Here is a 55,007-nt window from a genome sequence, read left to right on the forward strand (position 1 = left end):
GGATCCGCCGGCGCCCACCGCGCCGCCGCGCGCGTGGGAAGTCGCGGTGGCCGGCCCCAGCGCCGCGCCTCGCGCGCTCGCCGCGCCCCGAGTCGTCGAGCTCGCAAGCCTGTGGGCGGGTCCGCTGGCGGGGAGGTTGTTAGGGCTCGCGGGCGCGCGGGTGACGAAGGTCGAGAGCGCGCGGCGTCCCGACGGAGCGCGTGCGGGCAACGCGCGCTTCTTCGATCTCCTCAACTCCGGCAAGCGGAGCGTCGCACTCGACTTTCACACCGCGAGCGATCGGCGCCGCCTCGCGGCGCTGCTCGAGAGCGCAGACATCGTGATCGAGGGCTCGCGCCCGCGCGCGCTCCTGCAGCTCGGCATCCGCGCGGAGAGCTGGACGCGCGCGCGCCCCGGGCGCGTCTGGCTCTCGATCACCGGATACGGGAGAGCGGCGCCGCAGGCGGACTGGGTCGCGTTCGGCGACGACGCAGCCGCGGCAGCCGGGCTCTGCTGGTGCGTGCCGGAAGGTGCGCCGCTGTTCGTCGGCGATGCGATCGCCGATCCGCTCGCGGGTCTCGGCGGAGCCCTCGCGGCGCTGCGCTGCTGGCGCGCGGGCGAGGGCGCGCTGCTCGACGTCGCGCTCGCGCGCTGCGCGGCGTGGTCGCTCGCGCAGGGCCCGCGCCTCGGCGCATCGCTCGCGCGCGGGCTCGAACCGCTTCCACCACGCGTGCTCGCGTGCGAACGCGAGCGCGCGGCGCCGCTCGGCGCGCACACCGCGGAGCTGCTGCGCGAGCTTGCGACTCCGTGATGTTGCCGGCGCTGTCGCGCGAGGGCTCAGACCCGATTCGCGACGGCCGCAGGGCTGCGCGGCGCGCTTACTTCTTCTCGATCTCTTTCACGCGGTCTTGGCCCACCTGGCCCTCGCCGACGACGTAGCCGAGCGCGCGAAGCTGGTTCAGCTCCATCTCGTCGAGCTCGACCGACGCGCCCTCGCCCCAGGGCGCCTTGCGCCACGCAAACGACTCATCGAGCTGAGTGCGGAGCTCTTCCGACCACGCGGGCGGGTTCTTGCGCAGGTTGCGCCGCTCACCCGGATCGGTCGCGAGGTCGTACACCTGCAGCGTCTCGTTCGCCTTCGCCTTGCTGTAGATCACGCGCTGCGTGTCGCGCTGAACTCCGACGAGCGGCTTCGGCTCCATCTCGATCTGGCCCCACACCTGATCGATGTAGGCGTGCGCAGGAGGCGCCTCCACGACCTCGCCGCGCGCGGCAGCCTGCATCATCGGCACGAGCGAGATGCCGTCGGTATCGGGCAGCGCCGGCAATCCCACGAGATCGAGCAGCGTCGGCCAGATGTCGACGTTGCGAACGAGCGAGTCGACCACGAGTCCGCCCTCGACGCGGAATGGCAGCTGGAACATCAGCGGAACGTGGACGACTTCCTGATGGATGTCCGTCGCGTGGCCCTCGCGGCCGTGCTCGCCGAAGGCCTCGCCGTGGTCGGCCGCGATGACGACGATCGTGCGCTTGCTGAGGTCGAGCGTGTCGAGCGTCGAGATCAGCGCCGCGATGTTTCGATCGGTCCAGTGGATCGAGCGGTCGTAGACGTTCGCGATCGTCGCGTCGCCGAACTTCTGCTCCGCGGCCGCGTCGTCGTAGACGTACTGGTGCACGTCCATGTAATGGAGGTAGAGCAGGAACTTCTCGCGCTGGTTGGTCTTGAGGAACTCGATCGCGGAGAGCGTCACGTCCTCGTCGGTGCCTGCGAGCTGCGCCTCGGTGCGGCCCTTGCGCTCGACGTGCGCCGCGTCGGTACGCGGCATCGGCTTGAGGTACAGGTCGAAGCCCTGCTGAAAGCCGAAGTTCGAGGACACCCAGCCGTTTCGGAAGATGCCCGCGGTCGTGTAGCCAGCCTTCGAGAAGAGCTCCGCCGGCATCACCGCGGAGTCCGGCAGCGCGTGATCGAAGCGGGTCACGCCGGAGCGCTGCGGAAACAGGCCGGTCCACAGCGACGCCATCGAGCACTTCGTCCAGCTCGACTGCGACTGCGCGCGCGCGAAGCGCACGCCGTTGTCGGCGATCACGTCCATGTTCGGGCTCGTCTCGCGCGCATAGCCGTAGCTCGAGAGGCGATCGGCACGGAGCGTGTCGATCAGCACGAACACGACGTTCACGTCCTGCCGCTCGCGCAGCTTCGCGAGGTCGCTCTCGATCGTGCCCACGTGCCGCGAAGCGCCGCGGATGTCGAACATCCAGACGAGAGTGCCGAGCACGAGCAGCCCCGCGAGCGCGAAGTAGGTCCAAGGCGAATCGATCAGACGGCGCAGCACAGGGGCCTCCCAGCTCCGGCGTGAGTCGCCGAGCGCCGGGTGAGGTGACGAGCTCGCACCCCAAAAACCACGAGGCGGCCACTCTCGCGAGTGACCGCCTCGGGTTTCGAGTTCGAGAGCGAGCCGCAGCTCGCCTCGGGCTACTTCAGCTTGCGGCGGCCGACGGCCACCAGGCCGGCGATGCCCGCACCGAGGAGCATCAGCGTGCCCGGCTCCGGCGCGTAGGTGAGGATGAGGAACGTGGGCGACACCGCCTCGCCGACGTTCCTGAAGCTCACGTACGCCGCGACGCCGGAGCCGGGCACGCTGATGCTGCTCGGTGCTGGCGTGGCGGGCCTCGTGCTCGTGGGTCGCCGCAAGCTCCGCTAGGGCCTGCTAGGCGATCACGCCTGATCCAAAGTGAGAGGCGGTCACTCGCGAGAGTGGCCGCCTCTTCACTTTTGCGGGGCCTGCTCGGATGTTGATTCGCGGCTGCCAAGTCGATGGCGCGCACTGCGACGTGCGCGTCGATCCTGCCGCCGGCCGCATCGCGGAGATCGCGCGGCGGCTTGCCGCGCTCGCCGCTGAGCACGTCATCGAAGCGAGCGGCGGTGCGCTGCTCCCCGGGCTGAACGACCACCATGCGCATCTGTTCGCCACTGCCGCCGCTCTCGGCTCGGTTCGCTGCGGGCCTCCCCACGTGCGCGACGCGCCAGCTCTGGCTGCGGCGATCTCGGCAGCGCGCGCGGGCGACGGCGGCTGGCTGCGCGGCGTCGGGTACCACGAGGCCGTCGCGGGCGCGCTCGATCGCCTCGCGCTCGACCGCATCGAGGACGCGCGGCCCGTGCGCGTGCAGCACCGCACCGGCGCGCTGTGGGTGCTGAACAGCGCCGCGATCGCGATGCTCGGCCTCGACGCCGGAGTCGACGCGCCGGGAGTCGAGCGCGATGCGGTAGGGCGCGCGACGGGGCGCCTGTTTCGTCTCGATGCGTGGCTTCGCGCGCGCATCGCGGAGTCGGCGCCCAGCGCGAGCTCCTCGCCGCGCAAGGCTCTGGAGCCGGCGCTGCGCGCGCTGTCGCAGCACTACGCGCGCTGTGGAGTCACCGGCGTGACGGACGCGGGCGCCGACAACGGCGCCTCGGCTCTCGCGGCCATCGCCGACGCTCAGCGAGCGGGCGATCTCGCGCAGCGTGTGCTCGTGATGGGAGACGAGTCGTTGCCCGTCCTCGCGACGCCGGAGCTGTCGACGGGCGCCCTCAAGCTGCTGCTCGACGAGCGCGCGCTGCCAGACCTCGGCTCGCTCGTCGCACGCATCGCCGCGGCGCACGCGCGCCGGCGCACGGTGGCCGTTCACTGCGTGACGCGCGTCGAGCTGCACTTCGCGCTCGCCGCGCTCGCCGAGGCTCGCGTGCTGCGCGGCGATCGCATCGAGCACGCCTCGGTCGCGCCGCCGGAGGCCGTGCGCGAAATCGCGCGGCTCGGCCTCACGGTCGTGACGCAGCCGAGCTTCGTGCTCGAGCGCGGCGACACCTATCTGGACGATGTCGACCCCACGGACCGCGCCTGGCTCTACCGCGCCCGCGTCTTTCTCGCGCAGCGAACTCCGCTCGCCGCTGGGAGCGACGCACCGTACGCCGAGCCCGACCCCTGGCGCGCGATGCGGGCCGCCTGCGAACGCCGCACTGCGGGCGGCGCCGCGCTCGGCAGCGCGGAGGCGCTCACGCCCGAAGAGGCGCTCGCGCTCTTCACAGCCCCGCTCGAAGCTCCCGGCAGCGCCCCGCCGCCTCTCGCGCCGGGTGCGCCCGCGGACCTGTGCCTGCTGCGCGTGCCCTGGAGCGAAGCGAGACGCAACTTGCACGCAGATCTCGTCACCGGCACCTGGCGCGCGGGCCACCTTCTCTGGAACGAGGACGCGCCTCGCCCCTGACGTCGGGGGCGGGTGCACCGGGGTCGGCAACCGGGGACGTTCCGCAAGAAAGTAAAGCTGGGTTTCTTTACTTACTTGCGGAACGTCCCTGCTCCGGGGCGCTTCCTCCGCCACCCGCCGCGAGTCACCTCAATCCCCGATGCGCCGCGACTTCTCCTTCCCCGTGCTCGCGCTGTGCTTTCTGCTCTCGGGCTTCGCTGCGCTCGTCTATCAGACCGCGTGGACTCGCGAGTTCGCGTTCGTGTTCGGCACCTCCGAGCTGGCGATCGCGACCGTGCTGGCGGCCTACATGGCGGGGCTCGCAGTGGGCGCTGCGCTCGCCGGGCGGCTCGCGCCGCGCGTACGGCGCCCCGTTCTTGCGTACGGCCTGCTCGAGCTCGGCATCGCGCTGGCGGCGCTCGCGGTGCCGCTGCTCGTGCAGGGCGCGACGGCGCTCTTGCTCGCATGGTTCGGCGAGCAGCCAGGCTTGCCCGACGCGCGCGGCGGAGCGATCTCGCTGTTCTACCTCGCCACCTCGTTCGCGATCCTGATGGTCCCGACGCTGTTCATGGGCGCGACGCTGCCGCTGCTCGCGCGCCACGCCGTCCGTAGCGATGCGGAGCTCGGCCCGCGCATCGCGTGGCTCTACGCGATCAACACCGCCGGCGCGGTGCTCGGCACCCTGACGACCGCGTTCGTGCTGCTCGACGCGCTCGGCTTGCGCGGCACGGTCTGGGTGGCGGTGGCGCTGAACGCCGGCGTGTTCGTGATCGCGGCGCTGCTCGCGCGCATCGCGCCGCTTCCCGAGAGCAGCGCGCCCGGCACCGCAGCCGCAGCGCAGGGCGCGCGCTGGATCCTCCCCTTGATCCTGCTCTCCGGCGCCGTCTCGTTCTCGTACGAAGTGCTGTGGACGCGCCTGCTCTCGCACCGCCTCGGCGCGAGCGTGTACGCCTTCGCGACGATGCTCGGGAGCTTCCTGCTCGGCATCGCGCTCGGCTCCGCGCTCGCCGCACGCTTTGCGCGTACGCCCGCGCAGGCTCGCGCCGGTTTCGCGTTCGCGCAGCTCGGCATCGCCGCGCTCTCGCTCGCCGCGTTCACGCTCGTGGACTCGCTGCCGGCATGGCTCGGCACGAACGTCGCGCTGCTGCCGAACGCCGCGGCCGGGTTCGCGTTGTTATTGCCTGCCGCGCTCTGCATCGGCGCGACCTACCCGCTCGCGGTGCGCGTCCACGCCGGCGGCGCGGCCGACGCCTCCGCAGCGAGCGCGCGCGTCTACGCGTGGAACACGGCGGGCTCGATCGCCGGCGCGCTCGGCGCCGCCTACTTCGCGCTGCCCGCGCTCGGCTTCACCGGCGTCGTGACGGCCTGCGTCGCGACGAGCCTCCTCCTCGCGCTGGCCGCTTCGTTGTTAGGGGATTCGCGCCTGCGGCTGGCGGGAGCGCTCGCCTCGCTCGGCTTCGTCGCGCTCGCGCTGCTGCCGCCGCGCGAGCCCGTGCACCTGCTCCACGCGACGCCGCTCGAAGCGCACGGCGAGATCTTCCCCGTCGTGTTCTCGGCCGTGGGCGAGAGCTCGAGCGTGCTCGTCACGCGCGACGAGATCGGCCGCTATCGCGTGCGCACCAACGGCCTCCCCGAGTCGCTCGTCGTCAGCAGCGAGGCCGACTTCGACATGGGCGCCTCGGCGCGCTGGATCGGCGGCCTGGCCTCGCTCGTGAGACCCGAGGCCGAGAGCATCGCCGTCGTCGGCCTCGGCGGCGGCCTCTCCGTCGAGGGCATCCCGCGCACGGTTCGCGACGTCCACGTGATCGAGCTCGAGCCCGAAGTCGTCGCCGCGAATCGCGCGCTCTCGCCGCATCGCGCCGTCGATCCCCTCGCAGACCCGCGCGTGCGCCTCTACGAGAACGATGCGCGCAGCGCGCTGCTCCTCTCGGGCTTGCGCTTCGACGCGATCGTCGCGCAGGCCTCGCACCCGTGGACCGCGGGCGCGAGCCACCTCTACACGCGCGAGTTCTTCGAGCTCGTGCGCTCGCGCCTCACGAGTCGCGGCGTGTTCGTGCAGTGGATGGGGCCCGGCTTCGTCGACGAGACGCTGCTTCGCTCGATCGTCGCGACGGTGCGCGCGGTGTGGCCGAACGTGCGCGTATACGACCCGTACGGCGCGCTGCTGTTCGTCGCCTCGAACGAGCCGCTCGCGAGCGCCGAGCAGAGCGTGCCGGCGCTGCTCGCGCGCGATGCGGAAGTGATGGCGCGCCTCGGCGTGATGTCGGCCGCGCACGCCGAGCTCTGGCTGCGCCTCGACGAGGCCGGGGCAGAAGAGTTTTCGCGCGGCGCCGCGGTCATTACGGACGACCGCAACCTGCTGCAAATGCGCTCGCCGGCGGTCGTCGCCGGCGGTACGTCGCTGCAGCAGCAACCGTCGGAGGCTCTCGCTCGGCTCGCGCCGCTGCGGCAGGTGCGCGGCGCCGCGGCGACCGCGCTCGTTGCTCGCGCTGCCGAGCAGGGCGCGCTCGCGCGCATCGGAGCGCTGCTGCCGCACGGCGGCGACGCGGCGGCGGAGCAGGGGATCGCGGCGCGCATCGCACTCATGCGCGGCCGGCAGCACGTCGCCGAGAACCGCCTCGCGCAGGCGCTCGCAACGAACGCGGGCGAGCCGCTCGCACGCTCGCTCGCGCTGCGCATGCAGCGCCGCTTCGGCGATTCCGCGAAGCTCGCGCCGCTGCTCGCGGGCGCCGACCCGTCAGACGGCGAGCGAGTTGTTACGGAGGCGCTAGCTGCGTCCGACCGCGGCGATCTCGCCGCGCTGCGCGCTCTCGACGCCGCGCTCGCCGCGCTCACGGGCGGCGACCCCTTCACGCCGGATGCGACGCTGCTGCGCGCGACGTGGCGCGTGAACGCGGGAGGCGACGCCGAGCGGGCAGAAGCGCGCGCGCTGCTCGCGGGCCTGTTCGTCACGACCACGGGCAACACGCCGGCGCGCCTTCTCCTCGCCGAACTCGAAGATCGCGACCCCGTGCGCCGCGCCGCTCCGCTCCTGCGGATCGCGAGCGACAAGGCCTCGCCCCCGCTCACCGCGCACGAGGCCGCGCGCATCGAGGCGCTCGCCCGCACGCTGCCGAGCGGCGCGCCGGAGCTGATGGGCGCCCGGGAGCGCGTGATGGCCTACCTGGACCGTGCGGCCCGGGTGCCCTGGCGCTGACGCGAGCCGCCTCGGCGGGCGAAGCGGCCAATCCGCGCCAGGCCAATCCGTGCCAGACCCCAAAAGGCCGGGGACGCGAGCGTGCGATCGCTGTGGAAACTTCCGCGTGGACGGAGGTTAACGCGATGCCCACGCCGATGGAGAAGCAGCCGGAGCCGGCCCTCGAATACGTGCCGATTCCGAAGGAGCGCTACACGAGCGCCGAGTTCGCTCGGCGGGAGTGGGAGCGCATGTGGACTCGCGTTTGGCTGCTCGCGGGCCGCGAGCAGGACGCAGCGAAGCCGGGCGACTACTTCACGTTCGAGATCGGCCCCGAGTCGGTGCTGGTCGTCAGGCAGCGCGATGGCTCGCTCGCCGCGCGTTACAACGTGTGCATGCACCGCGGCAATCGCCTGCGCGAGCCGGGCCGCGGCCACGCGGAAGAGTTCTCGTGCCTCTTCCACGGCTGGCGCTACGGCATCGACGGCAAGCTCGTCGCCGCGCTCGACCCGCACTGCTTCAAGCAGGGCGTCCCCGCAGAGAAGCTCTCGCTCGCGCCCGTGCGCTGCGAAACCTGGGCGGGCTTCGTGTTCGTGTGCCTCGATCCGAACGCGGCGCCGCTGCGCGACTACCTCGGCGTCATCCCCGAGCACCTCGATCCCTACGGCTTCGCGAGCTGGAAGATCCAGTTTCACTGCACGATCGCGATCGACTGCAACTGGAAGACCTGCGTCGACGCGTTCAACGAGGCCTATCACCTCTCGGCGACGCACGCGTGGACGACCGAGTTCACCGACGACGTGCGCACCGTCTACGACTGTTACGACAAGCACACGCGCATGATCTTCCCCGAGGTGCAGGCGAGCCTGCGCCATACGGGCGCGGGCACCGTGACGCAGGGGATCAAGGACAACTTCCTGAAGCGCGTCGGCGTCGATGTCGAGAGCTTCCGCGGCGGCGAGCGAGAAGCGCGCGCGGCCTACGCCGAGGCGATTCGCAAGCTCGGCCCCTTGTTAGGGGCGGACTTCTCGCAGCTGAACGAGTCGCAGATGTGCGACGACTTCCACTACACGATCTTCCCCAACGTCACGTTCAACACGCACTCGATGTTCGTGTGGGTGTTCACGCACCGGCCGCATCCGACCGACCCCAACAAGATGCTCTTCGACTTCTGGGACCTGCTGAACGCTCCGTCGCAGAACGTCCCGCGTCCCGAGACGCTCCACCTCGACGCCGCGAAGGGCGAGACGCTCACGGGCAAGTGCGGCGGCGGCGAGCTGATGGACGAGGACCTCTACAACCTCCCGCGCATCCAGCAGGGCATGAACAGCGCCGCCTTCAAGGCGCTGCACCTGTGCACGCAGGAAGTGCGCATCCTCCATCACCACGACACGCTGATGAAGTACCTCGAGGGCCGCGTTGGCTGATGGCGAGTCGCGCCCGGTGCCGTGCGAGGTCGCGTGGCATCGAGTTCCCGTCGAGCTGCCGCCGCACGGCGCGACGCGCCCGTTCGAGCTGCGCTCGCGCAAGCTCTTGCTCTGCAACGCGGCCGGCACGCCCTACGTGATCGAGGACTCCTGCCCGCACGTGCGCGTCTCGATGGCCGGCGCCGTGCTCGACGGCTGCGTGCTCGAGTGCCCGCACCACGGCGGCCGCCTCGACGTGCGCGACGGGCGCCCCGTGCGGTTGCCGATTCGGCGCGGAGTCGAGACGTACCCGGTGCGCGTCTGCGCGGAGGGCGGGGTGGAGGTGGCTTTGGCGATGGCTAGGCGACCGACGGAGGACCGCTGAGATCCCTGCGTCGTCCGCAACTGCCCGCACGACTGCCCCTCGATTCCGCCCGCCCTGAAGGCCGACGTTGTTGCTCTCCCCAAGAGGCACGAGTTCGAGCGAAGAGTCCGAGAGAAGCTGAAGCCGAAGAGCAACCGGCGATAGAGTCGGGGGACCGCAGAGGTAACCCCATGCACGATCTCATCCTCCGCTCCGGCACCGTGATCGACGGCACCGGCGCCGCGCCGCGCGAAGCGGACGTCGCGATCGATGGCGGCGTGATCACCGCGATCGGCTCCGTAACAACTCGCGGGCGCGAGGAGATCGACGCGCGCGGGAAGCTCGTGACGCCGGGCTTCGTCGACATTCACACGCACTACGACGGGCAGGCGACCTGGGATCCGCTGCTCACGCCCTCGTGCTGGCACGGCGTGACGACGCTCGTGATGGGGAACTGCGGCGTCGGCTTCGCGCCGGTCAGGCCGGGCAAGCAGGACTTCCTGATCGGGCTGATGGAGGGCGTGGAGGACATCCCGGGCACGGCGCTGCACGAGGGCATTGCGTGGGAGTGGGAGACCTTCCCGCAGTTCCTCGATGCATTGGGGCGTCGGCGTTTCGCGCTCGACGTCGGCACGCAGGTGCCGCACGGCGCGGTGCGCGCGTACGTGATGGGCGAGCGCGGCGCGAAGAACGAGCCCGCGAACGCCGAGGACGTGCGCGCGATGGCGGAGATCGTGCGCGAGGCGATCGCCGCCGGCGCGCTCGGCTTCTCGATGTCGCGCACGCTGATGCACCGCGCGATCGACGGCGAGGTGGTGCCGGGCACGCACGCCAGCGAGGACGAGATCTTCGGCATCTGTCGCGAGCTCGGGAAGCTTGCGCAGGGGATCATCGAGCTCGCGCCCGCGGGCGTGATGGGCGAGGACCTCGCGGCGCCCGAGAAGGAAGTGGCGTGGATGCGGCGCATCTCGCGCGAGACGGGGCGGCCGGTTTCGTTCGCGCTCTCGCAGCACGAGGTGGAGCCCGCGCAGTTCCGGCGCGTGCTCGCGCTGTGTCGCGAGGCGAATGAGGCCGGCTCGTCCCTAACACCTCAGGTCGGCTCGCGGCCCACGATGCTGCTGATCGGGCACCAGACGTTCCACCCGTTCTCGCATCGCCCCACGTACAAGCGCCTCGCGCACCTACCGCTCCCCGAGCGCGTCGCGCGACTGCGCGATCCCGAGGTGAAGCGGCGTATCCTCGCAGAGTCGCCGCCGCAGGACGGCGTGCCCGGGATCGCGATGGTGAACCAGCTGATCGCGACGGGGCTGCACAAGATCTTCCCCCTCGGCGATCCGCCGGACTACGAGCCGGGCCCTGAGAAGTCGATCCTGGCGATCGCGCAGCGCGAGGGCCGCGACCCGTACGACGTGCTCTACGACCAGATGCTCGAGCTCGACGGCCGCCAGCTCTTGATGCTCGCGATCCTCAGCTACCACGCGGGCGACCTCGAAGCGCTGCGCGAAATGCTGGAGCATCCCGACAGCGCGTTCGGCCTCGGCGACGGCGGCGCGCACTGCGGCGCGATCTGCGACGCGTCGATGACGACGTTCCTGCTCAGCCACTGGGCGCGCGACCGCGCGCGCGGGCCGCGCCTCCCGATCGAGTGGGTCGTGCGCAAGATGACGCGCGACACGGCGCACCTCTACGGCCTGCGCGACCGCGCCGTGCTCGCGCCCGGCAAGCGCGCCGACGCGAACGTGATCGACTTCGCGCGCCTCGAGCTCGCGCTCCCCGAGGTCGCCCACGACCTGCCCGCGAACGCGAGGCGCTTGATTCAGCGCGCGCGGGGATACGACGCCACGATCGTCGCGGGCGCGGTCACGTTCCGCGAAGGCGTGCACACCGGCGAGCTACCTGGGCGACTCGTGCGAGGTGCTCGCGCCTAGAGGTGCGTGCTCGCATCAAAGAGTGCATGTCTCAAACTTCGCGTCGGCGTACCGACCACACGAAGCCGTCCCACCAGAAATGCATTAGGGAAATCACCATCGGGACGGGCACGAGCCAGCGCCAGGAATCGAGGCCGACGCTGGCGTGGAAGAAGCCGGCGCACGCGATCAGCAGCGCGAAGAACACGAACGTCGCGGCGCGGCCCGCGCGCGCGTCGGGCAGATGCAGCACGCCGCGCAAGCTCTCGCGTTCGGTCCACCACACGATCGTGAAGTACTGCAGGCTGTGGAACAGGTTCGAGACCATGAACGCCTCGAGCGGCGGCAGGAATCCCCACGCGAAGATCGAGCTTGAGCGCGACGAGCAGCTCCTGGGTCACGAAGAACTCGAGCGCCCACATCGCGACGCCGGCGACCGCGCCGAGCGCGAGCGCGCGCGCCCAGGAACGGGGCGCCGTGCAGCCGATCGAGCGCCACGTCACGCCGCGCAGCCGGAGCGAGATGCACGCGACGGCGAAGAAGAAAGGCGTCTTGGAGACGGGGAGCCACTCGTCGAAGACGAAGATCGCGGCGAAGGCCGCGAGCTCGAGAGGGAAGAGCCACGGGCGATTCGAGGTCGGTCCGCCATTCATTCGAGCACTCCATGCAGGCGCTCCTCGAACGCGCAGTCGCACGAAGAGGCTCTCGTTCTACGATCGATCGGGCTCCTCCTTGCACCGGGCCGCTCGCCGCGATTCCCTCGCGTGCGGAGGCACCTCATGCGCATCGGCGTCATCGCGCCCATCAGCAACCCGGTCGGCACGCCCGAATACGTGCACGCGCTCGGCGCGGCGGTGGAGGAGCGCGGCTTTCACTCGTACTGGGCGCCGGAGCACGTCGTGTTGTTCGACGAGTACGCGTCGAGGTACCCGTACTCCGAAGACGGACGCATCGGCGGCGGGCCCACCAGCGGGCCGCTCGAGCCGTTCGTGGCGCTCTCGTTTCTCGCCAGCGCGACGAAGCGCCTGCGGCTCGGCACGGGCGTGCTGCTCGTGCCGCAGCGCAATCCCGTGTACACGGCGAAGTCGGTCGCTTCGCTCGACTGGTTGTCCGGCGGGCGGGTCGAGCTCGGCGTGGGCGTGGGCTGGCTGCGCGAGGAGTTCGCGTCGCTCGGCGTGCCGTGGGACCGCCGCGGCGATCGCACGCGTTCGTACGTCGGCGTGATGCGCGCGCTCTGGCGCGACGAGATCTCGCAGTACAAGGACGAGTTCTACGAGCTCGCGCCCTGCCGCCAGTTCCCGAAGCCCGTGCAGCAGCCGAACCCGCCGGTGCTCTTCGGCGGCGAGAGCGATGCCGCGCTCGCGCGCGTCGCGGAAGTGGGGGACGGCTGGTACGGCTTCAACCTCACGCCCGCGACGGCGAAGGATCGCCTCGCCGCGCTCGACGCGCGGCTCTCGCGCGCGGGCCGCAAGCGCAGCGACGTGCGCATCTACGCCACGCCGAACTGGCGCGAGCCGCTGAACGAGGAGACGGCCGCGCGCTTTGCGGAGCTCGGGGTCGATCAGCTGATCGTCTCGGTCGCCGCGCGTTCTCAGGACGATCTCGCACGCAAGCTCGATCGCGCGCTGCCGCTCGTCGCTGCTGCCGCGAAGCTGTGAGGGGCGGCGGTCGAGCGTGAGCGCGATCTACTTGTTACGGCACGCGCAGTCGGAGTGGAACGCGCTCGGGCGCTGGCAGGGCCACGGCGATCCGCCGCTCTCCGCGCTCGGCCGCGAACAGGCGCGCGCCGCCGCGGCGAAGCTGGCGGCGCTGCGCGTCGAGTCCATCGTCGCGAGCGATCTGCGCCGCGCTGCGGAGACGGCCGCGATCGTGGCGGCGGAGCTGTGTCTCGCGATCGAGCACGACACTCTCTGGCGCGAGCGCGACATCGGCGCGTGGACGGGTTTCACGCGCGGGGAGATCGAGGCGCGCTGGCCGGACGAGTACGCGCACTTCCGAGCGCACGAGGAGCACGTGCGCCCCGGCGGCGGCGAGTCCGACGCGATGCTGCGCGCCCGCGCGCGCGAAGCGCTCGCTGCGCTGCGGACGCGCCACGCCGCCGCGCGCGTGCTGGTCGTCACGCACCGCGGCATCGCGCGCATGCTCGTGCCGCAGCAGCCGCTCGGGAATGCGGAGTGGTGTGAGGTGCAGACCGGCTGACGGGAGCCGCTACCGCGTCACCCACCTCGGCCGCAGATCTACCGTCACGTCGTTGACGAGGTCGCGCACGAGAATCGCGCGCGCTTCGTCCGCGGGGTGTGTGTTCAGCTGCGAGAGGCCGTCGCGCAGTGAGCCCGACGCCGTAACAACCGGAATGGTGCGCTCCGACCACGCGCTCCACACCGTCGCGCCGGTGGCGCCGTCGAGCAGCCGCACGCTCAGCTTCGCCTTGCGCTCGGAGGCGATGGCGCCCGCCGCGTAGAGCGCGTCGACCGACAGGCGCGGCTTGCTCGCGGCTTCGGTGACTTCGCCGACCCAGATCGCGTCGACCTTCTCACGCGCCGCAAGTGTCCGAACCGCCGCAGGATCGAGCTTCGGCTGCGGGCCGAGCTCGAGCACGGGCGTGCCGGGCTGCGCGTCGTGAATCGCGGCGAGCAGCTCTTGCGTGGCTTCGGCGCCGAGCTTCGAGCTGTTAGGGGAAGCGAGCTCCGCGATGCCGAGCACGCGGTACTGCGCGAGGTCGAGGCGCGGCGGCATGTACTCCGCGGGGCGACTCGGCGCGGAGGAGCAGCCCGCGAGGAGCGTCATGGCGAGCACGGAGAGGGTTGCGAGGACGTGGCGCTTCATGGCGACCTCCCGAGTTCTGATGCTTCGGTCGGGATCGGACGAGCCTTGACCCGGCGCAGATTCGTACGCCGGGTTGCGCCGTCTGGTTGCGTCGCCGCTACCGGTTGCGCGCGCGAAGGGAGGTCGGCTGAGCGGCGGGTGTGAAGTGCTTCATGGCGTTCATTCGGGTGCGGAGAGGAAGCTCCGCGTTCGAGGGCCGCGCCTAGCCAGACCGGATGTCGAAGCCCGAAGGAGTGTGCATGGGCGAGTTCAAGCTGGATGCAAGGTCCGCGGAGGAGTTGAAGGGAGTGCACCCGGATCTCGTCGCCGTCGTGACGCGCGCGGTGGAACTGACGGTGCAGGAATTTGCAGTCCACGATGGGAAGCGAACCTTCGAGGAACAGAAGAAGCTGGTCGAGTCAGGCGCGAGCAAGACGCTCGACTCACGTCACCTCTCCGGACACGCCGTCGATTTGGTTCCGCTCGTGAACGGCAAGCTCCGATGGGAGTGGGAGCCGATCCATCGAATCGCCACGGCCGTCCGCCAAGCGGCGAAGGAGTTAGGGACGCCCCTGCGGTGGGGCGCTGCTTGGGACATCGACTTCACGGGATCGCAGGACGATCCAGAGGACCTCTGCACCGACTACGCGGCGCGGAGGAGGAAGGCGTGGAAGCGAGCTTTCCTCGACGGGCCTCACTACGAGCTTCCGCTGTCGAAGTATCCGGCATGAGGGCTTCTGTTCGTCCTACGTAGGCGAGCGCGCGCGGACGGGCTACGAACTCGGTTCGAGGGAGCCCCGCCATGCCCTACGCCACCGGCCGCACGTTCTACGACGCCGACTCGCACATCATGGAGCTAGGCGACTGGCTTGTTAGGTACGCCGACCCCGGCGTGCGCGAGAAGATCCGGCCGCTCTACCTCGGCGGCGCGGGCGCGCTCGCGGACAAAGCCGTGGAGGAAGCGGCGCGCCGGCGCGGCGACGCGGAGGCGGCGCGCAAGCTCGAAGACGACCTGATGGGGCCGAAGGGTTGGGGCGCGCTCGGCGCGTTCGACCCTCACGAGCGCAGTCGCGCGCTCGACCTATTGGGGTTCGGCTCGCAGCTCGTGTTCAGCACGTTCGCCGCGACACAGTTCCTCGGCGACGACCTCGACCTCACGTACGGCGGCACGCGCGCGCACAATCGCGCGATGGCGGAGTTCTGCGAGCACGATCCACGCCTCGTTGCGGTGGGCTTCGTGCCGTGGGGCGATCCGCAGCGCGTGCTCGACGAGGCGCGCGAAGCGATTCGCCTCGGTTGCGGCGCGATCCTCGTGCCCTCGCACCCGATGGGGAAGCTCTCACCGACGCACCCCGACTACCACCCGTTCTGGGCGCTGCTCGAAGAGACCGGCATCCCGTTCATGTCGCACATCGGCGGCGGCGGCCGGCCGCTGCATCGCGCGTTCCACAACAACGGCAAACCGAAGACCACGGACTTCCTCGGCGGCGGCGAGAACATCCGCAGCAAAGACTTCATGACGATCCACAACCCGCCCGAGACGTTCCTCTCGTGCCTCGTGCTCGACGGCATCTTCGAGCAGTTCCCGCGCCTGCGCGGAGGCTGCATCGAGCAGGGCGCGCTGTGGGTGCCCGCGTGGCTGAAGCGCCTCGACATCGCGCAGCAGACGTTCTCGAAGACGGAGCCCGCGCTGCGTCTGCCGCTGAAGGCGAGTGATTATGTGCGACGCCAGCTCAAGTTCACGCCATTCGCGACGGAGCCCGTGGGCTGGCTGATCGAGCAGGCGGGCGAGGAGCTGTTCTTGTTTTCGAGCGACTACCCGCATCCCGAAGGCGGCCGCGATCCGCTCGCGCGCTTCGAGGGCTCGATGCCGGCAGTCTCGGAGAACGCGAAGGCGAAGTTCTACGCCGCGAACTACGCGGAGATGATGGGGATGCGCGCTTCGTGAGGTGCGCGCGAGGGATGGCTTCAGACACGAGGAGAACGCGATGAAGATCAAGGTGATTCAAAACGGCCCGATCGTGCTCGACACCACGGAGGCCGTCGCGATCGCGGGCGGAGAGACGAAGACGGGGCCGCTGTATCTGTGCCGCTGCGGGCAGAGCGCGAACAAGCCGTTCTGCGACGGCGCGCATCGCAAGGTGAAGTTCGAGGGTCCTGGCGCCGAGCTCACCTGCGGCTAGGAGTCGTCGCTCGCACGCTGTGGTCGCTGTCGCGCTTTCACGCCGCGAGCAGGCGATTCAGGAAGAGCGCCAGCCAGCCGAGGGCGAACGGGAGCGGTGCGCCTCACAGTGAAGGGCGCGCGAATTGCGCGCGAGTTGCGTAACACCGGCGGCGCGCCACGCCCGCGCGCGGGGCTAGGGGAGAACGTCCCCGATCCATCGCGTAACTCGCGATAGCGTGGGCGACGACGGAGGTGACGCCATGAAGTTCACGTGGTTCAACCTGATGCCCTGGCCGCATCTGCCCGACGGCTTCCGCGAGAAGCACCGCTCGGTGTGGGTCGATCTGCCGAACTCGATGTACGACCCGCGCGAGGGTAACCGCGTCTACCACGAGTACCTCGACCAGCTCGAGTACGCGGACTCGCTCGGCTTCGACGGCATCGGCTGCAACGAGCATCACCAGAACGGCTACGGCCTGATGCCTTCGCCGAACATCATCGCCGCCGCGCTCGCGCGCCGGACCTCGCGCGCGGCGATCGCGGTGATCGGCAACTCGATCGCGCTCTACAACCCGCCGATCCGCGTCGCGGAAGAGTTCGCGATGCTCGACGTGATCAGCGGCGGCCGCCTGCTCGCCGGCTTCCCCGTCGGCACGCCGATGGACACGAACTTCTGTTATGGGCAGATCCCCGCCCTGACACGAGACAAGTACTACGAGGCGCACGACCTGATCATGCGCGCGTGGCGCGAGCGCGAGCCGTTCGCGTTCGACGGCAAGTACACGCAGCTGCGCCACGTGAACCTCTGGCCGCGCCCGATCCAGGAGCCGCATCCGCCGATCTACATCCCCGGCGGCGGCAGCGTCGAAACCTGGGAGTGGTGCGCGCGCATGGACTACAACTACTCCTACCTCTCGTTCGGCGGCTACATCGCCGGCCAGGCGATGCTCGAAGGCTTCTTCGAGGAAGTCGGAAAGCTCGGCAAGGACGAGTCGCCCTACCGCGGCGCGTTTGCGCAGGTGATGGCGGTGGCCGACACCGACCAAGAAGCCGAGGAGCTCTACGCAGAGCACATCCTCTACTTCTTCAACCGCTGCCTGCACGTCTACCCGGGTTTCAGCGATCCGCCGGGCTACCGCACGATCAAGACGATCCAGGGCGGCAAGCTCGATCAGCTGCGCGCCGAGGCGCAGCGCGTCTACGCGACGCTCACGTGGAAGGACCTCGTCGAGCGCGGCTTCGTGATCGCGGGCAGCCCCGCGACCGTGCGCGAGCGCTGCGAGGACATGATCAAGCGCCTGCACGTCGGCCACATCTTCTGCTTGTTCCAGTCGGGCAACATGCCGGATTGGAAGACGCGGAGGTCGACGCGCCTGTTTGCGGAGAAGGTGATGCCGCACCTCAAGGACTTGTGGCCCGAGTGGAAGAACGACAACCGTTGGTGGTGCAAGCCGTACGACGCGCGCGTGCGGCCCGAGGACACGTTCCCGGGCGCGGAGCGCGATGCGCGGGCGCACACGAGCCGTAACAGCTGAGCGGAGCGCTGCCGCATTGACTTCGCTCGGCTTCGCCTCGCTGCGCGCTTCGCTTGCGGCGGGCCGAACGAGAGGGAGATGAGATGTCCGAACGCACGATCGAAACGCGCCGCGGCATCAAGTGCCGTGTGCGCGAAGCAGGGCGCGGCGCGCCGCTCGTGTTCCTTCACGGTGCGGGCGGGCTGCTTCCTCAGGAAACGCTGCTCGACGCGCTCGCCGAGCGCTTCCACGTGTTCGCGCCGGTGTGGCCCGGTTTCGGCGCCGAGCCCGGCGAAGACGCGCTCGAGGACATGCTCGACTTCGCGCTGCACGGCTGGGACGTGGTCGAGGCATTGGGGATCGAGCGGCCCGTGCTCGTCGGGCACTCGATGGGCGGCATGATCGCCGCGGAGATGGCGGCGCTGAACAACGCTGCGGTCGAGAAGCTCGCGCTGCTCGCGCCCGCCGGCGTGTGGCTCGATGCGCACCCGATCCCGGACATGTTCGCGATGACGCCGTTCGAGCTGCCGCGGTACTTGTTCGCCGACGCGAAGGCGGGCGAGAAGCTGCTCACCGCGGGCCTCGATCTCAGTAACAACGACGCGCTGAAGAATTTCATGGTCGGCAACGCACGCCGTCTCGGCACAGCGGGCAAGATCCTCTTCCCCGTGCCGAACCGCCGCTTCAGCAAGCGCGCGTATCGCGTGAGCGCGAAGACGCTGATTTGTTGGGGCGACGAGGATCGCCTGATTCCGCCCGTGTACGCGGAAGCGTGGCAACGCTTGATCGCCGGCAGCGAGATCGCGCGCGTCGCGGGCGCGGGCCATATGCTCACGCTCGAGCAGCCGCGCGCGGTGGCGGACGCGATCGCGAAGCATCTCGGGTGACGCGGTGAGCTCTGCGACGCCGGAGTTCCTCGTCGACGCCGACTCGCACGTGCTCGAGCCGCCCGATCTCTGGGAGCGATACCTCGAGGCGCGCTACCGCGAGCGCGCGATTCGCATCGTGCCGGGGCCAGGCGGCACCGAGCAGCTGGTGGCCGACGGCGAGGTGCTGATGCCGATGGGCCTCGCGGGCCTCGGCGGCGCGGATCACGACGCGCCCAGCGTCTTCGCGACGCCGACGCTCAAGTACACGGACACTGCGCCGCGCGCGAGCTTCGACACGAGCGCGCGGCTCGCCCTAATGACTGACTGGGGCGTGAGCGCCGGCGTCGTGTTCCCGACGATCGGGATCCTGTGGGACAAGCAGCGCGATCCCGAGCTCGCGATGGCGTGGGCGCGCGCGTACAACCGCTGGCAGGCGGACTTCGTCGCGCCCGCGCGCGAGCGTCTCTGGCCGATCGCGCACGTGCCGCTCTACGACGCGACGCTCGCGCGCGAGGAGCTCGAGCGCTGCCTGCGCGCCGGCTTCAAGGGCATGTTCGTCGCGCCGGAGCCGGTGGCAGGGAAGCGGCCGTCGCATCCCGACTTCGACCCGGTGTGGGCTTTGCTCGAGGAAGCGGGCCTGCCGTTCTGCCTGCACGTGATCGTGCGTTTCAATCGCTCGCTCGGCGGCGTCTCGCAGTGGTACTCGCGCGAAGCGGGCGAGTTCAACGCCGTGTTCGGCTTCGGCCTCGGGGGCACGTATCAGCTGATTCCGGCGATCTCGTCGATCGTGTGCGATGGCCTCTTCGATCGCTTCCCGCGCCTCAAGGCGTTCGTCGTCGAGGCGGGCGGCGGCTGGGCGGGATACGTCATGGACCGCCTCGACGAGAAGTACGCGCGCTTCGGCTCGCCCTTCATGAAGCGCGCGCCGAGCGATTACTTCCGCGAGAACGTGTGGGTGTGCTGCGATCCGAGCGAGCGCGGCATCGACGCGACCTGCGACTTGTTAGGCGAAGAGCACGTGCTCTGGGGCAGCGACTACCCGCACATCGACGCGCACGTGGCGGCGCCGCAGGAGATTCGCGCCGCGGTCGCTGGGCTCTCCGAGAAGCGGCGTCGCCTCGTGCTCGGCGAGAACGCGCGCAAGCTGTTCGCAGGGAAGTGAGCGCGAGCTCGCTCGAAGCCGGATCCCGTCGCAGTTCGGCGCGTTTTGACGATCTTTGCCGTGGTGGATCCGCACGACCCCGGACGAGCGTCGCAGGATGGTCGAGTGGGATCCCGCCAAGGCGGACGAGAACACGCGCAAGCACGGAGTGGAGTTCCGGCACGCGGAGACCGTCTTCGCTGACGTCCACCTGCTGCTGTTGCCGAGTGAGTGGATCGGCGAGGCGAGGTGGTCGGCGATTGGATCGGACGGCCTGGGCCGCATTCTCATGGTCGTGTACACCTGGCGCGGTGATCGCCGGCGACTCATCTCCGCAAGGCGCGCAACGCGCCGCGAGCGGAGAACCTACGAGGCGACTCGAAGATGAGACCCAAGCGCGACTGGAAGAACGCATTTCGTGGTCCGATGTACCTCCCGCCGCGGAACACGAAGCAGATTCGGATCACCATCGACGACGACGTTCTGGAGTGGTTCGGCAAGCGCGTCGACGAGAACAGCGGCGGGAACTATGACGACCTCCTCCGCCATGCACTGCGCGAGTACGCGGAAAACCACCCGGATGGCCTCACGGAAGAGATGCGCGCGGTCTTGAACGCTCCTCGGACGATGAATCCCGCGTACCTGAAGTGGGTGGAAGGCGTTCGGAGCCGCCGCGCTGCCGCCAAGAAGAATCCCCCCGCGCGCAAGCGCACGAAGAAGCGCGCGACCTAACTGCTCCTGCCGCGTCTTCGGCTCAGCAGGTTCCGGCTCACGCCTTCGCACACGACGTCGAGGTAGTTCGCCGGATCGAGCGCCGGCGCGAGCGGCACGCTGCTCTGGAAGTCGAACGTGGCGTGGGTGAAGTACGTGAAGTCGCGATTCACCGCGCGCAGCCGTTCGGCTCCGGCGCGCGCGGCTTTCACGAGCGCGGGCTTGCGCGAGAGCTTCGCGAGCACGAGGTCCTTCGCGGCGGGAAGCTCGTGGTACGCGAGCTCGGCGAGCGCGAACGGGACGCCGGGGTTGCCGACGTAGCGAATGTTCACGCCCGAGCCGCGCACGGGGTTGGCCTCGAAGAACGCGGTGATGCGCTCGCGGCAGAGCTGGATTTGCAGCGCACCTGTCAGGCCCGCCACTGCGTGACGGATGCGCAGCTCGCCGCGCGCGGGCGGCGCGAACGCCGCCTCGACGATGCGGTGCGCGACGGCGTCGCACGGCACGACGTCGAGCCGCGCGGCGAGGTCGCCCGCGACCACGCGCAACCGGCCGGTCGCGAGGCCGATCACGAACGCGGCAAACGCGGCGCCGCTGTCGATCCAGCCGGGCGACGGCGTGCGCTCGCTCGCGGACACGATGCTCGGGCGCAGCAGCGTCACCGGCAGCTGCTCGCCGCGCCGCGCGACGAGGTGCTCGGCGATGCACTTGGTGAGCGTGTACGTGTTGGGGTGGCCCGTCTCGCCGAGCAGGCGCGCAGGCGCCACGCGGCCCGCGAGGATGTCCGCATACTTGGACGCCGGGTCGCGCGGCAGCGGCGCGAGCTTCTCCTCCACCCGTAACAACTCGCCGCGCACGGGCTTCGGGTGTGCGGTCACGTATGCGGTCGACACGTCGACGAACGAAGCGAGCCGCCGGCATTCGCGCGCGATGCCGAGCGCTTCGAGCGCGCCCGTCGTGTTCACCGCGGTCGCCTCGGCGAGCGGCAGGTTGAACTCCACCGATGCCGCGCAGTGAATCACGTGCGTGACTTCGTTCGCGACGCGATCGCGCACTCCGGCAGCGAGGCCGAGCCCCGGCTTCGTCAGGTCGCCCGCGATTGCCTCGACGCACTTCTCCCAGCCGGGCTCGTGCGCCGCAAAGCACGCGCTGGTCACCACGTCCCCGCGCAGCCGCGCATCCGCATGCTCCGGATCGCTCGCCCGCACGAGCGCGAGGACACGCCCGACGCCGAGCTCCGCGCGGCGCCGCATCAGCTCCTCGAGCACGACCTTCCCGACGAACCCCGTTGCGCCCGTAAGCAGCACGACGTGCGACGCGGAATCACTCACGGAACGAAGCCCCGGCCCAAGGGGCAGAACCCCAACCAAGCAACTCTGCAGGAGGCCGACTCACGGAGCTCCAGAAGCCTCCCGCACTATCCATTGCCACTTCCAAGAACGTTCTCGGGGTCGAACGCGTGCTTCATGCGCTCGCGCCAAGCGAGCGCGGCGGGCGTGAACACGCGCGGCAGGAAGCTCGCGCGCAGCTTGCCGATGCCGTGGTGGTGCGAGAGCGAGCCGCCGTTCTTCAGGATCTCGTCGCGCGCCGCGCGCTCGAGCTCGGCGAACACTTCGCTCGGGTGCTCCACGCCCTTGTAGTAGAAGGCGAAGTAGAAGTAGAGGCACGCGCCCGCTTCGTAGAGCTGCGTCACGCGCACCGAGATGAACGGCTTGCCGGGCAGCTTCCGCGCCGCGTGCTCTTCGCTGACGCGCCGCTTCACGCCGTTCACGACGCTCAGCACCTGGCTCCACGGCACGGTCGTCTCGAACGACTCGGCGACGACCCAGTGCTGCATGATGAAGTCGCGGATGTAGGCGATCGCGAAGGTGAGCTCGTAGCCGCGCTTGCCGTTCTCCGCGCCCGCCTTCATCCCGCGATGCTGCTTCGCGAGCGCGTAGACGCCGCGTTCCTGCGCCGAGACTTCTTGCTCCGTGCCCTCGAACAGCAGCGTGCACGCGACCATCTGATTCGCGTCGAAGCCCTTCACGCCGAGCACGAAGGCCTTCTCGATGCGGCTCATCAGCGCCGCGGCGCCGGTCTTCGCGGGCTTCACCGCTTGGCCGAACTGGAACTGGAGGTTGTCCATCAGCCGAATGCTCGCGGGCTTGCAGCCCGCGCGTTCGACGTCGCGCACGAACGCGAAGCCTTGCTCGAAGCTCTTGAACAGCACCGAGCCGAAACGGCGCACCGCGGGCCTCGGGAACACCTTCACGACCGCGCTCGTGACGACGCCGAGGCGGCCCTCGCTGCCGATCAGCCAACGCGCCGGATCACCGCCGACGCTCTCGCGGGCAGACGGCGCGCGCGCGAGCTCGCCGCCCTCAGGTGTTATGGCCGAGATCGAGAGCAGCAGATCCTCGATGTTCCCGTAGCGGTTCTTCTTCATCCCGCTGGCGTTGGTCGCGACCCAGCCGCCGAGCGTCGAGAGCTCCATCGAGTCCGGCTCGTGTCCGCAGGTGAAGCCGTGGCGTCCGAGCACTTCCTCGATCTCGCTGCCGGTCGCGCCCGCTTGGATGCACGCGGTGCGGTTCTCCGCGTCGATCCACAGCACGCGATTCATGCGCCGCATGTCGAGCGACACGATCGTGCGCTTCTCGGACTCGAGGCAGCGCAGCGCGTCGGTCACGTTCGTGCCGCCGCCAAACGGGATCACGCAGGCGCGGTGCGCGCGCGCGAGCTCGATCACGACGCGAACTTCGTCCCCGCTCGTGGGCCACACCACGAGGTCGGGCACGCGCGCGAACTCGCCCCACTTCGCGCCCCACATGTCCTCTTGCGTGTGGCCGTGGCCGTGGCGCAGGCGCTGCTTCGGATCGATCGAGATGCGCGCCGGGTCGAGCTTCTCCGCGAGCGCGCGCTCGAACGGTTCGTTCACGACGCGCTCAGGCACCTTCGTCGGGTAACGCGGCGCGTTGCGATCCCGCGTGTCGAGCGGGCTCGCGAAGATGTCGGTGCCCCACGGCAGCAGCGACGGGATCTTCTTGCCGCCGATCGCGTAGCGCGATCCTCCGAACTCGACTTCGCCCGCGTCGTCCAGGCGGAAGCCACTGTCGGCAAAGCCCCAACCGTCGAGTCGCTCTTCCACTCGCGGCGAAGGCGGGTTGGGAACGATGCGCTGCGAATTCGCGTCGGTCATCGCGGGCCTCGGGTGGGCGTTCAGCTTCGCCTGAGAAGTGCGTGCGCGTAAAGGGCCTCGCGCGAAAACGCGGCGAGGCGCGATAGCGTGGGGTGCGATCCAAAGGAGACACCCATGCGCATCGGCATCATGACTGGCGCGTCCGGCCCCGGCGACACGATCGACACCTTGGTCGCGCGCGGCCAAGAGGTCGAGCGGCGCGGCTTCCCCGCGCTGTGGATGGCGAACATCTTCTCGCTCGACGCGATCCTCACGCTCGCGATCATGGGGCGGGAGACCAAGAGGATCGAGCTCGGCACGGCGGTGGTGCCGACGTATCCGCGCCACCCGTTCGCGATGGCGCAGGAGGCGCTCAGCGCGAATCAAGCCGCCGGCGGGCGTTTCACGCTCGGCATCGGGCTCTCGCACCGCATCGTGATCGAGGGGATGTTCGGCATGTCGTACGACAAGCCGGCGCGCCACATGCGCGAGTACCTCGAGGTGCTCGGGCCGCTGCTGCGCGGCGAGCAGGTGAAGTACGCGGGGCAGGTTTATCAGGTGAACGGCTCGCTCGGCATCGGCGCCAGCGCACCTTCGGTGATGGTCGCGGCGATGGCGGACAAGATGCTCGAGGCGACCGGGCAGCTCGCCGACGGCACGATTCTCTGGATGACCGGCGCGAACACGGTCGCGAATCACGTCGCGCCGAAGCTGAACGCCGCGGCGAGGGCCGCCGGGCGCAAGGCGCCGCGCATCGCCGCGGGCATTCCGATCGCGCTGACGAACGATCCCGCGGGCGCGCGGCAGTGGGCGGCGACGAACCTCGTCGTCTACGGCCAACTTCCGAGCTATCGGGCGATGCTCGATCGCGAAGGCCTCGCGGGCCCCGCGGACCTCGCGCTCGTCGGCGACGAGAAGGCGCTCGACGCCGGCCTCGCGCGCATGCGCGATGCGGGCACCACGGATTTCGTCGCGTCGATCATCCCGAGCGATCCGGGCGCCGACGCGCGCACGCTCGACTACCTGCAAAGCAAACTCTGAGAAGGAGCTCTCGTGAATTCGAGCCGCGTGATTCAGGCGTTCGCGCTTTCGGCGGCCCTCGCAGCGAGCGCAGCGTTCGCTGACGAGCCGTCGGGTCCGTTCAAGACGGTGCACTGCCTCAAGTACGCAGGACTCACCGCACCCCTCAGCGGCCTCGTCGTCGGCATCAAGCCCGATCCGACGATGGAGCACCCGATGGTGATCTGCGTGGCGCAGCGGCCGGGGCAGACCGTGGTGCTCGACGCCGGCTTCGTCGACGAGGCCTACGGCAAGTCGCAAGGTGTTACGGACTTCACCCAGCTCGCGGATCGGCTCGGCGACATCGGCGTGAAGGCCGAGGACGTCGACCTCGTGACGCTCGGGCATTTGCACTGGGACCACTCGGGCGGCACGAGCGCGTTCCCGAACGCGCGCTTCGTGTTGCAGCGCGACGAGCTCGAGTACGCAGCGCTCACCGTTGCCGGCAACAAGTTCGTGACGAACGGCTTCCGCCTCGAGGAGCTCACCGAAGCGCTGAAGCTGCGCTGGAACGGCCGGCTCGATCTCGTCGACGGCGACAGCGAGGGCTGGCAGGACGGAATCGATCTCTACCTAACACCTGGCCACACCGGCGGCACCATGACGGTGTGCGTCGCCACGGTGAAGGGCCGCGTGTGTTACACGAGCGACGCCGTCTACTCGTACGAGAACATCGAGCAGAACCTGCCGCTCGGCATCGCGGTGCTGCCGGCGCAGATGTACGAGTCGTTCGCGAAGATCCGCCGCGTGCTACGCGGCGGGAAGCTCGTGCCGGGCCACGCCGCCGCCGCGTTCAACGACGCGAAGGCGCGCGGCTTTCGCAAAGTGAGCGATCGCGTGTTGGCGGTGGTGGAGTGAGGAGCGCCGCAGCGCTCGTCGCCGCATTCGCGCTCGGCTGCGGGCCGGTGCCGGGCGGCGCGCTCGACGGCGAGGTGACGCCTTTGCCCGCGTCGTGGAGCGAGGCGCTCGGCGGCGACCGCGCGATGTGCGAGATCGAGGCGCGGCCCGCGCAGCCGCACTCGATCCAGCTCGAATGCTTCACGCGCGACGGCGAGCTCTGGGTGCAGTCGCACCGCTGGGTGCTCGCAGACTGGTGGCCCGAGAGCTGGGCGGAGGTCTGGCTCGCGGAGCCCGACGTGCGCGTGCGCATCGGCGAGCGCATCTACGAGCTGCGCGCGGAGCGCCTGACAGATGACGGGCTGCGCGAGGTGATGCTGAAGGAGCGCGGCTACGACCCGGTGCCCGAGGGCATCGTGGTGTTTCGCTTCGACCCGCGCGGCTGACTCAGACGTTCGGCTGCCAGAAACCGTCGACGCAGTAGACGGCATGCTCGGCGCGCACGAGGAGAGGCTCACACGACGAGTGGCGCGCCGTAGCGATCGAGGAATGCCATCTCCGCGAGCGGACGCCGGCTGAGGCGCTGTGGAAACGGCTGCGCGGGCCAGCCGAGCGCGATCACCGCCGCGGTCGAGACGTCGCCCGGAATCGCGAGCAGCTCCTTCACGCGCGGCTCCTCGGCGCAGAGCAACGTGGTGAGCGCGCTGCCGAGGCCTTCGGCGCGCGCGGCCAGTAACAAGTTCTGCACTGCTGGATACACCGAAGCGCCGCCCACGATCGAGAGCCGGCCGAGCGTGGCGTCGGTGGGGTGAACGTCGGCGAGCTTCGCGCACGCGACGGCGAGCACGGGCACCTCGGCGAGGTGACGCGCGAAATGGTCGGCGTTCGCGATGATCTTCGGCAGCGCACCCACGCGCACGTCCCCGCGCGTCACCATCGCGAAGTAGCGCTCCCAGTGCGGCAGATAGAGCGCCGCGAGCTGCTTGCGGAGCGCTTCGTCGCGCACGGCGACGAAGCGGACCGGCTGGCGATTGCCGCCGGTGGGCGCGAATCGCGCGGCGTCGAGAACGCGGGCGAGCACGCCGTCCGGCACCGCGTCGGGCTTGAAGAAGCGGCACGTGCCGGTAGTGCGAATCGCGTCGAGCAGGTCCATGGACGCCTCCGAGGGGAAGCCGAGCATGCACCAGGACGGCGCCATTTCGGCCGGGCCAAAATGACCGGGCGAACAAAACGGCCCGGCCGAAACGTTCGCCTCGAGTCAGCGCACCAGCGGCCGGTCGCGCAGCTCGTTCGCGTTCGCCCGCTCGCCGCTCGCGGGGAAGTGCGCCGCGAGCAGCTCGTGCACTGCGTTCACGCCCGCAATCGCGCCCGCCTCGAAGCGCCCCTCGCGGAGGTGCGCCTCCATCGCGCGGCACACCTGCTCCCATGCGTCCGGCGCGATCCGCGCCGCCGCGCCGCGGTCGGCGACGATCTCGACGTCGCGCTCGGCCAACAACAAGTAGATCAGCACGCCGTTGTTCTCTGCCGTGTCCCAGACGCGCAGCTCCGAGAACACGGCGGTCGCGCGTTCGCGCGCGGTCTCGCCGCGCCACAGCTCGGCGAGATCGAGCGCGGCTTCCACCGCGAAGCAGACCTCGCCCGTGTGGCGCGATTCGCCGGCGCGGATCGCGGCTTCGATGCCGTCGAGCGCGCGCTCGGGGAAACGGCCGCGCGCGACGAACGGCGGAGTGATCAGGTTGCGCAGCGCGCGCGAGAAGCTCATCGCGTCACCAGCGCCCGGAGGCGCCGCCGCCTCCGAAGCTGCCCCCGCCGCCCGAGAAGCCGCCGCCGCCGAATCCTCCACCTCCGAAACCGCCTCCACCGAACCCGCCCCAACCGGCGTGATTTCCACGGCGATAGTGACCGCGCGGGCGAGTTCCGGCGAGCGCAGCGAACATCGCGGTGAACAGCGCGAACGCGAGTACGATGAAGAAGACGCCCGTGATGAACCACACGAGCGCGAACACGACGCCGCCCGCGAGCAGCGGCCCGAGCACGCGACCGAAGATCTTGCGCAGCACGCCGCCTGCGATCGGAATCGCGAAGAGCGCGAACGGCAGCGCGCCCTCGAGGCTCGAGAGCGGGCTCTCGTCCCACGTGTCGGGCGGAGGGGGAAGTGGCTCGCCGTCGATCACCGCGAGCATGCGATCGACACCGGCATCGATGCCTCCCGCGAAGTCTCCCGCGCGAAGGCGCGGCACGATCGCTTCGTCGATGATGCGATTCGAGGTGGCGTCCGTGAGAGCGCCCTCGAGGCCGCGGCCGACCTCGATGCGCAGCGCGCGGTCGTCCTTCGCGACGAGCAGCAGCGCGCCGTCGTCGCTCGCCGCGCGCCCGAGCGCCCACGCGTCGACCACACGGATCGAGTACTGCTCGATTTCCTCAGGCTGCGTGGTCGCGACGATCAGCACCGCGACCTGCGCACCCTTGCGCGCCTCGAAGGTCGCGAGCTTCTGCTCGAGCGCACTCTGCTCGGTGCTGCTCAGCGTGCTCGTGAGGTCGGTGACGCGCGCGCGCAGCTCCGGAATCGGCTGAAGCGACTCCGCCGTCGCGGCCGCTGCGATCGCCCCTAACGACAGCGCGAGTGCGAGCTTCCGCACGCCGGGCTCAGAACTCCACCGCCGGCGGCGTCGCGATCTCCGCCTCGTTCTCCACGGTGAAGTTCTGCTTGCGCTCCAGCCCGAAGATCATCGCGGTGAGGTTCGTCGGGAACTTGCGCACCGTGCCGTTGTAGATCTGCACCGACTCGATGTAGCGGTTGCGCGCGACGGTGATGCGATTCTCGGTGCCTTCGAGCTGCGCCTGCAGATCGCGGAAGTTCTGGTCGGCCTTCAAATTCGGGTAGTTCTCACTCACCGCGATCAAGCTCTTCAGGGCGTTCGTGAGCTCGCCCTGCGCGGCTTGGAATTTCTTCAGCGCCTCGGGATCGTTCAGCGTCTCCGGCGTGACTTGGATCGAGGTCGCACGCGAGCGAGCTTCGGTCACTCCGGTGAGCACCTTCTCCTCGTGCGCGGCATAGCCCTTCACCACGTTCACGAGATTCGGAATCAGGTCCGCGCGCCGCTGGTACTGGTTCACCACCTCGGACCAAGCGGCCGTGACCGCCTCGTCCTGGGTTTGCAGCGCGTTGTAACCGCAGCCGGTCGCGAACAGCGCGAGCGCGAGAGCAAGCGACACCGAAATGCGACGCATCGAGATCCTCCCTGTGCGCGCGCTACGTGGCGGCGCGTGCGGAGTTCATGGTTGCGCCGGGCGCGCCGCGCGCCAGCGCAGCGCGAGCCAGAGGAGCAGCGAGGGCGCCCCGATCCACGCGGCCTCGCTCGCGATCACTGCGGCGCCGCGATCGCTGAAGAAGCGCGCGATGCCGAGTGGCGAGACGGCGATCGGGCGCCACGGCAGGAAGTAACGCGTGTGATCGAACGGCGAGAAGAAAGCGACGCCGAGGCCGCCGTCGGTCAGCGCGTCGAAGAAGCCGTGCGACGCGGCTGCGAGCGTGAGCAGCGCGAAGGTAGGTGCGAACCCGGGGCGAGCGGCGCCGCGAAGGAACGCGCGCAGGAGCAGCGTCGCCGCAAGCCCTAACAGGGCGGCGAACAGAAGTGAGTGCGAGAAGCCGCGGTGGCCGAGCGGCGCCTCGTACGGGATGCCGAAGCGGAACGCGAGCACGTCGAAGTCGGGCGCGACCGCGCAGAACGCAGCGCAAGCGATTAACGCTGGTCGCGCGCGGAAGCCGGCGCCGAGCGCCGAGGCGAACAGGGCGTGGCCGACAACGGTGGGCATGCATGGCTCCTCGCGGGCCGAATGAGCCCTTGGTCATCACGATGCCGGCGCTGAAAGAGCTGAAGCCCGAGCCGCTTCAGGCCTGACGAGAAGGCGCAGCGCTCAGATCGTGCGGCGCTGCCTCGGCAGATTCTGGAAGCTCGCGGCGCGGCCTTCCTTCTTGGCGACGAACGCCTCCGCCATGTCGCCGCCGAAGAACATCCCCGCTTGCCACGTCGCGATGTAGTTGAGGCCGTCCTCGATGCTGTGGTCGCGCGTGTAGTTCAGCATCTCCTTGCTACCCCACACTGCGAGCGGGGATTTCTCCGCGATCTCGCGCGCGATTCCGAGCACGGCGGAGAGCATCTCGTCCTGCGTCGCGTACACCTCGTTCACGAGCCCGACGGCGAGCGCCTTCTGCGCGGGCAGGCGGCGCCCCGTGTACGCCATCTCGCGCACGATGCCTTCGGGCACGAGCCGCGGCAGGCGCTGCAGCGTGCCGACGTCAGCGGTCAGGCCGAGGTTGATCTCTTGGATGCAGAAGAACGCGTCGGCCGTGCAGTAGCGCGCGTCGCACGCGCTGATCATGTCGACGCCGCCGCCGATGCAGCCGCCTTGGATCGCGGCGAGCACTGGAATGCGCGCGCGCTCGAGCGCGTTGAACGACTCCTGGAACACGAGCGCCGACTGCCGCATCAACGAGCGCGCGCGCCCGGGCTCGGCGCTGCGCGTGTTCGCGCCGCTCTCCGCCTGGGCGTTCGCCACGCCGCCGTCGCCCTGGAACACCGCGAGGTCCATGCCCGCCGTGAAGTGCTTGCCGGTCGACGAGAGCACGATCACGCGCGCCTCGCCCTCGTCGCTGAGCTGGTTCACGACCGCGGGCAGCTCGCGCCAGAACGCGGGCGTCATCGAGTTGAACGCCTGCGGCCGGTTCAGCCGCAGATGCGCCACGTGATACTTCAGCTCGAGATCGAAGCAGTCCATGAGCTCTCCTCCTTCGCGCCCGACGTGTGCAAGCACGTCCCGAGTGCGCGCTTTGGTGCACGTACGTCCCCAGTGCGCGCAGTTGTGCGCGTACGTCCCCTGTGCGCGTCTGGGCTACGCCGCGCGGCCGCCGGGCACTTCGACCGTGACGGTGTCGCGGCCCGAGCGCAGCACGGTGCCGGGGCGCGCGCCGGTGTCTTTGCCGTCGCGCACGATCTCGGCGCCGTTCACGAACACGCGCTCGACGCCGATCGCGTCGGCGTAGAGCCGGCCCGCGCCCGCGGGCAGGTCGTACTTCATGTGCACCGGCCCGCTTGCGACGGTGCCCGGGTCGAACACGACCACGTCCGCCTGCCAGCCCTCTGCGAGCCGGCCGCGACCGCGCAGTCCGTAGAGGCGCGCGGGCACGTCGGTCAGCCAGCGCACGCACTCCTCGACGCTCGCGAGGTTCTTCGCGCGCGCATTCCCCAACAAGTTCGTCGAGAACGCGAACGTGTCGATCATGTCGAGGTGCGCGCCGGCGTCGCTCGCGCCCACCACCACGCGCGGGTCGCGCCACACTCTCGCGCGCAGCTGCCAGCTCGCGTCGTCGAGGCCGATCGGAGAAGGCATGAACGAGGTTTCGAGCCGCTCGCTGATCGCGAGGTCGATCATCGTGTCGAACGGCGTCTTCCCGATCTCCTTCGCGATGTCGCCGATCAGCCGGCCTTGCAGGTGCTTGTGCTCCTCGCGCGCCACCTGGTCGACGATCATCCGCTCCCAGTTCGCGAGGCCGCGCAGCAGGCCCGCGCCCTCGGAGTGCGCGCCCTCGTCGAGATGGCGGCGGAACGCGGGATCCTTCAGCCGCTCGATGCGCGCCGGGACCGAGAGCTTGAACAGCTCGGGCCAGTGCGGGAGCGCGTCGAACACGAAGCCCGCGACGAGGTTGATGCGCACCGTCGGGCTCGTAGGCGGCGAGAGCGCCACCACCGTCGCACCGCGCTCGGCGGCGTAATCACTCGCCGCGAGTTGATGATCGACGATGCCCGGGTTGATCGAGTTGGGCGCGAGCAGGTTCCAGTTCAGCGGCCGGTTCGCCGCGAGCGACATGTCGGCCATGATCGATTTCTCTTTGTCGCTCCAGAGGCCGGTGCCGGGAATCGCCTCGAGCACGGTGCCCGGCAGATCGCGGATCGCGCGGCAGAGCGCGACCACTTCTTCGCGCGTCGCGTGGCGCGACGGCACGGGCTCACCGGCGCCGTCGTTGTGCGTCGGCGCGAGCGAGGTGGAGAAACCGAGGCCGCCTTCGCGCACCGACTGCTGCAGCAGCGCGACCATCTCGGCGAGTTCCTCGGGCGTCGCCGCGTGGCCGACCGAGCGCTCCTTCATCACGACGCGCCGCACCGCGCAGTGGCCGACGAGGAAGCCTGCGTTGATCGCGAGCTTGCCGTCGAGCTTGCCGAGGTACTCGCCGAACGTGCGCCAGTCCCACGGCACGCCCTTCTCCAGCGACTGAATCGGCATGCCCTCGACGCGCGACAGCATCGGCATCAGGTAGGCGCCGGCTTCGGGTGTCAGGGGCGCGATCGAGAAGCCGCAGTTGCCGCCGACCACGGTTGTTACGCCGTGGTTGCTCGAAGGCGAGAGCGTCGGGTCCCAGAACACCTGCGCGTCGTAGTGCGTGTGAATGTCGACGAACCCGGGCGCGATCACCTTGCCCGTGGCGTCGACGACGTGCTTCGCGGGCTCCGTCACCTCGCCGATCGCGACGATCTTGTCGCCGCGAATGCCGATGCTGCCGACGCGCCCCGGCGCGCCGGTGCCGTCCACGATGAGTCCGCCGTCGATGCGTACGTCGAGCATGGGTCGCTCCTTGCTGTGAGGTGCTCGGACCGTAGCCCGCTCGCGGGGCGGGGCGCTTCGGGACCGTCGTGGGCTCCCGTAGACTGCGCCGCGATGAGCACGGGCTATCGCACGCAGTCGCCGGACACGAGCCGAGAAGCGGAAGAGCGGCAGATCGCGCATTGGCGCGCGCTGTCCGATCCCGAGAAGGCGCGCGTGCTCGGCGAGATGATGCGGGCCGCAGAGCAACTAGCCCGCGCTGGTGTCGAATCGCGCCATCCGGGAGCGACCGGGGAGGAAGTGCGCCTTCGCCTGCTCGCGCTTCGCCTCGATCGCGAGACGATGATCAGACACTTCGGCTGGGATCCCGAGCGCGAGGGCTACTGAGTTGGAGCTGGAGCCGATTCGCGTGTTGATCGAGGTGACTACGGCGCTGGAACGAGCCGGAGTGGAATACGCAGTCGGCGGCTCGTTCGCGAGCACGTTCCACGGCCTTCCGCGCACTACGAACGACATCGACATCGCGGTGTTCTTGCCCGAACCGAAGGTGTCGGGCGCGTGCGCCGCGCTCGACGGCAGCTTTTTCGTTGACGAAGTCGCCGCGCTCGAAGCCTCGCGCCGGCGCGCGAGCTTCAACGTCTTTCACCGCGACACGATGCTGAAGGTCGACTTCTTCGTGCTCGCGGGAACGCGCTACGACCGCGAGCAGATGCGTCGCCGCGTGCGGGTCGTCGTCGGCTCCGATCGAACGGCTTCTGCGGCGATGCTCGCACCAGAGGACGTGATCCTGCGGAAGCTGGCTTGGTATCGCGAAGGCGGCGGTGTGTCGGAGCGCCAGTGGCTCGATGTGGCGAGCGTGATCAAGGTGCAGCGCGAGCGCCTCGACCGTCCGTATCTGCGCACGTGGGCCGCGGAGCTCGGCGTGGCGGACCTGCTGGAGCGCGCGCTCGTGGAGGCGGGCGCGGTCTGACTTCGCGCATCGCCTCAGCGCGGAATCCCCAACAACTTCCCCGCCTCCGCGCACGTCGCGAGCCTCCGCCCGTGCTTCTCCGCGAGCGCCTTTGCCTTGCGCACCGCGTCGACGTTGCTCTTCGCGCTCGCGTGATCCTCGAGCCCCACGCGCAGGTGGCCGCCGCGCTGCACTGCGAGCTCGGCGATCGGCGTGTCGAAGATGTCGCCCCCTAACACCGCGACCGCCCAGTTCAGGCCGGAGCCGCGCAGCATCGCGAGGTACATCTCGAACGCTTCGGGAATCGGCGGCGTGCTGAAGCTCGGTTCCGCTACCGCGTTCACTTCGCTCGCCTGCGGCTCGCTGCGCGCGCCGCTCCGCGGCGCTTGCGGCAGGTAACCCCCTGCGGCGAAGTAGAGCTTCACGAGCGCGCCGGGCGGCAACGTGCCGGCTCGCTGCATCGCGAGGATCACGCGCAGCCAGCCGGGCTCGAAGATCGCGATGCTCGGGCCGAGTCCGTGCTTGCGGCACAGCTCCGCCATGTGGCGCACGTCGCTCGGCGAGTTCACGTACACGAAGTCCATCGGCGCGGGCCAGCCGTCCGCGCCGCTCGCGCCGAGGTTCACGCTGCCGGGGTCGAGCACGGCCTGGCGGATCGCGCCCGCCTCGGCGAGATGCGCGACGTGGTCGTAACGCGCGGTGCCGTCGATGCCGAAGCCCACGGTGGGGTAGAGGATCGCGTCGGGCTTCTGCGCGAGCACCGCGCGATACGCACCGAGGTAGTCCTCCGCGAAGGCCTGCGGCGTCGGCGACGGGCGCGTCGTGTGCGTGTGCACGATCGCCGCGCCTTCCGCGAAGCACGCGAGCGCGTCGGCGGCGATCTCGGCGTGCGTCTCGGGTGCCGCCGCGTTCTGCGATTTCTTCGTGACGCCGTTCAGCGCCACCTCGAGGATCACCGGCGTGCTCATCGCTTCTTCCCCTTCTTGTTAGGTCGCTTCGCAGCGCTCTTTCTCGCGGGCGCCTTCTTCACCGCACGCTTTGCTTTCGCCGCAACCTTCGGCGCGCGCAGGACGCGCAGGCGCGTGAGCCGCAGCTCGGCGATGCGCCAGGCGCCGTCTTCGAAGACGTAGCGCTCGTGGTAGTGGCCCCAGCCGTCGAGCGTGAACGCGGGCGTGTCGACCCAGTCGTTCATCGCCCACACGCCGCGCGCTTCCGTGTCGCTCAGCACCTCGATCTCGGGCATGTGGCCGTGGTGGAACGTGCGCACCGGCGGCGCCAGCACGCCCGCGAGCCCCGCGACGATCCCGTCGCGCCCGCTCCAGCGCGAATTCGACTCCTCGTCCGTGAGCGTCGCCTCGCGCGCGAACACGGCGCGCATCTCGTCCCAGCGCTTCGTGTCCATCAGCCGGAAGTAGCGCGCCTTGAGCTGATGGATTTGCTCGATCACGCCGAGCGCATCCGCGTCCGTGCGCAGCGCGAGGCGCGGCTCGAGCCACGCGGCGATGCGCTCACACGCGCGCTGCGCTTCGGGCAGGATCTCCGCGAACGCGTGCCAGACGTGGAACATCTCCTCCCACACTTCGAGCGTGACGTCCACACCGGCGTCGCGCGCCCGCGAAGCGAGTCGCGTTGCGTCGTCCAGTAACAACTCCGCGTCGCCCACCTGCAAGAGCAGCGGGGGCAGGCCGCGCAGGTCCGCGTAGAGCGGCGACGCGAGCGGCGTGCGCGAGTCCTTGCCGCCGAGGTACGCGCGCGCCATCTCGCGCAGCGGCGCCTCGGTCACCATCGGGTCGACGCTCGCCTTCGTGCGAATGCTCTCGCCCGTCGCCGCGAGATCCGTCCACGGCGAGATGCACACCGCCGCGGCGGGCAGCGCGTCGCCGGCGTCGCGCAGCGCGAGCAGCGTCGCAAGCGTGAGGCCGCCGCCCGCGGAGTCGCCCGCGATCGCGACGCGCGCCGGCGCGACGCCCTGCGCGTACACCCAGCGCACCGCTGCGACCCCGTCCTCCACCGCCGCGGGATGCGGATGCTCGGGCGCGAGCCGGTACGCGACGTTCAGCACGCGCAGGCCGGCGAGCCGCGAGAGCCGCCCGCACAGCGCGCGGTGCGTCGCGAGCGAGCCCATCGTGTAACCGCCGCCGTGCACGTACACGAGCACGCGCTCCGCGCGCGCGCCCGGCGCGATGGCCCACTCCGCGGGCACACCCCCCGCCCGCACCGCCTCGAACTTCACATCGGCGGGCAGCGGCGTCGCCGCGCTGCCGCGCTCCATGTTCGCGCGCATCTGCGCCAGGTCGCCCTGCAGCGGATTCGCGCGCAACATCTCGAGGATCTTCGGCAGCGCCGCACTCGCCATCGCTCCCTCCTTTCGCGCGAGGTTCCCACGATGAACGACCTGGAAGCAATCCGGCGCCTGCTCGCGCTCTACCCGCAGCTGCTCGACGCGAAGCGCCTCGAAGAATGGGGTGGCCTCTTCACCGAGGACGCGATCTTCGACGTGTTCGGCCGCCGCCTCACGGGCCGCGCCGAGATCGTGCGCGAGATCGGCGCGATGCAGCCCGCGACGCCGCTGAAGCACGGCGTCTTCGCGCCGGTCGTCGAGCTCGACGACGTGAACCGAGCCCGCGCGTGGACCGACTTCGTCACGTTCGTGCAAGGCGCGAGCGGCATCTCGATCGGGAACTTCGCGACATATCACGACGTGCTGGCGAAAAGCGATGGGCGCTGGCGCATCGCGTACCGCGCGATCGTGAGCGCGGGGGAGATCGCGCCGAAGGAAGTGGGGCGCGCGCCGGGGTTTTAGGGACGGCTAGGCGCCGAGCGAGCCTGAGGGTTACGCGCCGATCCGTTTCCGCCGGGTTTAGATCCCAAGTTCCTCGGCGTGTGCAGCCATCTCTCGATCGATCTCGGCGGCCAACTCTCGCGTGGTGGAGAACGTAAGGTCGGGCGTAGCGACATCGTCCATGAATGCATGTATCCGCAACGAAACCTCGGCGTCTCGATGGCGGACTCGCAGATTCCACGCGCGCTCCGATTCCACCGGCATCCGGGCGATCTCATCGGACAGGGTGCGAGCTTGCGTCGCGTCGAATCCCTCGACCAGATTCGCAACGCGTTGAAGGAAGGGCATCACCTCGCCCTGATCGAAGCCCGTCGAGGCTTCGCCCAATGCAACATTCGGAGAATCCGAAGCCGGATCACCCGTCGAGCACCCTGCGAGGGGAACTGGAACCGCGAATATCGCAATCCTGAGGGCGACGACGAGGCGGCGTACGTGCGTCTTTTGGCGGGTCACGTCCGTCGACCTTCGTCACTCTCTGGGCGGCACCCACACGCGGTCCGGGTTCCCCACCTTGTACAGCTTCGCCGCGTTTTCCCATAACAACTTGTTCTTCACCCGCTCGGGCTTCCCGCGCAGGCCGGCGTCGATCTTCTCGCGCACGTTGCCGAACAGGCAAACTGGGTGTGGGTAGTCGGTCTCGAACAGCACGTTGTCCTCGCCGATCGCGTCGAGCAGCTGTTGAGGCGCGTGCTCTTCGTAGAAGTAACACCCGTACACCTGGCGCTTGAAGTACTCGCTCGGCAGCAGCGTCATCTCGGGCCGCGTCTCGCGCACGCGCGAGTAGCCGTAGGTGTAGTCGCACGATTCGAGGATGAACGGGATGAAGCCGATGCCGCTCTCGACGGAGATCACTTTGAGGCGCGGGTAGCGCGCGAGCACGCCGGAGAAGAGCAGGTCGACGAGCTGCTTGCCGTTGTCGAGGAAGAGCTGCACGGCGACGGTGGCGTTCGTCGAGCCCATGCCCGTCACTTCCATGCGCTCCCTGGTGAAGCCGCCGTCGAAGGTGCCGGTGCCGATGTGGAAGCTGACCGGGAGATCGAGGTCCTGCGCCGCGGCCCAGAAGCGGTTCCAGTGCGGGCTACCGAGGATCGGCATGCCGTGCACCTGCGGCTCGCCGGTGAAGAGCACGCCCTTGTGCCCGATCTTCGCGGCGCGCTCCATCTCGATCACGGCCGCGTCCACGTCCCAGAACGGCGTCGCGGCGATCGGGATGAAGCGGCGCGCGTCCGCGCTGCACCAGTCGATCAGGAAGTCGTTGTACGCCCTAACACATGCGAGCATCAGCTCGCGGTCGCCGAGCTTGAGGAACGCCTGCGAGCCGAAGCCGCCGACGTTGGGATAGATCGCCATCGCCCACACGCCGATCGAGTCCATGTACGCGATGCGAGCCTTCGCGTCGTAGGAAGCGGGTGGGCACTCGTCGAGGTTCTTCGGCGCCGCCGGAAACGGCTCCTTCCAGCCTGCGACCGCAGTGAATCCGATCGGCACGATCGGCGCCTCGCCCGCGATGCTCCACATGTCGACGCCGTCGGCGTTGCGCGTGAGGCGCGGCGCGCGGTCGCGGAACTTCGCCGCCACGCGGCTAGACCAGACGTCGGCCGGCTCCGTGATGTGCGTGTCGACATCGATGACCCAGTCGCGGATTTCCATGGGCGCTCCTTCGGGTTGCGAGGAGCGCAGCATAGGGCGGCGAAAGCCCGCCGCGTGTCAGCGCCGCTTGCGCTGCCGAGCCGCAGCGAGCGCGCCGGCGGCGACCGTTGCGAGCGCGAGGAACGACGGCTCGGGCACCGAGCGGAGAGTGAAGTTGTCGATGCCCTCGACCTCCCCGCCGAACACCGCCTCGACGCTGAGCCGTATCGACGTGACGTCGGCGAGGATCGCGTCCCACTCTTGTTGCGTCTTCCCAAAGGCCGCCGCCGAGAGCGTCGCCGAGTAAGTCGTCCAGGTCGCGGTCGGTTGGCCGGGCGCCGGCAGCAGGTCGAGGGTCGCGCTGCCACCCGGCCCAGAGATCGTGAGGTGCCCGTAGTCCTCCCCTGCGCTCGTCCACGGCGGGGCCGTGATCGAGAGCTGATTGCCGTCGAACGACACCGTTCCGCCGTCGAACGCGCTCAGGTCCCCGAGAAACTTCGCGGGTGCGAAGATGTAGGTGATCGGGCCCTCACTGTTGTCGATGTAGAGGAAGCCATTCGGACCGGCCACCAGTTGCTGAAACACCGAGGCGCCGGTGTGAGTCCAGCCATCCGTATCGACTTGGAAATCGCTCGTGATCGTGGTGGCGCTCGCGAAGCCGGGAGCGACGGCGAGGAAAGTACAGAGCAGCAATGCGCGCATGGTCCGAGACTCCTTGGGGATGAAGTGGGCGGCGGCCGGTGGAAGTGGCAGCCGAATTTCCTGAAAAATCTCTGAAGCCCGCGACTGCTCGGCATTGAAGCGCGCAAGACTAGACGCGACGCTCGGCTCTCCTGGGAGGAGTCCCGCATGTCCGGTCGTCTCGCTGGCAAAGTCGCGTTCATTACCGGCGCTTCGTCGGGAATCGGCGCCGCGTGTGCGCTGCGCTTTGCGCAAGAGGGCGCGTCGCTGGCGGGCTTCGACTTGAACAAGCCGGAAGCCGGCGCGGGCGACGACTGGCTCGCAGGCGCCGCGCTCGCGCGTAACACCTTCTTCGAGACCGGCGACGTGCGCGACGAGGCGCGCGTGCGCGAAGTCGTGGCGCAGGTGAAGGAGCGGCTCGGGCGCATCGACGTGCTGGTGAACGCCGCGGGCGTCGCTGGCGGCGGCATGGTGCACATGCTCGACTCGAACGAGTGGGACCGCGTCGTCGACGTGAACCTGAAGGGCACCTACCTCGCGTCGAAGCACGTACTCGGCGTGATGCTCGCGCAGCAGAGCGGCGCGATCGTGAACGTCGCGAGCGTCGAGGGCATCGAGGGCTTCCTCGGCGGCAGCTCCTACAACGCGTCGAAGGGCGGCGTCGTGCTGCTCACGAAGAACATGGCGATCGACTACGCGCGCGCGGGCATCCGCGTGAACGTGATCTGCCCCGGCTTCATCGACACGCCGATGTTCCGCGCCGTGATCCTGAACGGCCCGGCCGCCGCGATCGCGCCGCAGATCAAGGAAGCGCACCAATTAGGGCGCTTCGGCAAGCCCGTGGAGATCGCGAACGCCGCGCTCTTCCTCGCGAGCGACGAGGCCAGCTTCGTCACCGGCGTCACGCTGCCCGTCGACGGCGGCTACACCGCCGGGCATCGGTTTTCGCTGGGGTGAAGGGTCAGAGATCCTCGGGTCGCAACCCAGTAGCCTTCGCGATGCGCGCGAGCATTCGCGGCCCGATCTCGTCTCCGTCGTGATGCGACCAGACGAAGATTCGCCAGCCTTGGCGCTTCATCGTGATGTGCGAACCGCGCTGGCGAACACGCACCCAGCCGATTCGTTCGAGCGCCGCGAGGACTCGCGATGCCCGGGTGCTCGACCACGACATCAGGCGGCCGCGGAGGGCTCGAAGCTCACACTCACTGCGCCGCGCGGCCCCTCGCCATGCTCGATGCGATCCGCGATGACGTGCAGCGCGAGCGCGACGGCTTTGGCGAGGGCGTCATCCGCGTTGTCGCCGTACGCCATGGCGCCGGGGATTTCGACGACGTCGGCAATCCAACGCCCGTCTTCTTCTCGTTCGATCTCGACGCGGTAGCTCATCTTCATGCTTCCACTCGGGACCAGGGGTTCGAGCAACCTAGCTGCGTCGTGGGTGGGATGGAAGGTGAACGAGAGTTCACGCCGCCTCCATAACAATCGCCCTGGCGCGCCCCCGCCCCTACCGTGCCGCGCATGCCTCCCTCGCTCGCGCTGTTCGCCGCGTGCAATCCCGGCATCGAGCCGCTGCTTGCGCGCGAGGTCGCGGGGCTCGGCGCGGAGGCGCGCGAGACGCCTGGCGGAGTCGAGCTCGCGGGCGATCTCGCGCTCGCGATGCGCGCGGCGCGCTGGCTCGGCTGCGCGAGCCACCTGATGCTGCGCGTCGCGGAGTTTCGCTGCCGCGCACCGGGGGAGCTCTCGCGCAAGGCCGCGGAGATTCCGTGGCGCGCGTGGCTGCGCAGCGAGGTTCCGCTCGCGATCCGCGCGACGAGCAGAGCGTCGCGCGTGTTTCACACCGGGCTCGTTGCGGAGCGCGTGCGCGCGGCAGTCGAGGATGCGCTCGGCGCGAAGCCCGCGTCCGCAACGACTCCCGACGAGCCCGCGGCGCGGCTCCAGGTCCGCTTCCACCGCGACGTGTGCACGATCTCGCTCGAAGCGACCGCGACGCCGCTGCACCGCCGCGGCTATCGCCTCGAGAGCGCGAAGGCCCCGCTGCGCGAGGATCTCGCGCACGCGCTGGTTCTCGCGAGCGGGTGGCAACCTGGCGAAGCGCTGCTCGATCCGTTCTGCGGCTCCGGCACGATCGCGATCGAGGCGGCGGGGCTCGCGCTCGGTCTCGCGCCCGGTCGGCTGATTCCGCCGCCGCTCTCGCATCTCGCGCTGTTCGACGAGACAGCGTGGCGGCGCGTCGCCGCGGAGACGCGTGCCCCGAACAGCTCGTCAATCTGCGCGAGCGATCGCGACGCCGGTGCGATCGCAGCGGCGCGCGCGAACGCCGAGCGCGCGGGCGTCGCGCACGCGATCGCGTTCGAGCGCGTGGCGCTGACGAAGTGCGCCTGGCTCGCGGCGCCCGAGTCGGCGCCGACGCGCGGCGTGCTCGTCACGAATCCGCCGTTCGGGCGCCGCGTGTCCGAGGCGCAGAAGCTGGAGACGCTCTATCAGGCGCTCGGCCAGCGCACGGCGAAGCTCGGAGCGGGCTGGCGCGTCGCGCTCCTCGCGCACGACGCTCGACTCGCGCGGCGCACGGGCTTCGCGCTCGAAGCCGTCTTCGCGACGAAGCACGGCGGCATGAACGTGAGCGCTCTCGTGGGGAGCGCCGCAACCGCGAGCGATTAGGGATTCTGCGGAACGCCCGGCAGGTCGCTTGGGATGCGCGCCCACGGCAGCTCCCGGCTCTGCCAGCACACGAGCTGCGGCTCGATCCAGCTCGGGTCGTCGAACGCGCCCGCTTTCGCGAAGACCATCCCGCGCGCGTCGTGGTCAACGGGAAACGAGGCCCCTGTTCGACCTCCGCTCGGCTGCGCCTCGCTGCGCGCGGCGAAGCGCCGCTTGCTGGCGCTCGACGCGTCCGCCACTCGTGCCCGTAACAACCCAGCTCTTCGGCGAGCCCGCGAGCAGCCGGAGCTTCGCGGCTTCGAAGCCGACGACCGTGGCGAACGCACCGCCCGTCGCTTTGCGGCAGTCGGTGCAGAAGCAGTGCACGGCCTGCGCGCCCGCGGCGTCGCACTCGAAGCGAATCGCGCCGCGGCCGCAGGCGCCCCTCGCGATCATCGCGACGCCTCCAGCGAGATCGGCTCGCGCATCACCTCGAACACCTCCGCGCTTTGGCGCGAGAGCTCGTCGTACCGCTCGGCGGGTCCGCTCACGGTCCCGCGCGTGACGTCGAGGCGAAGCTCGAGCGCGCGTCCGGACTCGCTCGCGCTGCTGCTGACGCGCACGAGCTCGCCGCCCAGTTCTCCGCGGGCGGGCGATCGCTTCCGAAGCGAATAGCCGTCGGGCGGCGTGAGCCGCGTGCGCGTCTCGAAGCGGAAGGGGATGTCGAACTCAAACGGCGAGCTGCGCTCGGCCGCCGGCGCCACCGCGAGGAGCTCCTCCTCCCACCCGATCGGGGCGCGTCCTACGATGCCGTCGGCGGTGCGCGAGAACGCGCCGCGCAGGTCGTAGCTCGCGCGCAGCGCGAAGCTGCGCTCGGCGTGATCGAGGTTGTCGACCTCGAGCGAGCGGACGAGCGCATCGTTCGAGAGCACGGCGCCGCGCAGCGCGTCCTTCCAGTTCGCGCGGTCGTTGTTGCGGAAGAAGTCCCGCACCCACGCCGCGGGGTAGCCGTTGAACGTCACCGTTTCCTCCACGGCTGCCGTGCCGTCCGCCGCGAGCGTCACACCGCGCTCGACACGCACCGAGTGTCCCGCGTCGGCGGGAGCAGCAATCAGCTCGAGCCTCGGATTCTCGTCCTCGATCAGCAGCACCGAGTTGTTCCAGAGGCCGCGCGGCGACGCGCTGCCGAGCGCGAGGCCTTTGTCCGTGGCGTCGAGCCAGCGCGCATCCTTGCAGTCGAGGCAGCGCACGATCATGTGGTCGAACTGATCGAGCGAGGGAAGCTCGGCGTCGACCTCGTCGGCGAAGCTCGCGAGCGCAAGCCGCGACGAGGCCGCGCACGGGCGCATACAGGCGCCGCTTCGACGTGGCCTGCTCGTTCTGCAGCGGGTCGAGCACGTACGCGTCGCCAGGCTTGCCGCGCACGACGAACTGGGTGAAGGTCGACGTGCGCGATCGGCGCGCGGTCGAGGAGCTCTCCCGGCTCGAGTTCGACTTCCATCCGCTGTGGGAGCAGATCAAGACACGCGACGGAACGAGTCGCGCGCCTCGTCCGTGCGTCCTGTTCCGAACTGAATCCACGCGAGCGTGTCGGTGGCGGGCGCGAGGTTTTCGCTGTTTGGATCGAACAGCTCCTCCATGCAGCGCACGGCGCGTTCCGCGTGCGGCAACGCCTCCGCGAAACGTCTCTCGCGGCCGAGGGCGTACGCCACCTGGTTCGACGAAGCGCACAGGCGCATTTTCTCACTGAACGTGCGCGCAGGCTTCGCGGTGAGCTCGGCGTGCAGCGCGAGAGTGGGAGCCGGATCGCCGCGCTTGCTCGCGATGTGCGCCTGCGACCAGCGAACTTTGAGCGCGTCTTCGCGGCCGAATGCGCCGGCGCGCGTTGCGAGCTCGCTCGCGCGGACGAGCAAGCGGTCGGCTGCGTCGAGGTCGCCGAGCTCGGCCAACACGGCGGCCTCGGCCATCAGGGGGTCCGCGAGCTTGGGAGCGTCCGCGCCGCCAGTCTTTCGCAGCGCGGCCGCGGCGCGGTCGAGCGCCTCGAAGCCACCTTGCAGATCGCCCAGCGCGAAGCGGGCTTGTGCGAGCGCCCCGCCCGCGCTCGCCGCCATGTCGCTCTCGAGTCCCAGCAGCAGCTCGATCTGTTCGCGCGCGTTTCTCAGCGACTCTTCCGCGCGTTTGTGCTCACCGAGCGAGCTCTGCGCGATGCCGAGCACCCACAGCACGGTCCCCTGCATCGCGCCGAGGGCGGTGCGCTTCGTCGCGAGCTCGAGCGCGTGCGAGATCGCTCCGAGGCCGAGCCTGGCCTCGCCCGCGTGCAGGTGAACCATCGCGAGGGTGATGTGCGCACTCACCACCATCGGATTCTCCGGCCCCAGCGCGGCGGTGAGCGTGTCGATCTGCGTCGAGGCGAGCAGGATCGCTCGTCGGGGATCTCGTGCAGCGACCGCGTCGACGTACTTGGCGCCGGCCTGCAGCGTGAGTTGGTGAGCCGCGCCGAAGCGCGCCTCGGCGCGCTCACGCGCAGCCGCCGCGAGCCGTTCGGCGCTCGCGGCATCTCCGGTGCGGCCCGCAATGTCGCTGCGGCGGAGGTTCACCTCGACCGCAACGCGCGTCGCGCCAGCGCCAGCGCTGTCCGCGAGCTGCTGGATCGACACGAGCAGGCCGTCCACCGCGTCCGCGTCTCCGCGCTCGATGAGCTTCTCCTGCAGGGAGTCGAGGGCTGCGCTCGTCTGGGCGAGACGCGGATCCGATTCCGCGAACAGCACCGCTTCGCGAAATGCGAGCAGGGTCTGCTCTCGCGCGGTGGTGAGATCTCCGCTCGCCGTCGCCTTCTCGGCCTCGGCGCGCGCCTTTTCCCACACGTCGTGACGCGCGAATCTCTGTGGACTCTGCGCTAGCGCGTGGCTGCCCACGAACAGCGCGAGAACCAGCCCAAGTCTCGCCTTCATCGTCGATCCCCTCAGCGCCTGGCCCGCGCTCTCGCGATGCTCTCCCGCCGCGCGAGCGAATCGCAACAAGATTCGGGCTTCCTCTTCAGAGCCGCGTGTCACAAGCTCGCGGCTCGTTCCGGAGCCCCGCATGAGCGCCGCCTTCGACCTCGCGACGATCGACATCTACGACCCCGCGCAATACGAGACAGCGTTCCCGCACGAGAAGTTCGCGTTTCTGCGCGAGCACGCGCCGGTGCACTGGCACCCGACGCCGGACGGCAACGGCTTCTGGCTGCTCTCGCGCCACGACGCGGTGATCGAGGCGTCGAGCGATCCACTCACGTTCAGCGCCGAGCTTGGCGGCGTCGTGATCGAGGACCTCGAGCCGCAGCGCCTCGCACAAATGCGCGGTCAGCTGCTCGCGATGGATCCGCCGAAGCACCGCGAGGTTCGGCGCAAGGTGCTGGTCGGCTTCACGCCGGGCCTGGTGGGACGCATGGAGCCGTTCCTGCGCGAGCGCGCGCGCGCCGTAATGACTTCGGCCGCGGAGAAGGGCGCGTGCGACTTCGTGCACGAGATGGCAGCGCAGCTTCCGCTGCAGGTGATCTGCGAGATCTTCGGAATTCCCGAGGTCGACCGCGGCTGGATCGTGGATGCGGCCGACCGCGTGATCGGGCGCGACGATCACGAGCTCGATCCCGAACAGAACAATGGCCAGGCGAGCTTCAAGCTCGGCGCCTACGGCTTTCAGCTCGCCAGCGAGCGCCAGGGGAAGGGCGGCGCGGATCTGATCTCGCAGCTCGTGAACGCACCCGGCGACGCCGCGATCACGCCGGTCGAGTTCGCGAGCCTGTTCATCCAGCTATTCGTCGCGGGCAACGAGACGTCGCGCACGCTGCTCACGGGAACGCTGGTCGCGTTCACCGAGAATCCCGACTCGTACCGCGCGCTCGAGCGCGAGCCGCAGCTGCTCGAGACGGCGATCGAGGAGATGCTGCGCTGGACGACGCCCGTGCACTACTTCCGCCGCACCGCGACGCGCGACATCGAGCTCCAGGGCCACAAGATCCGCGCGGGCCAGAAGGTGGTGCTGCACTACACGTCGGCAGACTTCGACGAGCGCGTGTTCGCCGAGCCGTTTCGCTTCGACATTCGCCGCGATCCGAACCCGCACCTCGCGTTCGGCTGGGGCGAGCACTTCTGCCTCGGCGCAAAGCTCGCGCGCCTCGAAGCGCGCGTGTTCTGGGAGGAGTTCTTCGCGCGCTTCCGCGGGTTCGAGCTGGTGGGCCCGGTGCGGCGCATGCGCTCGAACCTCAACAACTCGCACAAAGAGATCCGCGTGAGGCTGACGGTGCGGTAGCGGCGCAGGTCCGGCCCGCGCGCCTACGCCGCAGCGAGCTCGAGCGCGCCTACTGCGCCGGCGTATTCGCCGCGCTCGAGGAAGATCGCGTCGCGACCGAAGGCGCTGGTGATTTGGTGGAGGACGCCGCACAGGCTCGGGTTCGCGCGCAGGGTGGAGCCGCCGAACACGATCTGGCGCAGGCCGTGCGGGGCCGCGAGGCCGGCGCAGATCAGCGCGACGTTCTCGCCGACGAGGCCCATGATCGCGCTCGCGACGTCTTCGGGCGCGGGCTTGTGGCCGTCGCGCAGTACGGGCTTGCCGAAGTTCGCAGCTGTTAGGTCGCCCGTGAGCGCGATCTCGCCGGGCCGGTAGATGTCGGAAACGAGCATGTCGACGTGGCGGCGGTCGCCCCGCGCAGCGAGCGCGCAGATCTGGTCGAAGCTCGCGCTGCCGAGCAGCAGCGCAGCGAGGCCCATCACGGTGCCGCCGCCGAGGGCGGTGCCGCCGACGCGGCTCACCGAGAGGCGGTCCGCGAGCATCGCGCTGGTGCCGGTGCCGACCGAAACGAGGAGGAACGGGTGGGGTGCGCTGCGGCCTTCGGCATCGAGCAGCGCGGTGGCGCCGGCGCCCCACGCGGCGAACTCGTTCACGCGCACGGCTTCCGCGCCGAGCCGGCGGGACAGCTCGGAGGCGCCGCCTCCGGTGAGGCCGATCCGCCGCGGCGAGAGCTTTGCGACCAGCTTCTCGGCGTGCGCAGGATCACCGGCGGGCAACACCTCGTGCACCACCTCGCCGCCGCTGCGAATTGCCACTTTCGTGAGGCTCGCGCCCGAGTCGATGCCGACCGCGTCCACCATTGCGCCGACCGCTCCCGATCTGAGTCCGACCCGATTCAGCTTCGCTCGCGAGGCGTCACAATTCGGTGTCGGCTGATTGCGCCGCTGATATACCTCGGATTCTTCGCAGCGCGGGGCGCCATGTATACCCAGTTCTACGGCCTGCGTGAGAAGCCTTTCACGCTGAGTCCCGATCCGAAGTACCTGTTCCTGTCGGACTCGCACCGCGAGGCGCTCGCGCATCTGCTCTACGGCATCGAGCAGGGCGAGGGCTTCATCGCGGTGACCGGCGAAGTCGGCACGGGTAAGACCACGCTCTGCCGCACGCTGCTCGACCGGCTCGACCCGAGCACCGAGGTCGCATTCGTGTTCAACCCGCCGCTCAGCGGGATGGAGCTGCTGCAGGCGATCCATCACGAGCTCGGCCTGCTCGGCGGCGAAGCGACGCGCCAGGAGCTGACCGAGGAGCTGAACCAGTTCCTGCTCGAGAAGAAGGCGCAGGGTCGGCGCGTGCTGCTGATCATCGACGAGGCGCAGAACCTCGAGCGCGACGCGCTCGAGCAGGTGCGCTTGTTAGGCAACCTCGAGACGAGCACGGCGAAGCTGATCCAGATCATCCTGCTCGGGCAGCCCGAGCTCGACGCGAAGCTCGAGTCGACCGATCTCCGGCAGCTGCGCCAGCGCATCACGGTGCGCTGGCGGCTCGCGCCCCTGAACGCGGCGGAGACGCGCGAGTACGTGACGCATCGCCTCAAGGTCGCCGGCGCGGCGCGCGAGCTGTTCACCGAGCTCGCGACCCGCGAGGTGCACCGCCGCTCGCGCGGCATCCCGCGCGTGATCAATCTGCTGTGCGACCGAGCGCTGCTCGCAGGTTTTGCCGCGCAGTCGCAGTCGATCGGCCTCGGTCTCGTCTCGCAGGTGGAGAAGGAGATCGCGGGACCGCCGAAGGGCGGCAGCTACTTCGCGAGCTGGCGCGATCGCTTCGTAGTGCGCCCTGACTTGCTCGTGGCGGCGCTCGTGGGCGCGGCGGCCGTGGCGCTCGCGCTCGGGATCGCGCTCAGCGCGGGCTGGCTGCGCGGTGACGCGAAGGAGGCGCCGCCCGATGTCGCGGCCGGAGCGCGAGAGGAGCGGGTGGCCGAGCCCCGGCGAGCACTCGAGCTGCCGGAGGTGTCGTCGCCGCCGCCCGCCGAGCCGCGCGTGAATCTCGCCGAGGCGCTCGCGCGGCTCTCGCCCGCCGCGACGGGTGCCGCGAGCTTCGACGCGCTGCTCGAAGCCTGGGGTGAGCCGCGCGCGGGCGCGGACGTGCTCTCGATCGGGCAGGTGCAGGATCAGCTGCGCGCGCGCTGGTTCTCCGTGATCGCCCTCGTGAGCAGCGACCTCGACGCGCTGCGCAAGATCGATCGCCCTGCGCTGCTCATGCTGAAGGCGCTCGACGGCGCGGCGCGGCCGGTACTGCTGGAGCGCATCGATGCGGACTCCGCACGGTTGCGCGGGCTCGCCTTCGAGGGCTCGGCAAGCGTGCCCCTCAGCGACCTCGCGGCGCACTGGGATCGCACGGCGTACGTCGCATGGCGGAACTCGGCGCAGCTGCCGGAGCTGCTCGTACGAGGCGAGCAGACCGAAGCGGTGATCTGGCTGCAGAACGCGCTCACGCAGCTGGGACTCTTCGCGGGGGGCGCCACGGGCCGCTTCGACGCGGAGACTGCGCGTGCCGTACGCGCTTTCCAGCGCGCACAGGGAATCGCGCCTGACGCAGCGGTGGGGCCGTTCACGCAGCTGATGCTCTACGGGGCGCTGCCGGAGTCTGGCGCGCCGTCGCCGCGTCTCGCGGAGCCCGCGGCGTGAGCACGATCCTGAAGGCGCTGAAGCGCCTCGACGAGGAGCGCCGCGCCGAGGCGGGGCCGAAGACGCTCGGAGAGCAGGTCCTCGCTGGCGCTAGCGCCCCGCGCGCGACGGCCGCCCGCCCTAACAAACGCATCGCGATCGCCGCTGGCATCGGGCTCTGCCTGCTCGGCGGCGCCGCATACTTCGTGGCGACGAGCGACCCCGCGCCGACGCCCGCGCCCGCATCGCCACCAGCGGCAACCCGTTCGCCGGAGGAAATGGCCGCGGCGGTCGCGCGGGCGGAGCCCGATGCGCTCCCGCGGCGCGGCGCGCCACTCGCTGGCGACGAGATCGACGCCGACGTGCGAAGGCAGCTCGCCGCGAGGGAGGTGCGGGATGCGACAGCGGCGCAAGCGAGCTCGACTCTTCCGGCGGCGGGCCACCAACCGGAGCCGCGGGTGGGCGCCGAGATCCCGCCAGAGACGCGACTGGAGGAGCAGCGCGCGCGTGCGGAAGCGCTGCGCCGCCTCGCGGCGCGCCGTGCAGGAGCAGAGCCGGCGCGAGACGGCGTAACAACTCACGATGCGCCTGCGCGGAGCGTGTCGCCGGCGCTGCCGGATCCGCCGCGCGATGCTCCGATCGCGCGCGCGGAGCCGGTTCGCGACAAGCCGGCGCCTCCCGCGCCCGCGCAAAGCCCGGAGCCCGAGCTGCCGGCGCCTGCTGCTGCGACCAGCCCCCCGCCTGCGCTGGTCGTCGAGCGCACGCAGTGGCACCCCGCCGCCGAGAAGCGCAGCGCGTGGGTGAGCGCCGGCGGCGAGACGCGCGAGCTGCGCGAAGGCGACGTGATCGAGGGCGCGATCGTTCGGGAGATCCGCCCTTCGAGCGTGCTGTTCGCGTTCGAGGGCGAAGAGCTGAAGCGCGGAGTCGGCGAACGCTGATCGCTCAGCCCGCGCGCCAGCGCCGCCTCACCGCGCGCGTGTCCGGCTGTCCCGCGCGCTCCCAGAGGACCCACAGCGCACGTTCGACGTCGAGCCGAAAGATCGGGTCCGCGCGGTCGAACGAGGCGAAGCGCACCGCGGCTTGAACGCGCGCCCGGAGAGCGCGAGCCGGCGCCAGCTCACTTCAGCGAGATGCTGCCGTTGCTCGCGCGCAGCTTGATCGGTGCGCCGCCGCGGCCGAGCGTGCACTTGAGGCGGCCGTCCTTCTCTTGCGGAGCGCACGGCATTTCGCGCTGTGCGCGGATCACGCCGTTGTCGACGCGAATGTCGACATCGCCGTCGACCTGCTCCGGCAGATCGAGCTCGATGCGGCCGTTGCTCGTGGCGAGCACGATGCCCTGCGCGTCCACGCTCGCGAGCTGGCACCAGATCGCCCCGTTCGAGGTCGCTGCGTCGACCGAGCCTTTGTGTTCGTGCAGATCGATCTTGCCGTTCGACGAGCGCGCCACGATGCGTCCGCAGATGCAATCGGCGTGCACGCGCGCGTTCGAGGTGTGCACTTCGACGTCGCCGACGATGTCGGCCACGCGTACCGGTCCGTTGCTCGAGTGCGCACGCAGCGGAGCGCGCAGCCCGGAGACGTGCACCGTGCCGTTGGAGCTGTTCACGCTCACGCGCGTCGCACGCGGCACGCGCACCTCGAGGTCGGCCTTGCCCCGTAACAAGAAGCGGCCCGGCACGTCGACCTCGACCACGAGCTCTCCGCTCACGTCGCGCGCGGTGACCTTGATCTCGTCAGCGCGGCGTGCCGCGTCTTCGAGCGATTCGCCGCGCGCTGCGCGCGTGATCTTCAGCGCGACGTCGCTGCGCTCTTCGCCGATCACCTGCGTGCGCCCGTTCTCGTTCTCGATCGCGAGGCCGCCGCGGGGCGCCGGCAGCATGCGCGTCTCTTCGAGCTCCGCGCGCTCGCGCCACGGGATGCCTTGCAGCAGCGAGCGCAGGAACCCGCCGAAGCGCGACGAACCCTCACCATCGTGTTCGTCGCGCTGCCAGCTCACGACTGCGTCCCCCGCGCGTGCTCGACCAGCCGCGTGAGCACCGCGCCGCCGGGGCCCTGCAGCGAAACGCTCGCGTACGGCGTGAACTCGCTCTCGTACGGGTTCACCTCGATCGCGTTTCCGCCGCGCCGCAGCACGTCCATCGGAAACTCGGCCGCGGGGTACACGGTCGCCGACGTGCCGATCACGAGAATGCAGTTCGCGCGCTCGACGGCGGCGATGCAGGCGCGCAGCGTTCGCGGCGGAATCGGCTCGCCGAAGCTCACGGTGTCGGCCTTCACGATGCCGCCACACTCGGGACAGAGCGGCGGCAGGTTATCAGGGTCGACCGTGATCGCGCGCGGATGGAAGCGCGTGTGGCAGCCGAGGCAGCGCAGCCAATGGTGATTCCCGTGGATCTCGAGCAGCCCGCGCTGGCCGGCTTGGCCGTGCAGGTCGTCCACGTTCTGCGTGATGACGGTGTCGAGCAGGTCCATCTCTTCGAGTGCGACGAGCGCGCGGTGGCCCGCATTCGGCTTCGCGGCGCCGAGCGTCTCGGCGAGCCCGATCGCCCAGGGCTCCTTCGGGTTCAGGCGCTCGCGCCACGCCTTCGCGGGATCGCGCATGAAGCGCTGGTAGCCGTCGAGCGGCGGCTCGCCGTACTTCGTCCAGAGCCCGCCAGGACCGCGGAAGGGAGGAATGCCGCTCTCGACGGAGAGCCCGGCGCCGGTGAGCGCCACGACCGAGCGAGCCGCGCGCAGCATGCGCGCCGCCTGCGCGATGCGCGCATCGAGCTCGGGCGTGAGCGTGAAGTCGTCGCTGCTCATCAGTGGTACTGCCTGCGGCGGCGCTCGTCGTCGCCGTCGAGCGCGCGCAGCTTCTTGCGCATGCGCCAGCGGCGGAACTTGTACTGCAGCTGCGAGATCGTGATGCCCGCATCGCCACTGCCCGCGAGAAGCGCGAGGCCGACGAGCACGCCGCCGAGGTGGCCGACGTGGCTCACGCCCGGCGTCGCGAAGATCAGGTCCATGAGGAACAGGAACGGAATCAGATAGAGCGCGCGCAGCGGGATCGGCGGGATGATCAGAAGAATCCGGCGATCGGGCCAGGTGAGCGAGTGCGCGAGCAGCACCGCGTAGATCGCGCCCGATGCGCCGAGCGTCATCGTCGATCCCGAGAGGCCGAGGTAGAAGAGCGCGCCCTGCCAGAGCGCGATGATCATGCCCGCGCCGGTGCCAGTGATTAGGTAGTACCGCAGGAACTTCTCGGTTCCCCACGCGCTCGCGATCTCGCTGCCGAACATCCAGAGCATCAGCAGGTTCGCGACGAGGTGCCAAGGGCCGCCGTGCACCCACATGTACGTGAAGAGCCGCCACACCTGGCCGTGCTCCCACACGAGCTGCGGCTCGACGTACATGAACGCGGCGATGCCGAAGCCTTGCGCGAGGAAGAGGGCGACGTGCACGCCGAGCAGCCACTTGATCACGTCGGGCGTGTGCGCCGGCCCGAATCGCATCTGTGCGCCGCCTCGTCCGTACACGCGTCTCGCTCCGTCTGTGTTGCCCGCTTCGGCCGGGCGCACGGAGCGACCTGAGCGATGCGCGCGGTGGCGGGCCTACCGATGGGTTCGTGCTGGATTCTGCGCGGGGGGCGCGGGGCCGCGCAATGAGGGCATCCTAACCGTGGCCGCGAAGCGGGGTCAACGAGAAACCCCAGCTCAGGCCCGCGCCGGGGCGAAATTGTCGAGGGCGTCGGCGGCGGCTGCCGGCGCGAGGCCGGTGAGATCCACGACCGGGAGATCGAGCGCGAGCTCGCTGCGCATGCGAGCGAGCTGCGCGCGGGCTGCCTCCCGGCCGCCGCACAGCACGGCGCGACACACGTCGGTGTCGGGCACGTCGGCGAACCAGGGGTGGAAGCGCCGGAACTGCGCGAGCAGCTCGGGCGAATCCGGGGCGAGGGCGGGGCGCGCGAAGACCTGGAGCACGCGCTCGATCTCGCGCGGCGAGCGCTTGCGCGCGGCGCAGGCGGCTTCGAGCTGCGCTGTCGCTGCGGCGACGCGCTCGGCGAGCGGCGCGACGTTGATGTTCCAGGCGTCCGCGTGCTCGGCCACGAGCGCCAGCATCCGTGGGCGCGCCGCGGCGAGCTCGACCACGGGCGGCGCCGCCAGCGCGGGCCGCACGCGCGCGCGATCGAGTCGCACGAAACGCCCCTGCGCCGAGACCTCCTCGCCGCGCCAGAGCGCGCGCAGCGCTCGTAACAACTCGTCCAGCTGCGCGATGCGCTCGCGTGCGGGGCGAAGCGCGAGGCCGAAGCGCGCGTCGGCGAGCTGTGCCCCGATCGCGAGGAACGCGCGCTGCCTGCCCGGCGCGATGCGCTCGAGCGTCGCGAACGACTGCGCGAGCTTCGCCGCGTGCCAGTGATGCGCGAGGCGGATCGACGCGAGCTGGATGCGCTGCGTGCGCTGCGCGAGCGCCGTCGTCACGGTCCAGCCGTCGAGCACGTCGCGCTCGCCGAGGCTCGGAATCTGCGAGACATCGCCGTCGACGTAGGCGGCCGCGTAGCCGAGCGCCTCCGCGCGCTGCACGAGCGCGAGCAACTTCTCCCACGCGAGCTGATGCCACGTGAACGCGACGGCCGTGCGTTCGGCGCGAGACGTCACCGCAAGACGCCGAGGTGCTTCGCTGCCAACAACAACGCGAGCGCGCTCTTTGCGTCGCGCAGCTCGCCCGCGTCGATCATCTCGAGCGCGCGCGTGAGGGGCGTCGGCACGACCTCGATCACCTCGTCGTGCTCGAGCTGCTGCGGCACGGGCGTGAGGTCGAACGCGGCGAACAGGTGGATCACCTCGTCGGTGAAGCCCGGCGTCGTGTAGGTCGAGAGCAGATGCACGAGCCGCCCCGCGCGGCGGCCCGCTTCCTCCGCGAGCTCTTTGTGCGCGCAGACCTCGGGTGAGTCGCCGTCGAGCTTGCCGGCCGGGATCTCCCAGATGAAGCCGCCGGCGGCGTGGCGGAACTGGCGGATCAACAACACCGTGCGCTCGTCCTCGAACGGCACCACGGCCGATGCGCCGGGGTGGCGCACCAGGTCGAGCTCCACGGTGCGCCCGTTCGGCAGCGCGACTTCCTCGATCTGCACCGTGATCGAGCGGCCGCGATGAACGATGCGCGGTGGCTTCATCGGCGCGCCGCCTTCTTCGCGGGTGCGGGCGCCTTGCCCGCGCTCGGGCACTCCTCGGCGAGCGGGCACGCCTCACAGCGCGGCTTCTTCGCATCGCAGCACACGCGGCCGTGGTGGATCGTGCGCAGCGTGTACGCCGTCCACTCGCGCGGCGGCAGCAGCGCCGCGAGATCCTCTTCGATCGCGTCGGGGTCTTCGCCGCGCACCAGGCCGAGGCGGCGGTTCACGCGCTGCATGTGCGTGTCGATCGCGAGGCCCGGCTCGCCGAACGCGACGCCGCGCACCACGTTCGCCGTCTTGCGCGCGACGCCGCGCAGAGTGATTAGGTCCTCAAGCGCGCGCGGCGTCTCCCCGCCGAAGCGCGCCACGATCTCCCGCGCCGCGGCCTGGATCGACTTCGCCTTCTGTCGGTAGAACCCTGTAGGTCGAACGATCGCCTCGACGTCGGCCGCGTCCGCCGCCGCGAGCGCGCGCGCCGTCGGGTACTTCGGGAACAACACCGCCGTGACCTCGTTGACCTTCGCGTCGGTGCACTGCGCGGAAAGAATCGTCGCGATCAGCAGCTCGAAGGCGTTGCGATGTGCAAGCGCGCAGCGGGCATCCGGGTACGCGCGGGCCAGCCGCTTCGCGATGCGCGCCGCGCGCTGCCGGCGCGCATCGTGGGACTCGGTGGGCATCGGGGCACGGTAGCTGCGGGGGTCGTGCAGTCCGCGGGCTTCTGGGTCGTCCATCACTCCCGCGCCGCCACCGGCCCGCCGATACGCGGCGAATGTTCGAGGATCTGCGACACGGTGCCGCGCTTGCTGCCCTGATTCGCGCCGAGGGGCGCGCGGCGCTGCTGCGCTCGGGCGCGCGCTCAGGCTTGTTCGCGGCGCTGCGCGAGTGGACGCGCGCAGATGCGCTCGCCGCGGCGCACGGTCTCGACGCGCAGCTGTGCGCTGCCTGGCTCGCGGCGCTGGAAGCGCACGGTCTCGTCGAGCGGCGCGGCGACGAGCTGCGCATCGCGGGCCTCGCGCGCTGGCTGGTCGATGGCGCGTACGCGGACGCCGCGTGCGCGTCGCTCGAGCAGAGCGCGTACGCCTATGCGCCCGTGCTCTCGCATCTGCCCGAGCTCATGCAGGGCGCTCCGCGCCCGCAGTGGGGAGCGCGCGCGGACGCGCTTCGCACGGCGCGCGCGTCGCGCCTCAGCGAGCGGCGTGCAATCGCGGCGCTGCACCGCATCCCGGGCGCGAAGAAGGCGCGGCGCATTCTCGACATCGGCTGCGGAGAGGGTCACTTCCTCGCACACATCCTCGCGCGCCATCGCGACGCGCTCGGCACCGGCGTCGAGATCGATGCGAGCGTCGCGGACCGCGCGCAGGAAGCGCTCGACGCCGCGCACGTTCAGCGCCGCGCGGAGATTCGCGCGGGCGACTTCTTCGCGGTGGAGTTGCCACACGCTTTCGACCTCGCGCTGCTCAACAACAACCTGCACTACTTCGACGAAGCGCGTTGGCCTTCGCTGTTCGCGCGGATCGCGGATCACCTCGCGCCCGGCGGCCTCGTCGCGATTCAGACGCCCCTGCTCGCGGAGGGCGCGGTCGCCCGCTTGCTCGGCGTGTGCGCGACGCTCGCCACGTTCGACCTGTTTCTGCGCGCGCACGACAACCTCGCGCCCCTGCCCGACGTCGCGCGTCTCGATGCCGCCCTCCACGCCGCGGGCTTCGCCGACGTCGGCTACGAGCCGATCCTCCCCGGCGGCGCGCTCCGCTTCGTGTGGGCCCGCAAGGGCGCGGCGAGCGCAGAGCCCGCGCGCGCCGCGAGGCCGCAGCTCGCGAAGTAGCGCGCGCTGGAGTGAGACATTCCGGCCGGGCCGAAATGTCTCACTCCGCCGCCGCCTTCGCGATGTGCTCGAGCCACCACTTCGGCATCTTCCCTAACAGCTGCGTGAGATCCGAGTAGTCGCGCCAGAGCGCGATCTGGTCGCCGCGAATCACCTGCACCGACACGAACGGCAGCGGGATCACCTCGCCCGTGTGAAACCGCCAAGTCTCGGTGTGCTCGGTCATCACGACATCGCCATGACAGATCATGCGATGCACTTCGTGATCGAACGCCTGCACCGGCTCGTGTCCGATGCGCAGCCGCCGCGACACGCCGGCGGGCCCGACGCCACCCGGATCAGGCGCCGAGACGTCTTGGTAGAGCCCGTCCTCGGTGAAGAAGCGCCCCACGGCGTCGTAGTCGCGCGCCACGTACACGGTGTGCCAGAAGCGTTCTACGAGCGCGCGGTTCTT

60 protein-coding genes (1 of these 60 running past the window's edge) are annotated in these 55,007 nt (G+C 70.2%); 29 read left to right on the forward strand and 31 right to left on the reverse strand.

Going from position 1 to position 55,007, the window contains the following annotated elements; genetic code table 11:
- The coding region (locus tag FJ091_13090) for a CoA transferase (protein ID MBM4384284.1) at positions 1-790 on the forward strand (790 nt) is incomplete at its 5' end.
- Positions 791-857: 67 nt separating this feature from the next.
- On the opposite strand, the gene FJ091_13095 is transcribed toward FJ091_13090, so the two are convergent.
- Both FJ091_13095 and FJ091_13100 read right to left on the reverse strand, forming a co-directional pair.
- Positions 858-2,312 (reverse strand): sulfatase, encoded by a 1,455-nt coding sequence (locus tag FJ091_13095; GenBank protein ID MBM4384285.1) that lies wholly within the window; start codon positions 2,310-2,312, stop codon positions 858-860.
- Positions 2,313-2,452: 140 nt separating this feature from the next.
- Positions 2,453-2,563, reverse strand: a complete 111-nt coding sequence (locus FJ091_13100) for a PEP-CTERM sorting domain-containing protein (GenBank protein ID MBM4384286.1) — start codon at positions 2,561-2,563, stop codon at positions 2,453-2,455.
- Between FJ091_13100 and FJ091_13105 the strand changes: the two genes are divergently transcribed.
- From FJ091_13105 to FJ091_13130, 6 genes are all read left to right on the forward strand, one after another.
- Complete coding sequence (locus FJ091_13105; GenBank protein ID MBM4384287.1) at positions 2,553-2,681, forward strand: PEP-CTERM sorting domain-containing protein; 129 nt, start codon at positions 2,553-2,555, stop codon at positions 2,679-2,681. The two genes, FJ091_13100 and FJ091_13105, sit on opposite strands and share 11 nt — an antisense overlap.
- 88 nt (positions 2,682-2,769) lie before the next feature.
- Positions 2,770-4,218, forward strand: a complete 1,449-nt coding sequence (locus FJ091_13110) for an amidohydrolase family protein (protein MBM4384288.1) — start codon at positions 2,770-2,772, stop codon at positions 4,216-4,218.
- 139 nt (positions 4,219-4,357) lie between these two features.
- The gene (locus FJ091_13115) at positions 4,358-7,393 is read left to right on the forward strand and encodes a fused MFS/spermidine synthase (GenBank protein MBM4384289.1); all 3,036 of its coding nucleotides are present in this window, start codon (positions 4,358-4,360) and stop codon (positions 7,391-7,393) included.
- 125 nt (positions 7,394-7,518) lie between these two features.
- Positions 7,519-8,799, forward strand: a complete 1,281-nt coding sequence (locus tag FJ091_13120; GenBank protein ID MBM4384290.1) for an aromatic ring-hydroxylating dioxygenase subunit alpha — start codon at positions 7,519-7,521, stop codon at positions 8,797-8,799.
- Positions 8,792-9,163: a Rieske 2Fe-2S domain-containing protein gene (locus FJ091_13125; protein ID MBM4384291.1), complete on the forward strand. Its 372-nt coding sequence runs from the start codon at positions 8,792-8,794 to the stop codon at positions 9,161-9,163. The genes FJ091_13120 and FJ091_13125 overlap by 8 nt, the downstream gene beginning before the upstream one ends.
- A 170-nt stretch (positions 9,164-9,333) precedes the next feature.
- Positions 9,334-11,070, forward strand: coding sequence for an amidohydrolase family protein (locus FJ091_13130; protein MBM4384292.1), 1,737 nt, complete (start codon positions 9,334-9,336; stop codon positions 11,068-11,070).
- Positions 11,071-11,101: 31 nt separating this feature from the next.
- On the opposite strand, the gene FJ091_13135 is transcribed toward FJ091_13130, so the two are convergent.
- On the reverse strand, positions 11,102-11,377 hold the full coding sequence (locus FJ091_13135; protein ID MBM4384293.1) for a hypothetical protein: 276 nt from the start codon (positions 11,375-11,377) through the stop codon (positions 11,102-11,104).
- Between the two features lie 451 nt (positions 11,378-11,828).
- On the opposite strand from FJ091_13135, the gene FJ091_13140 reads away from it, so the two are divergent.
- Both FJ091_13140 and FJ091_13145 read left to right on the forward strand, forming a co-directional pair.
- Positions 11,829-12,707 (forward strand): LLM class F420-dependent oxidoreductase, encoded by an 879-nt coding sequence (locus FJ091_13140; protein ID MBM4384294.1) that lies wholly within the window; start codon positions 11,829-11,831, stop codon positions 12,705-12,707.
- 16 nt (positions 12,708-12,723) lie between these two features.
- Positions 12,724-13,248 (forward strand): histidine phosphatase family protein, encoded by a 525-nt coding sequence (locus tag FJ091_13145; GenBank protein MBM4384295.1) that lies wholly within the window; start codon positions 12,724-12,726, stop codon positions 13,246-13,248.
- A 9-nt stretch (positions 13,249-13,257) separates the two neighbouring features.
- Here FJ091_13145 and FJ091_13150 read toward each other — a convergent pair whose 3' ends face one another.
- Complete coding sequence (locus tag FJ091_13150) at positions 13,258-13,875, reverse strand: hypothetical protein (protein ID MBM4384296.1); 618 nt, start codon at positions 13,873-13,875, stop codon at positions 13,258-13,260.
- Between the two features lie 239 nt (positions 13,876-14,114).
- Between FJ091_13150 and FJ091_13155 the strand changes: the two genes are divergently transcribed.
- From FJ091_13155 to FJ091_13190, 8 genes are all read left to right on the forward strand, one after another.
- Positions 14,115-14,585 (forward strand): M15 family metallopeptidase, encoded by a 471-nt coding sequence (locus tag FJ091_13155; protein MBM4384297.1) that lies wholly within the window; start codon positions 14,115-14,117, stop codon positions 14,583-14,585.
- Between the two features lie 71 nt (positions 14,586-14,656).
- Positions 14,657-15,802: an amidohydrolase family protein gene (locus FJ091_13160; GenBank protein MBM4384298.1), complete on the forward strand. Its 1,146-nt coding sequence runs from the start codon at positions 14,657-14,659 to the stop codon at positions 15,800-15,802.
- Between the two features lie 40 nt (positions 15,803-15,842).
- Positions 15,843-16,037 (forward strand): CDGSH iron-sulfur domain-containing protein, encoded by a 195-nt coding sequence (locus FJ091_13165; protein ID MBM4384299.1) that lies wholly within the window; start codon positions 15,843-15,845, stop codon positions 16,035-16,037.
- A gap of 241 nt (positions 16,038-16,278) precedes the next feature.
- Positions 16,279-17,553, forward strand: a complete 1,275-nt coding sequence (locus FJ091_13170) for an LLM class flavin-dependent oxidoreductase (protein MBM4384300.1) — start codon at positions 16,279-16,281, stop codon at positions 17,551-17,553.
- 83 nt (positions 17,554-17,636) lie between these two features.
- Positions 17,637-18,419, forward strand: a complete 783-nt coding sequence (locus tag FJ091_13175; GenBank protein ID MBM4384301.1) for an alpha/beta hydrolase — start codon at positions 17,637-17,639, stop codon at positions 18,417-18,419.
- 4 nt (positions 18,420-18,423) lie between these two features.
- Positions 18,424-19,563 (forward strand): amidohydrolase, encoded by a 1,140-nt coding sequence (locus FJ091_13180; GenBank protein ID MBM4384302.1) that lies wholly within the window; start codon positions 18,424-18,426, stop codon positions 19,561-19,563.
- 97 nt (positions 19,564-19,660) lie between these two features.
- A complete protein-coding gene (locus tag FJ091_13185) occupies positions 19,661-19,930 on the forward strand; it encodes a BrnT family toxin (protein MBM4384303.1) in 270 nt (89 codons plus the stop codon).
- A complete protein-coding gene (locus FJ091_13190) occupies positions 19,927-20,274 on the forward strand; it encodes a hypothetical protein (protein MBM4384304.1) in 348 nt (115 codons plus the stop codon). Before FJ091_13185 ends, FJ091_13190 begins: the two co-directional genes overlap by 4 nt.
- Here FJ091_13190 and FJ091_13195 read toward each other — a convergent pair.
- A complete protein-coding gene (locus tag FJ091_13195; protein ID MBM4384305.1) occupies positions 20,271-21,584 on the reverse strand; it encodes an SDR family oxidoreductase in 1,314 nt (437 codons plus the stop codon). The genes FJ091_13190 and FJ091_13195 overlap by 4 nt on opposite strands.
- An 86-nt stretch (positions 21,585-21,670) precedes the next feature.
- On the reverse strand, positions 21,671-23,431 hold the full coding sequence (locus FJ091_13200; GenBank protein MBM4384306.1) for an FAD-binding oxidoreductase: 1,761 nt from the start codon (positions 23,429-23,431) through the stop codon (positions 21,671-21,673).
- A gap of 114 nt (positions 23,432-23,545) precedes the next feature.
- Between FJ091_13200 and FJ091_13205 the strand changes: the two genes are divergently transcribed.
- Genes FJ091_13205 through FJ091_13215 form a run of 3 tightly spaced genes read left to right on the forward strand, consistent with a single transcriptional unit; the run spans position 23,546 to position 25,752 of the window.
- Positions 23,546-24,451, forward strand: coding sequence for a TIGR03564 family F420-dependent LLM class oxidoreductase (locus FJ091_13205; GenBank protein MBM4384307.1), 906 nt, complete (start codon positions 23,546-23,548; stop codon positions 24,449-24,451).
- 12 nt (positions 24,452-24,463) lie between these two features.
- Positions 24,464-25,327 (forward strand): N-acyl homoserine lactonase family protein, encoded by an 864-nt coding sequence (locus FJ091_13210; GenBank protein ID MBM4384308.1) that lies wholly within the window; start codon positions 24,464-24,466, stop codon positions 25,325-25,327.
- Complete coding sequence (locus FJ091_13215; protein MBM4384309.1) at positions 25,324-25,752, forward strand: hypothetical protein; 429 nt, start codon at positions 25,324-25,326, stop codon at positions 25,750-25,752. Before FJ091_13210 ends, FJ091_13215 begins: the two co-directional genes overlap by 4 nt.
- A gap of 68 nt (positions 25,753-25,820) precedes the next feature.
- On the opposite strand, the gene FJ091_13220 is transcribed toward FJ091_13215, so the two are convergent.
- The 7 genes from FJ091_13220 to FJ091_13250 all read right to left on the reverse strand — a co-directional run bounded on the left by FJ091_13220 (position 25,821) and on the right by FJ091_13250 (position 31,927).
- Positions 25,821-26,459 (reverse strand): nitroreductase family protein, encoded by a 639-nt coding sequence (locus FJ091_13220; GenBank protein ID MBM4384310.1) that lies wholly within the window; start codon positions 26,457-26,459, stop codon positions 25,821-25,823.
- Between the two features lie 105 nt (positions 26,460-26,564).
- On the reverse strand, positions 26,565-27,068 hold the full coding sequence (locus FJ091_13225) for a TPM domain-containing protein (GenBank protein ID MBM4384311.1): 504 nt from the start codon (positions 27,066-27,068) through the stop codon (positions 26,565-26,567).
- 4 nt (positions 27,069-27,072) lie between these two features.
- Positions 27,073-27,945 carry a YgcG family protein gene (locus tag FJ091_13230; protein ID MBM4384312.1) on the reverse strand — a complete coding sequence of 291 codons (873 nt, stop codon included), beginning with the start codon at positions 27,943-27,945 and terminating at the stop codon, positions 27,073-27,075.
- 7 nt (positions 27,946-27,952) lie between these two features.
- Positions 27,953-28,537 (reverse strand): LemA family protein, encoded by a 585-nt coding sequence (locus FJ091_13235; GenBank protein MBM4384313.1) that lies wholly within the window; start codon positions 28,535-28,537, stop codon positions 27,953-27,955.
- Positions 28,538-28,582: 45 nt separating this feature from the next.
- Positions 28,583-29,122, reverse strand: coding sequence for a metal-dependent hydrolase (locus FJ091_13240; protein ID MBM4384314.1), 540 nt, complete (start codon positions 29,120-29,122; stop codon positions 28,583-28,585).
- 102 nt (positions 29,123-29,224) lie between these two features.
- Complete coding sequence (locus FJ091_13245) at positions 29,225-30,085, reverse strand: crotonase/enoyl-CoA hydratase family protein (GenBank protein MBM4384315.1); 861 nt, start codon at positions 30,083-30,085, stop codon at positions 29,225-29,227.
- A gap of 114 nt (positions 30,086-30,199) precedes the next feature.
- On the reverse strand, positions 30,200-31,927 hold the full coding sequence (locus FJ091_13250; protein MBM4384316.1) for an amidohydrolase family protein: 1,728 nt from the start codon (positions 31,925-31,927) through the stop codon (positions 30,200-30,202).
- 93 nt (positions 31,928-32,020) lie between these two features.
- Here FJ091_13250 and FJ091_13255 point away from each other — a divergent pair, with 93 nt between their 5' ends.
- Together FJ091_13255 and FJ091_13260 are read left to right on the forward strand one after the other, a co-directional pair.
- Entirely contained in the window at positions 32,021-32,293 is a 273-nt protein-coding gene (locus FJ091_13255) for a hypothetical protein (protein ID MBM4384317.1), read from the forward strand.
- A gap of 61 nt (positions 32,294-32,354) precedes the next feature.
- A complete protein-coding gene (locus tag FJ091_13260; GenBank protein ID MBM4384318.1) occupies positions 32,355-32,876 on the forward strand; it encodes a hypothetical protein in 522 nt (173 codons plus the stop codon).
- Between the two features lie 14 nt (positions 32,877-32,890).
- Here the strand turns inward: FJ091_13260 and FJ091_13265 are convergent, their stop codons facing one another.
- Together FJ091_13265 and FJ091_13270 are read right to left on the reverse strand one after the other, a co-directional pair.
- Positions 32,891-33,823 carry a 3-keto-5-aminohexanoate cleavage protein gene (locus tag FJ091_13265; protein MBM4384319.1) on the reverse strand — a complete coding sequence of 311 codons (933 nt, stop codon included), beginning with the start codon at positions 33,821-33,823 and terminating at the stop codon, positions 32,891-32,893.
- Entirely contained in the window at positions 33,820-35,211 is a 1,392-nt protein-coding gene (locus tag FJ091_13270) for an alpha/beta hydrolase fold domain-containing protein (protein ID MBM4384320.1), read from the reverse strand. The genes FJ091_13265 and FJ091_13270 overlap by 4 nt, the downstream gene beginning before the upstream one ends.
- A gap of 30 nt (positions 35,212-35,241) precedes the next feature.
- Between FJ091_13270 and FJ091_13275 the strand changes: the two genes are divergently transcribed.
- Complete coding sequence (locus tag FJ091_13275; protein ID MBM4384321.1) at positions 35,242-35,658, forward strand: nuclear transport factor 2 family protein; 417 nt, start codon at positions 35,242-35,244, stop codon at positions 35,656-35,658.
- A 57-nt stretch (positions 35,659-35,715) separates the two neighbouring features.
- On the opposite strand, the gene FJ091_13280 is transcribed toward FJ091_13275, so the two are convergent.
- From FJ091_13280 to FJ091_13290, 3 genes are read right to left on the reverse strand one after another with little or no spacing between them, the layout of a single operon-like run.
- Complete coding sequence (locus FJ091_13280) at positions 35,716-36,150, reverse strand: hypothetical protein (protein MBM4384322.1); 435 nt, start codon at positions 36,148-36,150, stop codon at positions 35,716-35,718.
- A gap of 15 nt (positions 36,151-36,165) precedes the next feature.
- Positions 36,166-37,347: an amidohydrolase gene (locus FJ091_13285; protein MBM4384323.1), complete on the reverse strand. Its 1,182-nt coding sequence runs from the start codon at positions 37,345-37,347 to the stop codon at positions 36,166-36,168.
- Between the two features lie 57 nt (positions 37,348-37,404).
- Positions 37,405-38,028: a hypothetical protein gene (locus FJ091_13290; GenBank protein ID MBM4384324.1), complete on the reverse strand. Its 624-nt coding sequence runs from the start codon at positions 38,026-38,028 to the stop codon at positions 37,405-37,407.
- Positions 38,029-38,175: 147 nt separating this feature from the next.
- Here FJ091_13290 and FJ091_13295 point away from each other — a divergent pair, with 147 nt between their 5' ends.
- Entirely contained in the window at positions 38,176-38,964 is a 789-nt protein-coding gene (locus FJ091_13295) for an SDR family oxidoreductase (protein MBM4384325.1), read from the forward strand.
- 4 nt (positions 38,965-38,968) lie between these two features.
- Here the strand turns inward: FJ091_13295 and FJ091_13300 are convergent, their stop codons facing one another.
- Positions 38,969-39,181, reverse strand: a complete 213-nt coding sequence (locus FJ091_13300) for a type II toxin-antitoxin system HicA family toxin (protein ID MBM4384326.1) — start codon at positions 39,179-39,181, stop codon at positions 38,969-38,971.
- Positions 39,178-39,393: a type II toxin-antitoxin system HicB family antitoxin gene (locus FJ091_13305; protein ID MBM4384327.1), complete on the reverse strand. Its 216-nt coding sequence runs from the start codon at positions 39,391-39,393 to the stop codon at positions 39,178-39,180. The genes FJ091_13300 and FJ091_13305 overlap by 4 nt, the downstream gene beginning before the upstream one ends.
- 132 nt (positions 39,394-39,525) lie before the next feature.
- On the opposite strand from FJ091_13305, the gene FJ091_13310 reads away from it, so the two are divergent.
- Positions 39,526-40,665 (forward strand): class I SAM-dependent RNA methyltransferase, encoded by a 1,140-nt coding sequence (locus FJ091_13310; GenBank protein MBM4384328.1) that lies wholly within the window; start codon positions 39,526-39,528, stop codon positions 40,663-40,665.
- 144 nt (positions 40,666-40,809) lie between these two features.
- Here FJ091_13310 and FJ091_13315 read toward each other — a convergent pair whose 3' ends face one another.
- From FJ091_13315 to FJ091_13325, 3 genes are all read right to left on the reverse strand, one after another.
- A complete protein-coding gene (locus FJ091_13315) occupies positions 40,810-41,100 on the reverse strand; it encodes a GFA family protein (GenBank protein ID MBM4384329.1) in 291 nt (96 codons plus the stop codon).
- Positions 41,097-41,993: a hypothetical protein gene (locus FJ091_13320; GenBank protein MBM4384330.1), complete on the reverse strand. Its 897-nt coding sequence runs from the start codon at positions 41,991-41,993 to the stop codon at positions 41,097-41,099. Before FJ091_13320 ends, FJ091_13315 begins: the two co-directional genes overlap by 4 nt.
- Positions 41,994-42,161: 168 nt before the next feature.
- Positions 42,162-43,595, reverse strand: coding sequence for a tetratricopeptide repeat protein (locus FJ091_13325; protein MBM4384331.1), 1,434 nt, complete (start codon positions 43,593-43,595; stop codon positions 42,162-42,164).
- A gap of 130 nt (positions 43,596-43,725) precedes the next feature.
- Between FJ091_13325 and FJ091_13330 the strand changes: the two genes are divergently transcribed.
- Complete coding sequence (locus FJ091_13330; protein MBM4384332.1) at positions 43,726-44,937, forward strand: cytochrome P450; 1,212 nt, start codon at positions 43,726-43,728, stop codon at positions 44,935-44,937.
- Between the two features lie 23 nt (positions 44,938-44,960).
- Here the strand turns inward: FJ091_13330 and FJ091_13335 are convergent, their stop codons facing one another.
- Positions 44,961-45,776, reverse strand: a complete 816-nt coding sequence (locus FJ091_13335) for a hypothetical protein (GenBank protein ID MBM4384333.1) — start codon at positions 45,774-45,776, stop codon at positions 44,961-44,963.
- A 120-nt stretch (positions 45,777-45,896) separates the two neighbouring features.
- On the opposite strand from FJ091_13335, the gene FJ091_13340 reads away from it, so the two are divergent.
- On the forward strand, positions 45,897-47,600 hold the full coding sequence (locus FJ091_13340) for an AAA family ATPase (GenBank protein ID MBM4384334.1): 1,704 nt from the start codon (positions 45,897-45,899) through the stop codon (positions 47,598-47,600).
- Complete coding sequence (locus FJ091_13345) at positions 47,597-48,517, forward strand: hypothetical protein (protein MBM4384335.1); 921 nt, start codon at positions 47,597-47,599, stop codon at positions 48,515-48,517. The genes FJ091_13340 and FJ091_13345 overlap by 4 nt, the downstream gene beginning before the upstream one ends.
- A gap of 179 nt (positions 48,518-48,696) precedes the next feature.
- Here the strand turns inward: FJ091_13345 and FJ091_13350 are convergent, their stop codons facing one another.
- The 6 genes from FJ091_13350 to nth form a co-directional block, all read right to left on the reverse strand.
- Positions 48,697-49,575 (reverse strand): DUF4097 family beta strand repeat protein, encoded by an 879-nt coding sequence (locus FJ091_13350; protein MBM4384336.1) that lies wholly within the window; start codon positions 49,573-49,575, stop codon positions 48,697-48,699.
- The gene (locus tag FJ091_13355; GenBank protein MBM4384337.1) at positions 49,572-50,381 is read right to left on the reverse strand and encodes an NAD-dependent protein deacylase; all 810 of its coding nucleotides are present in this window, start codon (positions 50,379-50,381) and stop codon (positions 49,572-49,574) included. The genes FJ091_13350 and FJ091_13355 overlap by 4 nt, the downstream gene beginning before the upstream one ends.
- The gene (locus FJ091_13360; protein ID MBM4384338.1) at positions 50,381-51,094 is read right to left on the reverse strand and encodes a rhomboid family intramembrane serine protease; all 714 of its coding nucleotides are present in this window, start codon (positions 51,092-51,094) and stop codon (positions 50,381-50,383) included. Before FJ091_13360 ends, FJ091_13355 begins: the two co-directional genes overlap by 1 nt.
- Positions 51,095-51,271: 177 nt before the next feature.
- Positions 51,272-52,213, reverse strand: a complete 942-nt coding sequence (locus FJ091_13365) for an LLM class flavin-dependent oxidoreductase (protein ID MBM4384339.1) — start codon at positions 52,211-52,213, stop codon at positions 51,272-51,274.
- Positions 52,210-52,731, reverse strand: a complete 522-nt coding sequence (locus FJ091_13370; GenBank protein MBM4384340.1) for an NUDIX hydrolase — start codon at positions 52,729-52,731, stop codon at positions 52,210-52,212. The genes FJ091_13365 and FJ091_13370 overlap by 4 nt, the downstream gene beginning before the upstream one ends.
- Positions 52,728-53,408, reverse strand: coding sequence for an endonuclease III (nth, locus tag FJ091_13375; protein MBM4384341.1), 681 nt, complete (start codon positions 53,406-53,408; stop codon positions 52,728-52,730). Before nth ends, FJ091_13370 begins: the two co-directional genes overlap by 4 nt.
- Positions 53,409-53,500: 92 nt before the next feature.
- On the opposite strand from nth, the gene FJ091_13380 reads away from it, so the two are divergent.
- On the forward strand, positions 53,501-54,553 hold the full coding sequence (locus FJ091_13380) for a methyltransferase domain-containing protein (protein ID MBM4384342.1): 1,053 nt from the start codon (positions 53,501-53,503) through the stop codon (positions 54,551-54,553).
- 40 nt (positions 54,554-54,593) lie between these two features.
- Here the strand turns inward: FJ091_13380 and FJ091_13385 are convergent, their stop codons facing one another.
- On the reverse strand, positions 54,594-55,007 hold the 3' portion of the coding sequence (locus FJ091_13385) for a nuclear transport factor 2 family protein (protein MBM4384343.1). 15 nt of this gene lie beyond the right edge of the window; the window shows 414 of its 429 coding nt (coding positions 16-429); the start codon falls outside the window, past its right edge; the stop codon is at positions 54,594-54,596.

The organism is Deltaproteobacteria bacterium (genome assembly GCA_016875395.1).
Taxonomy (GTDB): Bacteria; Myxococcota_A; UBA9160; order UBA9160; family UBA6930; genus VGRF01.

Excerpts from the sequence above, each read along its gene's own strand:
- FJ091_13110 (MBM4384288.1), top strand. The coding sequence starts at position 2,770 with ATGTTGATTCGCGGCTGCCAAGTCGATGGCGCGCACTGCGACGTGCGC.
- FJ091_13115 (MBM4384289.1), top strand. The coding sequence starts at position 4,358 with ATGCGCCGCGACTTCTCCTTCCCCGTGCTCGCGCTGTGCTTTCTGCTC.
- FJ091_13120 (MBM4384290.1), top strand. The coding sequence starts at position 7,519 with ATGCCCACGCCGATGGAGAAGCAGCCGGAGCCGGCCCTCGAATACGTG.
- FJ091_13130 (MBM4384292.1), top strand. The coding sequence starts at position 9,334 with ATGCACGATCTCATCCTCCGCTCCGGCACCGTGATCGACGGCACCGGC.
- FJ091_13135 (MBM4384293.1), bottom strand. The coding sequence starts at position 11,377 with ATGGTCTCGAACCTGTTCCACAGCCTGCAGTACTTCACGATCGTGTGG.
- FJ091_13140 (MBM4384294.1), top strand. The coding sequence starts at position 11,829 with ATGCGCATCGGCGTCATCGCGCCCATCAGCAACCCGGTCGGCACGCCC.
- FJ091_13150 (MBM4384296.1), bottom strand. The coding sequence starts at position 13,875 with ATGAAGCGCCACGTCCTCGCAACCCTCTCCGTGCTCGCCATGACGCTC.
- FJ091_13155 (MBM4384297.1), top strand. The coding sequence starts at position 14,115 with ATGGGCGAGTTCAAGCTGGATGCAAGGTCCGCGGAGGAGTTGAAGGGA.
- FJ091_13160 (MBM4384298.1), top strand. The coding sequence starts at position 14,657 with ATGCCCTACGCCACCGGCCGCACGTTCTACGACGCCGACTCGCACATC.
- FJ091_13165 (MBM4384299.1), top strand. The coding sequence starts at position 15,843 with ATGAAGATCAAGGTGATTCAAAACGGCCCGATCGTGCTCGACACCACG.
- FJ091_13170 (MBM4384300.1), top strand. The coding sequence starts at position 16,279 with ATGAAGTTCACGTGGTTCAACCTGATGCCCTGGCCGCATCTGCCCGAC.
- FJ091_13175 (MBM4384301.1), top strand. The coding sequence starts at position 17,637 with ATGTCCGAACGCACGATCGAAACGCGCCGCGGCATCAAGTGCCGTGTG.
- FJ091_13185 (MBM4384303.1), top strand. The coding sequence starts at position 19,661 with ATGGTCGAGTGGGATCCCGCCAAGGCGGACGAGAACACGCGCAAGCAC.
- FJ091_13190 (MBM4384304.1), top strand. The coding sequence starts at position 19,927 with ATGAGACCCAAGCGCGACTGGAAGAACGCATTTCGTGGTCCGATGTAC.
- FJ091_13200 (MBM4384306.1), bottom strand. The coding sequence starts at position 23,431 with ATGACCGACGCGAATTCGCAGCGCATCGTTCCCAACCCGCCTTCGCCG.
- FJ091_13205 (MBM4384307.1), top strand. The coding sequence starts at position 23,546 with ATGCGCATCGGCATCATGACTGGCGCGTCCGGCCCCGGCGACACGATC.
- FJ091_13220 (MBM4384310.1), bottom strand. The coding sequence starts at position 26,459 with ATGGACCTGCTCGACGCGATTCGCACTACCGGCACGTGCCGCTTCTTC.
- FJ091_13225 (MBM4384311.1), bottom strand. The coding sequence starts at position 27,068 with ATGAGCTTCTCGCGCGCGCTGCGCAACCTGATCACTCCGCCGTTCGTC.
- FJ091_13235 (MBM4384313.1), bottom strand. The coding sequence starts at position 28,537 with ATGCGTCGCATTTCGGTGTCGCTTGCTCTCGCGCTCGCGCTGTTCGCG.
- FJ091_13240 (MBM4384314.1), bottom strand. The coding sequence starts at position 29,122 with ATGCCCACCGTTGTCGGCCACGCCCTGTTCGCCTCGGCGCTCGGCGCC.
- FJ091_13245 (MBM4384315.1), bottom strand. The coding sequence starts at position 30,085 with ATGGACTGCTTCGATCTCGAGCTGAAGTATCACGTGGCGCATCTGCGG.
- FJ091_13250 (MBM4384316.1), bottom strand. The coding sequence starts at position 31,927 with ATGCTCGACGTACGCATCGACGGCGGACTCATCGTGGACGGCACCGGC.
- FJ091_13255 (MBM4384317.1), top strand. The coding sequence starts at position 32,021 with ATGAGCACGGGCTATCGCACGCAGTCGCCGGACACGAGCCGAGAAGCG.
- FJ091_13265 (MBM4384319.1), bottom strand. The coding sequence starts at position 33,823 with ATGAGCACGCCGGTGATCCTCGAGGTGGCGCTGAACGGCGTCACGAAG.
- FJ091_13270 (MBM4384320.1), bottom strand. The coding sequence starts at position 35,211 with ATGGCGAGTGCGGCGCTGCCGAAGATCCTCGAGATGTTGCGCGCGAAT.
- FJ091_13275 (MBM4384321.1), top strand. The coding sequence starts at position 35,242 with ATGAACGACCTGGAAGCAATCCGGCGCCTGCTCGCGCTCTACCCGCAG.
- FJ091_13285 (MBM4384323.1), bottom strand. The coding sequence starts at position 37,347 with ATGGAAATCCGCGACTGGGTCATCGATGTCGACACGCACATCACGGAG.
- FJ091_13290 (MBM4384324.1), bottom strand. The coding sequence starts at position 38,028 with ATGCGCGCATTGCTGCTCTGTACTTTCCTCGCCGTCGCTCCCGGCTTC.
- FJ091_13295 (MBM4384325.1), top strand. The coding sequence starts at position 38,176 with ATGTCCGGTCGTCTCGCTGGCAAAGTCGCGTTCATTACCGGCGCTTCG.
- FJ091_13305 (MBM4384327.1), bottom strand. The coding sequence starts at position 39,393 with ATGAGCTACCGCGTCGAGATCGAACGAGAAGAAGACGGGCGTTGGATT.
- FJ091_13310 (MBM4384328.1), top strand. The coding sequence starts at position 39,526 with ATGCCTCCCTCGCTCGCGCTGTTCGCCGCGTGCAATCCCGGCATCGAG.
- FJ091_13315 (MBM4384329.1), bottom strand. The coding sequence starts at position 41,100 with ATGATCGCGAGGGGCGCCTGCGGCCGCGGCGCGATTCGCTTCGAGTGC.
- FJ091_13320 (MBM4384330.1), bottom strand. The coding sequence starts at position 41,993 with ATGCGCCCGTGCGCGGCCTCGTCGCGGCTTGCGCTCGCGAGCTTCGCC.
- FJ091_13325 (MBM4384331.1), bottom strand. The coding sequence starts at position 43,595 with ATGAAGGCGAGACTTGGGCTGGTTCTCGCGCTGTTCGTGGGCAGCCAC.
- FJ091_13330 (MBM4384332.1), top strand. The coding sequence starts at position 43,726 with ATGAGCGCCGCCTTCGACCTCGCGACGATCGACATCTACGACCCCGCG.
- FJ091_13335 (MBM4384333.1), bottom strand. The coding sequence starts at position 45,776 with ATGGTGGACGCGGTCGGCATCGACTCGGGCGCGAGCCTCACGAAAGTG.
- FJ091_13340 (MBM4384334.1), top strand. The coding sequence starts at position 45,897 with ATGTATACCCAGTTCTACGGCCTGCGTGAGAAGCCTTTCACGCTGAGT.
- FJ091_13355 (MBM4384337.1), bottom strand. The coding sequence starts at position 50,381 with ATGAGCAGCGACGACTTCACGCTCACGCCCGAGCTCGATGCGCGCATC.
- FJ091_13370 (MBM4384340.1), bottom strand. The coding sequence starts at position 52,731 with ATGAAGCCACCGCGCATCGTTCATCGCGGCCGCTCGATCACGGTGCAG.
- nth (MBM4384341.1), bottom strand. The coding sequence starts at position 53,408 with ATGCCCACCGAGTCCCACGATGCGCGCCGGCAGCGCGCGGCGCGCATC.
- FJ091_13380 (MBM4384342.1), top strand. The coding sequence starts at position 53,501 with ATGTTCGAGGATCTGCGACACGGTGCCGCGCTTGCTGCCCTGATTCGC.